The following is a 57,551-nucleotide window of genomic DNA, read 5'->3' as shown; positions in this document are numbered from 1 at the left end:
GGCCCGTCGCCGCGGGTCGCGCTGGCCGCCCCCACCGGCAAGGCGGCGGCGCGCCTGCAGGGGGCCGTCACCGAGCACCTGCCGGAGCGGTACCGGTCCCGGGTGGCCGAGGCGTCCACACTGCACCGGCTGCTGGGCTGGCGTCCCGGCGGCGGATCCGGGGCGTTCCGCCACGACCGCACGCACCGGCTGCCGTTCGACGTCGTCGTGGTCGACGAGACCTCGATGGTGTCGCTCACGATGATGGCGCGGTTGCTCGACGCCGTGCGCCCGGACGCGCGCCTGGTGCTCGTCGGCGACCCCGACCAGCTCGCGTCGGTGGAGGCCGGTGCGGTGCTGGGCGACCTCGCCCGCGCCGCCGGGAGACCCGAACCCGCTCTCGACGCCGACCTCGCCGCGCTGGGTCTGCCCACCGGAGTCGTGCACGGGGTCGTCACCCTCGACCACACCTGGCGCTTCGACGGCGCCATCGCCGACCTGGCCCGCGCGGTGCAGCGGGGCGACGCCGACGCCGCGCTCGCCGTCCTGCGCCGCGACGACCCGCAGCTCGCGTTCACCGAGGGCACCGACGAGGCGCGGGCCGACGTCGTCACCGCGGGGCGGGCGCTCGCCGCGGCCGCACGCGCGGGCGACGTCGAGGCGGCGGTGGGCGGGCTCGACGCGCACCGGGTGCTGTGCGCGCACCGCCGCGGCCCGTACGGGGTGGCGCGCTGGACCACCGACATCGACCGCTGGCTGGGCCAGGGCCGGCCCGGGGCACGCGATCTCTGGTACCCCGGCCGCGCGGTGCTCGTCACCATCAACGACTACGACGCGGGCCTGTTCAACGGCGACACCGGTGTCGCGGTCGACACCCCCGACGGGCTGCGCGTCGCGTTCGCCCGCGGCGGGCCGCCCACGCTGTTCGCCCCGTCGCGCCTCTCCGAGGTCACCGGCGTGCACGCGATGACGGTGCACCGCGGGCAGGGCAGCCAGTTCAAGCGGGTCACGGTCGTCCTGCCGCCCGCGGAGTCCCCGCTGCTCACCCGGGAGCTCCTCTACACCGCGGTCACCCGTGCGCGGCAGTTCGTGCGCGTGGTCGGGTCGGAGGACGCCGTCCGGGCCGCGGTGCAGCGCCCGGTCGCCCGGGCCAGCGGCCTGCGCCACCGCCTGGACGACTGACTCAGCCCGGCATGTTCGCCAGCGCGAGTTCGGTGATCTCCCGCTGAGCGTCGCAGTCGGCCCCGCCGGCCACCGCGAGCACCCCCGAGCCGACGTCGACGACGGTCGAACAGCCCTCACCCGAGGTCCGCAGGGCCGCGAAGCCGCCGATCTCGTCGTCGACGAACTCGACACCGGGGCCCCCGGACGCGGACCGGAACTCGTCGAGCCCGGCGCCGGGCGCCACCGTGAGCAGCACCGGCACGGTGAACCCCGCACCCTCCTGCCTCCACGAGCAGGACCGCACCGGTCCCGCGTCGGCGGCTCGTCCCGGCCCGAGCCCGGCGGCGGCGACCTGGGCGGGGGTGAGCAGGTCGCACGGGGCGACCGCACCGAGGTCGGGCCCGGATGCACCCCTCGCGCACCCGGCTCCGGCCAGCAGCAGGGCGGCCACCGTCATCGTCGTGATCATCCTCATCTGCGGATCGTGACACCTGGACCCCTGCGCCCGTGGCGCTTTGAGAACATCCGCCTCACCCGGGCCGCTCACTCGGGCGCGGTGACGATCCCGTTCGCCGCGGCCCGCACGTCGGGATCGGGGTGGGTGCGCAGGCCGTCGAGCCGGTCGAGCCGGTCGATGGTCCAGCCCGTGCGCGGGCCGACGCCGGCCATCAGCGCGACGGCGAGGTGCCCGGCCCCCGGCCCGTCGGCGGCGGCGAGCAGGTCCACTCCGGCGAGGGCGTCCGCGGCGTCCCAGCCCGCCGTCTCCACCGCCCCTCCCGCGGCGATTGCGGCCACCGGCCGGTCGGCGACGAGCGCGGCCAGCGCGCCGAGGTCGTCGGCGAACCCCGGTCCGGGTGCCACGAGCACCGCGAGCAGCCGGGCCGCGGCGGGCAGCGTCGCCGGGTCGGCGGCGAGCAGGGCGGCCACCTCGCGCACCGGTCCGGGATGACGCCGGGCGACGGCCCCCTGGGCGACCAGCTCGTCGACGACCAGGGCCACCCGCTGCCCGGCCGGGCGGTCGCGTCGCGGAGCGGCACCGGTACCCGGCGGGGCGGCCGGGGCGGTGGCCGAGCCGACACCGGAGGCCGCGGACCCGCCCGTTCCGGCACTCCGGGGTTCGGCCGACGTGGGCTGGGCCGACGCGGGCAGGGCCGACGCGGGCAGGACCGACGCGGGCAGGACCGACGCGGGCTGGACGGTCGGGGCGGGTCCGGCCGGTCGCGGGCCGGCGACGACGGCCAGCAGCGCGGCCACGGCGCCGGGCAGGAGGTCGGGCAGCGCCGTCCACACCTCCGGGTCCAGGGCGGTACCCGCCGCGACGCGCCAGGTGGCGGTGGTGTCGAGGTCGGTGAGGGCGGCGAGCAGGGTGTCGCGGGCACCCCGGTCCCACGGCACCCACCGGCCGAGGGCGTGGAGCGCAGCGCGGGCGACCTCGGGGTCGGGATGGGTGGTGATCCGCCGGACCAGCGCGGCGTACGACGGGCGCAGGGCGGGGGCGGTCCGGCCCGGCACGGCGGCGAGGACGGCGAGTGCGAGGTCCCGATCGCCGTCGCCCGCCTGCGCGTGTACGGCGTGCACGCGCTCGTCGCCGAACCAGGGGCGCAGCGCGACCAGCACCGCGCGCCGGACGTCGCGGTGCTCGCCGGGCCGCGCCCAGGCAGTGAGCAGCGTGTCCAGGGCTCCGTCGGGCCGGAACGCCTCCTGCCAGCGGACCAGTTCCTTGCGTGCGGTGACCTTGCCGATCGGTCCCCGGCGGTCGTGCGAGGAGACCGTCGCCGGGACCGCGGTTTCCGCGCACGGGCTGCGGAGCAGCAGCGCCGCCAGCCGCGCGGGCGGGAGGTCACGGGCGCAGCGGGCCGCGGCGTACAGCGCGACCCGTGCGCGGTCGCTGCCGATCTCGGTGAGCAGCCGCGCGATGCCCGCCTCGGGCGCGCCGGCGCGGCCGAGGGCACTGAGTGCCGCCTCCGCGACGAGGACGTCGGGATCGGCGAGGAGGTCCTCGACGGCTGTGGGCGCGAGCTCGGTCAGCATCGCCGCGACCGCCGCGCGGCGGTGCCGCACCACCTCGGGATCGGCCAGAGACCGTCGGAGCAGCCCGCGGTACGTCTCGACCTGCCGCGGGCTCCAGCGCCGCAGATCGCGGACGGTGAGACCGGGCAGCCACCACGCCCCACCGGTGCCGGACCGGCCGCGCAGCCGCTTCCCGGCGCGGTCGAGCACGCGGCCGGGGCGGTGCCGCGCCAGCACCGCGAGCACGGGCGGCAGCGTGATCAGCGACCGGTCGCGGGCGATCAGCTCCTCGGCCCGCGCGAGCCGCGTGCCCGGTGCATCGAGCCAGGCGGCGACGGCGCGACGCTGGACGCGGTCGTCGGCGACGGCGGTCGCCTCGGCGAGCAGCTCCTGGAGGTCGGGCAGGTCACGCGCCCGCCGGCCCAGCCCCTCGGCGACCCCGAGCACCGCCGTCGGCTCGCCGCGGCGCACCGCCGCCCGCAGCCGCGGCAGCACCCGGGCGACGACGGCCCGCTCCCGGCCGCGGGGCAGCGCGAGCAGCGCGGGGCCCAGCAGCGCGTCGTGGCGCCAGGCGCCGAGGCGGTCCGCGGCGTCGAGCGCCCACCCGGCGACGGCCGACCCGTCCGGCCAGGGATGCGCCAGCAGCCCGAGCACGACCTGGTGCAGCGCCGCGCGCGACGCTCCGGAGGTGTCGCGAGCGTCGAGGGCGGCGGTGAGCAGCGCGTTGAGAGCGGGCAGCGCGGCGGCCTCGACCAGGTCGGGGCGCACGCGGGCCACCGCCGTGAGCAGCCGCGCACGGACCGGGTCCTGCTCGTTGCGGATCCGGCGCAGCCCGGCGAGCACCGCGGTGACCGTGCCGCGGTCGCCGGTGGCCGCCGCCGCCCGGACCAGCAGGGCGTAGGCGGTACCGCGCAGCGACGCGTCGGCACTGCGGGTGGCGGCCTCCAGCACCGGCCGGGCGTCGGCGAACGGCAGCCAGGCGCTGACCCGGAGCGTCTCCGGCGGGTCGTCGCGCACGAGGTCGAGCATCCGGTGGGCCTCGGCGTGGCGGCGGGCGTGCGGGAGCAGCGCGAGCTCGTCGTCGCCGAGCAGGTCGAGGCCGCGGTCCCGGCCGGCGTGGGCGAGGTCGTGGACCGCCGCGCGGCGACCGGGCGGGAGGCCGCGCAGGACGGCGAGCAGCAGCCGCGGCCCGGACGCACGCAGCAGAGCACCCAGCTCGGCGTCGGGCAGTGCGACGAGCCGGGTCCGCGCCGACCGCCCGAGGGGGTACCACCCCAGCTGCGCGACGCGGGCCGGATCGGCCAGGAGGAGGGCGACGACCCGCGAGGCGTCGACGGCGAGCAGCCGGTGCAGTGCACCGAGCAGGACCGGCGGCAGCGGCCCGGTCAGCAGGCGCTCGGCGAGGTCGAGCACCGCGTCGGGCCGCCGCTGCACCAGCGCGCCGAGCGGGCCGGGGCCGTCCCACCAGGATGCGCGGCGCTCGACGTCGCGCCCCTCCAGTTCGGCCTGCGCGTGCGCGAGGACGGCCTCGGGATGCCGCGCGACCAGCGCACCCCAGCCACCCAGCGCGTAACCGAGCCCCGGGAGGGCGTCGGCGACCGCGGCGGGCGAGCACCCGGCGAGCAGTGCGGCCGCGGCCGCGTCCCCGTAGCGGGCCCGGACGGTCGGCAACAGGGCGTCGGCGAGGTTCTCGTGCCCACCGCGGCGCACCCGGGCGGCGACCCGCGTGCGGTCGGCGGGCGAGCCGTGCTCCGCGATCGCACCGAGTGCCTCCGCGGGCAACGCGTCGGCGCGCAGCGCGCGGGCCCGGACCGCCGGGTGCTCCGACGCCGTGGCCGCGGCGAGGTGCGCGGCGTCGCCGGCCGCGATCGCCATCGTGACCGCCAGTCCGGCCGCGTACGCGCCACCGGCCGCGAGGTCGGTGAGCAGGCGCGACCGGGTGGCGGGGGCGAGGGACCGGGCCAGCGCGCCGACGCGGCGCACCCGCTCGTCGGGGTCGAGCCGGTCGACGTCGGCGAGCAACCGGGCGGTGGTCGGGCTCATACCGCGACCGGTACGCCCGCCGCCCGGCGCAGGGCGCGGTAGAGCAGTGCGGGTTCCCCGAGACGGCGCCGCAGAGCGCGCTCCAGGCCCGCGATCGGGTAGAGGTTCTGCGGCGCGCGGGAGTCCTTGTAGGCGACCGAGGCGAACCGGGGGATCGTGACCTGGCTGAGGTCGGCCAGCGCGATCACGAGCTCGGTGGGCAGCTCACCGCCGCACTCGATCCGCACGATCCCCGCCCACGGTGCGCCGGGCGGACCGGGCAGCCGCAGGTACCAGGTGTGGCGGTGCAGCGCGCGGTCGCTCTCGGGCTGCTCGAGCCGGAACACCGGCGTGCGCCGACCCGGACCCAGCGCGGCGACGATGCCGTTGAGGCCCGCCGGCAGGTAGGTGCGCGCGTGCGTCTTGACCAGCCCGAGCGCACGGGGCAGGTGCAGGCGGCCCAGCGCGCCGTCGACGACGACCAGGTCGTCGTCGCTGCCGTGCTCGTCGCGCACGCCCGACGCGACGAGGAACTCCGTCTCCTGCATCCGCGTCTGCACCGCGATGCTGAGCGCCGTGCCCGGGTCCTCCCCGGGACGCCCGGACTCGACCCGGGTGCAGGCGTAGGTGCCCGCGGAGGTGACGACGTCGACGCCGTCGGCCGAGCTCGTGACGAGGCTGCGCCGCACGTCGGCCCGCACCAGGTGCGCGCCCTCGTCGGGGCAGCAGCACACGACCCCCGCGGCGTAGGACGCGCAGAGTGCGGGCGACGCGATGCCGTTGCCCTCGTCGACCCAGACCTGCGCGTCGGTGCGGCGGACGCCGTCGACGAACAGCAGCCGCGACGGCGCGAGCAGACCCACCTGCGGGTCGATCGGACCCCACTGGTCGACGGAGCGCTCCAGCCCGACCACGGCCTCGACCCGCGACGGCTCCAGGTCGGTGCCGACGCTCGTCCCGTAGGACGGGTCCCAGGGATCGACGGTGAACCTCATGTCCGGGCCTTCACAGGTTCTCCCTCGTCACCGACGACGTGCGCTGGTCGCGCGCCACCCGGAACCGCACCGGTACCCGCTCCGCCAGCGCCGGGACGTGCGTGACGACCCCGACCATCCGGTCGCCGCGGGCCGCGAGGTTCTCCAGGGTGCTCGCGACGACCTCGAGGTTGGCCTCGTCGAGCGTGCCGAACCCCTCGTCCAGGAAGATCGACTCCAACCGCGCCGCCCCGCGGGCGGCGAGCCCGGACATCTGGGCCGACAGGGCGAGGGCCAGCGCGAGGCTCGCCTGGAAGGTCTCCCCGCCGGACAGCGTCTTGACCGGGCGCTTCGCGTCGGCGTCGGCGTGGTCGATCACCAGGAACTCGCCGTTGTCGTGGGTCAGTGCGAACTGGCCGCCGGACAGCTCGGCGAGACTGGTGGAGGCGTCGGCCACGAGCGCGTCGAGTGCGGAGGCCACCAGCCAGCGGGGGAAGCCGTCGGAGCGCAGCAGCCCGCCGAGCATCTTCGCGACCTGCTGGGCCTCCTCGGCGGCGTCGCGGTCGGCCGTGATCCGCGCGACGGTGTCCCGGCGCTCGGCCAGGCGGGCGTGTGCGGCCCGGGCCCGCTCGACCGCGGCGGCCACGGTGGATCGCGCGGCCCCCGGATCGGCGTGCGGGCCGTCCGGGCGTGAGGCGTCGGGGCGCGAGGCGTCGGGGCGCGAGGCATCGGGGCGCGAGGCATCGGGGCGCGAGGCGTCGGGGCGGGCCGGCGGCAGGGCCAGGTCGTGGGCCGCGAGGTCGTCGACGAGGGCACGCACCGCGGTGTCGCGGGACTCCCGGGCCGACCGGGCGGCGGCGTCGGCCGCGGTCCAGGCGGTGCGTCGGTCGGCCGCAGCGTCCGACGCCCACCCGGCGAGCCTGTCCCAGGCCGCGCGCAGGTCGTCGCCGGTGACGGCGGGGGCCCCGAGCGGCACCAGCGGGTCGCGCGCCGCGCGCAGTGCCGACCAGGCCGCTCCGACCTCGTCGGCCACCTGCGCCGCCTCCCGCTCCGCCGCGCGCAGGGCGGCGCGGGCGCTGCGCAGCGCGGCGTCGGACGTGCGGGCCGCATCCTCCAGGACGCTGCGCCGCTCCAGGGAACGGGCGGCGTCGGCGTCGGACGGCGCGCCGTCGAGGGCCGTGCGCAGCTCCCCCAGCCGCGCCTGCACCCCGTCGACGGCCCCGCGCGCCTCCTGCTCGGCGCGGGCGGCGGCGGTCTCCTCGGCGCGGCGGTCGGTGGCGGCGCGGTCGGCCGCGTGCAGCGCGCTCGAGGCGGCGTCGGACTCCCCGTCGGCGACGGCCACGGCGGCCCGCGCGCCGGTCAGCGCGGTGTCGCGGTCGGCCGCCTGCTCCGAGGCCCACCAGACGAGCGCGGTCCAGCCGGCGAGCACGTCGTCGTCGGACACGGCGGGGGCCCCGAACGGGACGAGGGGGTCGCGGGCGGTGCGCAGCGCGGCGGCGGCGCCCTGTGTCTCGGCCCGCACGGTGTCGACCTCGCGGGCCTCGGTCTCCCGCGCGCGACGGGCGGCGCGGACGGCCGTGTCCGCGTCGCGGGCGGTGCGCTCGGCCTCGGCGAGACCGTCGAGCCGCTGCTCGACGGTCGCGGCGTCGGGCTCGGGGCGCAGCCGCTGCAGCGCGGAGTCGAGCCGGTCGGCGTCGGCCGCGGCCCGGGCCAGGGCCGACGACGCGGCGGCCTCCTCGGTGCGCGCGGCGTCGTGGGCACCCACCGCGTCGACGACGGCCCGCTCCGCACCGGGGTCGGGCTCCGCACCGGCCGGGGGAAGCGTCGCGACGGCCTGCGCGCACACCGGGCACGGCTCCCCCACCGCGAGCGCGGGGCGCAGCGCGGCGGCGAGATCGGCGCGCTGGCCGTCGGCCCGGCGGGCCTCCGCGTGGTCGAGCGCGTGCCGGGCGGCACGCACCCGCTCGGCGGCCGCGGCGACAGCGCGTTCGGCGTCGGCCCGGCGGGCGACCGCGGCCTCCTGCTCCTGCAGCACGGACGCCCGCTCGGCGTGCTCGCGGCGCGCCTGCTCCAACGGGCCGCGGGCGGGGGCGGCGTCGAGGGCGTCGCGGGCCCGGGCGTCGGCCGACTCGGCGGCGGCGAGCGCCGAGTCGGCCTCGGCCAGTGCGGCGACGGCGGCGCTGCGACGGCGACCGAGGGCGTCGAGCCCGGCGGGGACGGCGAGCGCGCGCAGGCCGTCGCGCTCGGAGATCAGTCGGCGGACGGTGTCGGCGGCGGTCGTCGCGGCGACGGTGGCCGTGTCGCGGGCGGCCCGGGCGGTGTCGAGCGCGGTGCGGGCGTCGGCGGCGTCGCGGGCAGCGGTGTCGAAGGCCGCGAGCGACTTGGCGTGCCGGTCGCGCAGGCCGGGCAGGTCGCCGGTGAGGGCGGCGAGCTCGGCGTGCCGGGAGCGGACGAGCTCGAGCGGGCCGCGCTCCGGGGCGGCGGCGAGCGCGTCGCGGGCGTCGCCGTCCTCGGCCTCCGCCGAGGAGTGGGCGACGGCGGCTGTCGAGAGCGCGGTGGCCGTGGCGGCCCGTCGGGCGTCGAGGTCGGCCAGCCCGTCAGGGGCCGTCAGCGCCGCGAGGACCGTGCCCTCCGCGCGGATCCGGGCCGCGTCGGCCTCGGCCGCGGCCTGCTCCGCGGCGGCCTTCTCGATCCGGGGCACGAGCGCGTCGACCCGGCCGGTCAGCGCCACCAGCGCGTCGACCCGTCGCTGCGCGGCCGCCTCGGCCGCCGGCGTGGCGTCGGCGTAGCCGGTGAGCTGCTCGGACAGGACCTCCGCGCGCTGGCGCTGCGCGGCGGACTCGCTGTTCGCCTCGCGCGCGATCTGGTCGTAGAGGCCGAGCCCGAGGATCCGGACCAGTTTCTCCTGGCGTTTGCGCGGCTCGGTGTGCAGGAACTCCGCGAAGTCGCCCTGGGGCAGCACGACGCACGTCGTGAAATCGCCGAAGGGCAGCCCGAGGAGCTCCTCGACGGCCGAGGTGACGCCCCCGGCGCCGTCGGCGAGCGGCTCGGTCTCCTCGTCGACGCCGGCCGTGCCCGACGGGTCGCGCAGCCGTTCCAGCCGCGCCGAGCGCACCGACACCGACCCCGACGCCGCCCGGCGCAGCTCGCGCGCGGCGACGTAGCGCGCCCCGCCGACGTCGAACACGAGCTTGACGGTGCCCCGTCCGGCCGTCGGCGCGAGCGCGAGCGCCACCGTGCGCTGGTTGTCCCAGCGCGGCACCGACCCGTAGAGCGCGAACGTGATGGCGTCGATGATCGTGGACTTGCCCGAGCCGGTGGGCCCGACCAGCGCGAAGTACTCCGCACCGGTGAAGTCGACGACCGTGGGCTCGCGGAACGAGGCGAACCCGTCGAGCTCGAGCAGGACCGGCCTCACGAGGAGATCCGGTCGTGCAGCGCGCGGAACAGCGTCTCGACGCGCGGATCGGCGACGCCCTTCGTGCCCAGGTACTCGCCGAACAGCTCGGCCGGGCTGCGCTCGGCACCCCCGCCGGACGGCCGCGACGTCTCGGTGACCGCCGTGAACTCGGGGTCGATCCGCACCTCCAGCGCGTTCGGCAGCACCGCCGTCACCTCCTCCCGCAACCCGGCCCGCGCCGGCTCCGTCACCCACACCCGCAACCAGTCGTCGCCGACGGTGGCAGACAGCACCGACAGTTCCGCGACGGTGCCGCGCACGGTGCGCAGCCGGCGCCCCGACGTGACGGGGATGTCGGTGATCCGCGCGGGCGTCGACGCGGTGGCCTCGACCAGGCAGACGACGGGTTCGTTCTCCTGCTCCCCGAAGTCGACGGCGAGCGGCGCACCCGAGTAGTGGACGGGGCACGGGGCCTCCATCCGCTGGCGGCGGTGCAGGTGCCCCAGCGCGACGTAGTGCGCCTCGATCGGGAAGATGCTCGCCGGCACCGCGTACTCGAAGATCGACTGCGCGGTGCGCTCCCCGCCGCCGAACCGCCCGTTGAGCACGGTCAGGTGGGCCATGACCAGGTTGACGGCGCCGTCGTCGAACCCCGCGGTGAGGGTGCCGAGGACGTCGCGCAGGTTCTGGTCGTAGGCGTTCGTGTTCTCGCCCGCGGTCTGGGCGACGAGGTCGGCGGCGCGGACCGCGTAGCGCTGGGACAGGAACGGCAGGACGGCGACGTTCACCCGCTCCCCCGTGGACCGCGCGGTGAAGCCGACGACCCCGCCCTTGTCGGCCGTCCGTACCTCCCCGACCAGCGTGATCCCCGCTTCCTGCGCGAGCGGCCGGTAGGCGTCCAGGGCCCGGGCGTGGTCGTGGTTGCCCGCGATCGCGATGACCTGCGTGCCGTCCTTCGCGAGCCCCATCAGCGTCCGGATGACGAGCTTCTGCGCCTCCGCCGACGGGGCCGCGGTGTCGTAGAGGTCGCCCGCGACGAGCACCGCGTCGACCTGCTGCTCCCGTGCGATCGCGACGATCTCGCGCAGCACCTGCTCCTGCTCGTCGAGCCGCGAGTGGCCCTTCAGCGTCTTGCCGACGTGCCAGTCGGCGGTGTGCAGGAAGCGCATGGGTCGACGATTGCACCCGCCGGCGGACGCATTCTGTCGGGGGTCGGTGCCACTCTGCTCGACATGACCACACGTGACACCGCCTGGCCCGCCGGTACGCCGTGCTGGGTCGACCTGGCCGTCCCCGACCTGCCCGCCGCCACCGACTTCTACGGCGCGGTGCTGGGGTGGGACTTCGTCGACACCGGGGAGGAGTTCGGCCACTACACGCTCGCGCAGGTCGGCGGCCGCAGCGCCGCCGCGATCGCTCCCGTCCAACCCGGCCAACCGGCGGGGTCCACCGTCTACCTGGCCAGCGACGACGTCGACGCCACCGCCGAGCTGGTGACCGAGCACGGCGGCACGGTCGCCGTCGCGCCGTTCGACGTGCCCGGCATGGGGCGGATGGCCGTCGCGTTCGACGCCGCGGGCGGCGCGTTCGGCATCTGGCAGGCGGGCGGCATGATCGGGGCCGAGATCTACAACGAGCCCGGCTCGCTGGTCTGGGAGGACGCCCGGCTCACCGATCCCGCCGCCGGCCAGGCGTTCTACGCCGCCGTCTTCGGCCACACCTTCGGCGCGGTCCCGGGCGCCCCCGACGACTACGCGACGTTCGCGGTCGACGGGGAGATCGCCGGCGGCATGGGCGGCATGATGGGCGCCCCCGAGGGCACCCCGAGCCACTGGCTGCCCTACTTCATGGTGTCCGACGTCGACGCCGCGATGGCCGCGGTCGGCTCCGGCGGCGGCGCGGTGGTGTCGGAGGCCGTCGACACCCCGTTCGGCCGCATGGGCGTCGCGGCGGACCCCTTCGGCGCGACGTTCGCCCTGCACGGGGGCATGCCGGAGTAGGCCGACCTCGGAACGGTCCGGGGTGTGCGAGCGCCCGGCCCGTACGAGGAGCGTCAGAACGGGGCGTCGTCGTCGTCCGCGCCCACCGGGAGGCGGGCGAAGGGGTCGCGGGCCGCCGCGTGGCCGTTCGTCCCCGCCGGCGGCCCGGCGCTCTCCGAGAGTCTCGTCGCCCACGCCGGGAACGGGAACTCGACGGCGAGCGGCACCGGGATCTCGGGCTGCGAGACGAACATCGTGCCCGGCTTGGCGATCACCGCTCGGGCCCGCTGCGACGGCGGGAGGAACCCGTACTCGGGGCGCCCGGCCTCCGCGGGGTCGAGCCGCCCCACCACCTTGATCGAGGAGTTCGAGACGATCCGCCGCTCCACCTCCGAGGCCGTCTGCTGCGCGCCGATGAGGATGATGCCGAGCGACCGCCCGCGCTCGGCGATGTCGAGCAGCACCTCCTTGATCGGCGAGGACCCCTCGCGCGGTGCGTACTTGTTCAACTCGTCGATCATCGTGAACAGCAGCCCCGCCGCACCGGCCTGCTCCTTGCGCGCCGTCTCCGCGGCCAGCACCACTCCGACGACGAACCGCTGGGCGCGCTCGGGGAGGTTGTGCAGGTCGACGACCGTGACCTGCTGGTTCTCCGTGCTCACCCGCCGCCCCGGTGCGTCGGCGAGGTCGCCGCGGACGATCGTGCGCAGCGGCTTGAGCGAAGAGCGCAGCCGCCGCAGGAACGCGTTGACCGTCCCGATCCCGGTGACCGGGCCGGCCCAGTCGCGACGGGCGTCCTCGTCGCCCAGGCGGTCGGCGACGAACTCGACGAGCGCGTCGTAGCTGCGCAGCGTCTGCCCCTCCACGGTGACGGCGCCGTCGGCGGCGGGCGTGGCGATGCGCTTGAGGCGGGCCGCGACCTGGTGGATGACCATCGTGTACTGGTTGCGCTCGTCCTCCGCGTCGGCGAACACGAACGGCAGCAGCTCCCCGGAGCAGAACTCGGCCAGCGTCCACCAGAACGCGGCGACACCGCTCGTGCGGCCCGTGACGTACGGGCGACCGGACGGGTCGTCGGGCGTCGGCGGCGCGAAGAAGCCGGCCGAGGAGAACGGCGAGGCGGGCAGGTCGAGGCGGGCGTAGCGGGCGCGCTGCACGTCGTCGAGCTTCGCGTTGGCGTGGTCGAGGAACAGCAGGTCCTCGCCCTTGACGCTGAACACGAGCGCCTTCGCGTTCACCGCCCGCCGCCCGAGCACCCCGGAGCGGAAGATCGAGTAGAGCAGGAACAGGGCGAAGCTGGTCTTCGTCGCGACGCCGGAGATCCCGCTGATCGAGACGTGCCCGCCGCGCGTGCCGTCGAGGAACTCGAGGTTGACGTAGATCGGTTCGCCGTCGCGGCCGAGCCCGACGGGCACCTTGAGGTCCATCTTGTCGAAGTACAGCGCCTGCGCGCGTTCCAGCCCGGTCGCCCGGCGGACGAGCGACCCGGGCATCGGCGGCACGTAGACCTCGGGCTCCACCCGCGTCGTCGTGACCTCGGCGATCTCCTGCACCTGCGCGGGCAGCACGCCCTCGTCGATGAGGAAGACGTCGGAGCCGTACTGCGCACCCTCGTGGCGCGCGCGCACCTCGGTGACCACGCCGGACGTCGTCACCGCCCCGTGCCCGGAGACCGACCGCTGGGTGAGCACCACGTCGTCGAGCTGCAGGTACTCCCCCGGACGCAGCGCCACGGAGAACTGCAGGGGCGTGGAGTCCTCGGTGCCGACGACGAGGCCGACGGACGGCGCAGGGGGCGGGGACGACACCCGGCGAGCCTAGTGACCCTCGCCCCCCGCTCCCCCGCCCCCTACTGTCGGCCTTTCACGACGGGGAGGACAACGATGACCGAGCCCAGGTTCGATCTCGGGTGGATGGACGACGTCATCCGGGGACTGCACTCGCTGACCGCCGATCAGGTTCCGGCGCTGGAGATCACGCTGCTCGACGCGGTCGTCGACTGGCTGTTCTCCCCGCAGAACCCGCAGACCGCGGATCCCGAGGCGGAGTACGACGAGTCCCACGCGGGCACGCTGGTCTCCACGATGTTCACCGCGGTCGACACCTCGCGCACGTTCCTCCCGAAGCAGGAGCCGGCCGTCACCGACGCGATCACCGCGGCCCGCACCAGGATCGTCGACGGCGCGCGCGAGCTGTCCGCCCAGGGGCCGGAGGGGATCTCGATCCTGGTGTCGCGCGCGATGCCGTCTGTGCTCACCGAGCTGGGCAGCAACGCGGGCGAGAAGGCCAAGCAGGCGCACGGCGTGTACGTCTACCTGCTCTACACGCTCGCGCTGGGCACCCGCACCGAACACGATGCGGTCGCGCTCGACGGCGTGGTCGAGTCGTTCGTCGGCTGGGACGGCGTGCTCCGGGGCGGGTTCGTCCCGCCGTGGCGCCCCGCCCGCCCCGAGCCGGATCAGCCCGCGTAGCGCCGCTGCAGCGACGCCATGCCGGCCCCGAACACGCCGTCGGCGAACAGCGTGACCAGCTCGGGCACGTCGGCGGCCTCGGAGTCGAAGTCGGTCCACCACTCCACGAACGCCTGCCCGGTGTCGGTCACCGGGGCCACGCGGACCGTCGCGACGTAGCGGCGCACCGGGAACGGGCTCTCCAGGATCTCGTAGGTCTGGCTGCGCGCCAGGTCGTCGAGGACGAGCAGGCGCTCGACGACCGTGCCGCCGTCGCCGAGGGTGAGCCGGCGCACCGCACCGACCTCCGCGGCGGTGCCATCCGTGTCGAGCGAACTGGCGGCGATCGCCGGCATCCAGGCGGGGAGCCCGTCGAAGTCACGGATGACCGACCACACCTCCTCGGCGGAGGCGGCGATCACAGCGCTGGCGTAGGCACGGGTCACGGGGAGAGTCCTTTCGGTGTGCGGGTGGAGAGGCGGGTCTTGAACGCGCGGGTCTGCGCGGTCAGAGCGGTCTCGGTGGGCAGCCGTTCCATCGACGACGCCCCGTAGAAGCCGTGGCACCAGCGGGTGCGCTCCAGGACGTGCGCGGCGTCGTCAGGTGAGGAGATCGGGCCGCCGTGACACAGGACGAGCACGTCGTCGCGCACTTCCCGTGCGGCCGCCGACCACTCGTCGATCAGCTCCACGCAGTCGTCGAGCGTCTTCGAGGTGCCCGCCCCGATCGCGCCGCCCGTCGTCAGGCCCATGTGGCAGACGACCAGGTCGGCGCCGGCGCGGGCCATCACGCGGGCGTCGTCGGCGGAGAAGACGTACGGGGTGGTGAGCAGGTCGGCGGCGTGCGCGGCGGCGATCATGTCGACCTCCAGCCCGAACCCCATCCCGGTCTCCTCCAGGTTGGCCCGGAAGACGCCGTCGATCAGGCCGACGGTCGGGAAGTTCTGGACGCCCGCGAACCCGAGGTCGGCGAGCTCGCGCAGGAAGCGGCCGGTGAGCAGGAACGGGTCGGTGCCGTTGACGCCCGCGAGCACCGGCGTGTGCCGTACGACCGGAAGCACCTCCGCGGCCATCTCGACGACGATGTCGTTGGCGTTGCCGTAGGCGAGCAGCCCGGCGAGCGACCCTCGGCCGGCCATCCGGTAGCGGCCGGAGTTGTAGATGACGATGAGGTCGATGCCGCCGGCCTCCTCGCACTTGGCCGACAGGCCCGTGCCCGCGCCGCCGCCGACGATCGGCTCACCGCGGGCGGCCATGTCGGCGAAGCGCTCGACCAGCTCCGCGCGCCGGAACCTCACGCGACCTCCCCCCACGCGGCCAGCACGGCGTCGGCGAACTCCGGGTCGTTGACGTGGTGCGGCACCCGCCGCACGATCCCCGGCCGCGTGTCCTTCTCGACCGCCGCGAACAGCGCCTCGTCGGCCTCGGGGTCGCGGAACGGCAGCCCGGGCGCGTCGAGGGCCGAGACCCCGCCGGTCGGCAGCAGGAAGATCGCCGGCCCGGTCATCGCGTTGAGCTTGCGGGCGAGGAACTCCCCGATGGCGACGTTCTCCGCCGCGGTGGTCCGCATGAGCGTGACCTGCGCGTTGTGCACGTAGAGCAGCCTCCCGTCGAACCGCGCGGGCACGTCGGCCCCGAAGTTGACCATGTCCAGTGCCCCGCACGATCCCACGTACGGCACGCCGGTGCGCGCGATCGCGTCGAGGCGGTCCTCTCCAGCGGACATGACGCCGCCGACGAGCAGGTCGGCGATCTCGGTGGTGGTCAGGTCGAGCACGCCGCCGACCAGGCCGTCGTCGACGAGCTTCTCCATCGCCTTCCCGCCGGTGCCGGTGGCGTGGAAGACCAGGGCGTCGACGGTGTCGCCGAGGCGTTCCCGCACCTGCGTGACGCACCCGGTGGTGACGCCGAACATCGTCAGCGCGACGGCCGGGCGGTCGTCGGCGGCGGGGATCTCGTGGGTGAGCATCCCGGCGAGGGCGTGCGCGGCGTTGCCCAGCACGCGCCGGGAGATGCGGTTGAGACCGGCGACGTCGGTGACGGAGTGCAGCATCGCGATGTCCGACGCCCCGACGTACGGCGCGACGTCGCCCGAGGCCACCGTCGACACCATGATCTTCGGGGCGCCGACCGGCAGCGCCCGCATCGCCGGGGTGACCAGTGCGGTGCCGCCGGAGCCGCCGAGCCCGATGACCCCGCCGACGTCGTCGCGGGCGACGATCCAGCGCTCCAGCGCCAGCGCCATCGCGGTGACGGCGGTACCGCGGTCACCGGTGAACACCGCGTCCGCCCCGTCGGGGTGGTGGGCGGCGACCTCGGCGGCGGTGACGTCACCCCCGTCGGAGGGGCCGGTGGAGACGTCGACGACCCGCGCCGACACCCCCGCGGCCCGCAGCAGTTCCGCGACGTGGGCCAGTTCGGGCCCCTTGGTGTCGAGCGTGCCGACGACGTAGGCGATCACCGGACCGTTCTAGCGCAGATGCCGCCCGGCCGACACCCGGGCCGATCCGTGGGCCGGTGACTCCGCGACCGGGCCCGGGTGATCACCGCGCAGACCCGGTGGTCATCGCGCAGACCGCCGGCGGCCTGCGCGCGGCCCACCGGTCTGCGCGGTCGGGCGTCGCGCTCAGCCCACCAGCTTGCGCAGCGTCCGCCCGACCAGGTCGACCGTCCCCGGCTGGTGCCCGTTCGGGACGAGGTTGACCGTCAGCCCGTCGATGCCGGCGTCGAGCACCCGCGTCTGCAGGTCGGCGGCGACCTCGTCGGGGTCACCGACGAAGTGCCGCGCGGTGGCGGCGGCGCGCTCCTCGTCCGACAGCGCGTCGAGGTCGACCCCGATGCCGCGCAGGTGGTCGCGCTGCAGCGCACGGGCCGTGTCGCCGTCCTCGTCCATCATCACGAAGGCCAGGAAGCTGGTCTCCAGCGTCGACCGGTCACGCCCCGCCTCCGCGCACCGCTCGTCGAGGGCGGCGAGCTTGCGGGGCAGGTCGGCCGGGTCGCAGATGACGTTGAGGTGCTGGGCGTAGCGGGCGGCGAGGCCGAACGTCTTCTTCTCCCCGCCGCCGCCGAGCATGACCGGCAGGTCGTCGCGCAGCCGCGGCTCGTTCATCGCGGACTCGGTGCGGTACCACTTCCCGTCGACGGTCGGGCGCTCGCCGCGCAGCATCGGCACGATGATCGACAGCGACTCCTCGAGCTTCTCGAAGCGCTCGGTGAAGGTGCCGAAGTCGATGCCGAACTGGCGGTGCTCCAGCTCGAACCAGCCGGCCCCGATACCGAGGACGGCGCGGCCGCCGCTGACGACGTCGAGGGTGCTGACGGTCTTCGCCAGGACCGCGGGGTTGCGGTAGGTGTTGCCGGTGACCAGCGCGGACAGCTGGATCCGCGACGTCGCCATCGCCAGTGCCGACAGCGTGGAGTACGCCTCGAGCATCGGCTGGTCGGGCGAGCCGAGTCCGGGCAGCTGGTAGAAGTGGTCCATCACGAAGGCGGTGTCGAAGCCCGCCTCCTCGGCCTCGCGGACCTGCGCGACGACGGTCGGGAACAGTTCCGCGACCGGAGTTCCGTAGCTGAAGTTGGGGATCTGGTATCCCAGTCGAATGCCCATGCCGGCGACGCTATGCCTTCGAGCGCGCTCTAAGGCAAGTCAGGTCGTCGCCGGTCAACCCCGGCCATCCGTGCAGCATCCGCCGCCACTCCCCCGGCACCGCCGACGCCCCGTACCGCGCCCCCAGCAGCGCCCCGGCGATCGCCGCGACGGTGTCGGTGTCACCACCTCCGCGCACCGCGGCCTGCAGGCCGTCGACCAGGCCGTCGGTGTGCTCGATCGCCGACCACGCCCCCTGCAGCGCCGCCACCACCCACCCGTTCGACGCCGCGAACGCCGACGGTTCCCGGCGCTCCGCCTCGTCGAGCCATCCCGCCCAGGCCGGGTCGACGTGCGGCAGCCCCACGCGGACGTCGAGCGCCCCGGTGCGCACGGCGTGCTCGATCGCCAGGCACCACAGCACGCAGGCGTCCCCGGCCTGGGGATCATGGTGGGTCAGCGCCGAGACGGCGCGTGCGGCGTCCGCGACCCCCTCCCCGGCCAGCGCGACCGGCGCCGTGCGCATCAGCGATCCGTTGCCCGCACTGCGACCGGTCTCCGCGTGCACCTGCGCGGCCCGCTCCCGCAGCCGGGCGGCCGCCCCGCGCCGCGGGATGCCGTGCAGCGGGCCGAGCACGGCCGCGGTCTGCAGCCCGACGTCCGCCGGCCCGGCGGCGTGCCAGGCCAGGAACCCGTGGGCGATTGCGTCGAGCGCGTCGTCGGTGCGCAGGTCGCCGCTCACCTGCGCGATGACGCACGCCATCTCGGTGTCGTCGCTCCACTGCCCCGGCGCGTAGCCACCGAGCCCGCCGCCGAGCATCTCGGCGCGCTCGCCCAGCGCGCAGACCCCCGCCTCGTAGGGGACGCCGAGCGCGTCGCCGCAGGCCGCGCCGAGGAGCACCCCGGCCCTGCGGTCCGCCGTCATGCCGCCCGCTCGTTGATCGCCACCGTGTGCACGTCCCGACCGTGCCACCGCAACACCGACACCCGCGGACCGAGGTCCCGGACGAACCTGCGTGCGTGCCGGCCCAGCGTGGGGACCGGCCGCCGCCCCAGCGCGTCGAGCGCGGCCGCGTGCAGCAGCCCGTCCCAGACGGCAGCGAGCGTCGACGGGGCGTCGAACACCTCCAGCAGCACCGGACGCCCGGCGATCCCGACGAGCACCCCGCACTGGAACGGCAGCGGCGAGAGCCCCCCGACCAGGGCGGACGCGGCGTCGTCGAGGTGACGGACGGTGTCGAACAGCGAGTCGCCGTCGCCGTAGCCGGCCACCCGCTCCCACACCTCCCGCTGGCCCCTCGCCGTCCGCACCGCCAACGGGGCACGCCGGCCGTCGCGCGAGTGGGCACCCGCACCGGACCAGCGCGCCTGCTCGACGCACCGCACCGGCAGCGCGACCGACGCCCCCGCCTCGACCACCACCGAGCGCACCGCCACCCGGTCCTGCCGACCCCCCGCCAGCAGCTCCCCCTCCAGCACCAGAGCGGCCTGCGTCCCCGCGTTGTGCACGAGCAGCTCCCCCACCGCCGCGTCCGCCCGCTCCGCGACGAGCAGCCCGCCGAGCGCGTACCCCGCGTCGGCCACCGCGGCGCCGTTGAACACGGGGAACAGCGTCAGCGCACCCCGCACGACCGGGTTGCCCACGTGGACGTCCATGCCGACCTCCTCTGTTAGCGCGAAGTTGCGCTAACACATAAGAGCACATGTGCGCTAACTTGTCGAGCATGACCTGGCGTGACCCCTCCGGCCGGACGCTCGCCGACTACCCGCACCCCTCGGTGGCCGTCGACGTCGCGCTGCTGACCGTGGCCGACGACCAGCTGTGCGTCCTGCTGCACCAGGGCCGCTCGCTGCCCGGCACGTTCCTGCGCGTCGAGGAGACCCTGCGCGACGCCGCCCTTCGCGTGCTTCGCGAGAAGGCCGGCGTCACCGGCGAGGAGCCCCGTCAGCTGGCCGTGTTCGACGACCCCGCGCGCGACGACCGCGGCCGCGTGCTCTCCGTCGCGCACGTCGACCTGGTGCCCGCCGCCCGCCTGACCGGCGCACTCACCCCCGTCGACGCCCTGCCGCCGCTCGCCTTCGACCACGCCGCGATCGTGGACGCCGCCGCCGCCTGGGCACGCGACGCGCACCGCGACCGGCCCGACCCCCGCGGCCTGCTCGACGAGGAGTTCACGCTGCTGGAGCTGCAGCGGCTGCACGAGGCGGTGCGCGGCGGGCCGCTGCCCAAGGACACGTTCCGGCGCCGGATGCAGGAGCACCTGATCGACACGGGCACACTGAGCCGCGGCACGGTCGGCAAACCCGCTCGCGTCTTCCGCCGCGCGCCCCAGGAGACCCCATGATCAACGACGACGAGCGCATCGCGCTGTTCCTCGACTACGAGAACCTCGCCATCGGTGCCCGCGACGGTCTCGGCGTCATGCCGTTCGACTTCGGGCCGATCGCCGACGCGCTCGCCGAACGCGGGCGGGTCGTCGCGCGCCGGGCGTACGCGGACTGGTCCTACTTCGACGAGGACCGCCGCCTGCTCGCCCGCGCGCAGGTCGAGCTGATCGAGATCCCGCAGCGGCTCGGGGCGTCGCGCAAGAACGCGGCCGACATCAAGATGGTCGTCGACGCGATCGAGATGGCGTTCGAGCGCAGCTTCGTCACGACGTTCGCGATCTGCACCGGCGACTCCGACTTCACCCCGCTCGTCCACAAGCTCCGCGAGCTCGACAAGCGTGTGATCGGGATCGGCGTCGAGTCGTCGACGTCCGCCCTGCTGCCCCCGGCCTGCGACGAGTTCCTGTTCTACGACCGGCTGCCCGGCGTCGAGCCGTCGCAGGCGCCCCGGCGTCCGGCGCGGCGAGGGGGTCGCCCGGCTGCGGCTGCCGCCCCCACCCCGGCCGCGGCCTCCGAGCCGGTGGTCGAGCCCGTCGTCGACGAGGCCGAGGTCGCCGACGAGCCGGCCGCCCCCGCGGAGGAGCGCGAGGTCGGCCCGATCGTCACCACCACCCTCGCCGGGCTCCAGCGCCACGCCGACGGGGTGGTCCTCGCCTCGCGGCTCAAGCGGGCGATCCTGCGCAAGGACCCCACCTTCGACGAGGCCGACCACGGCTTCCGCAGCTTCGGCGAGCTCATGCGGCACCTGGAGGCCGCGGGGGTCGTCGAGCTACGGAAGGGCTCGGCCCAGGGCGACCCCGAGGTCACGTTCCCGCAGGACGCCTCCGCCGACGACGACGCGTTCCGGCTGCTCGTCGAGGTCGTCCGCGGGCTGCAGGGCCCGCGCTTCCGCCCGCAGCTCAGCGGGCTCAAGGACCAGTTGCGCAAGCGCGAGCCGGGGTTCAGCGAGAAGCGCTACGGCTTCAACACGTTCCTGTCCTTCGCCAAGGCCGCCCGCGCGCGCGACCTGCTCACGATGGACTGGGACGAGGACACGGGCGACTACCTGCTCCGCGTCCCCGACGAGTTCTAGATCGCCCCCCGCCGCACGCCGTGGCCCCCGGCAGGGCTCCGGCGTGCGGTGTACCGCGATCTCCGTCACCCCGCCGACGACAGCCGCGAGCGCCGGCGCAGGTCCGCCCGCCGACGCTGGAACTCGGCGACGAGGTCCTCGCGCGGCGGCAGCACCCAGTGGGTCGTGCGGTCGGCGCCGCGACGCTCCAGAGCCCCCTCCCCGGTGAGCACCGTGAGCAGGTGCAGCGCGGCGTCCGGCCCGACGCCGAGCAGGTTGCGCACGGCGACGACGGTCAGGGGCCGGTGGCGGGCGACGTCGAGCATCGTGGCCTGCTGAGCCGATGTCGGCGACGCGTGCCGAACCTGCGGCGGCTCGGCCCGCAGCGACGGGCCGCTGTCGACGGGGTCCGGGGTGCGGGGCCGGGCCGGTGCTTCGGCGAACAGGTCCACGGTCTCCTGCACGGGGGCGTACCGGCGCGACGGCTCGGCGAAGAGGTCGGCGGGCTCGGTGACGGGGAGCGGTCCGGGACGGTGCGGCGGCTCCGCGAACAGCTCGATCGCCTCCCCCGCGTCGGGGATCGTGACCGACCCGAACGCGCCCGACCCGAACGCGCCCGGCCCGACCGGGTCCGCCCCGCCTGCGCCCGGCGGAACGTCGCCCGACCCGACGAGGTCCGGCCCGATGTGGTTCGGCCCCACGGTCCCGGGTTCGACGGCACCCGGCTCGACGACACCCGGCTCGACGGGGCCCGGCCCGAGGTGGCCCGGCCCGAGGTGGATCGACCCGACGCGATCGGGCTCGAGACCAACCGGACCGGGATCGGGCGGGCCGTCCCCACCGAGCCGCACATCGGCCCGGCCGACGGCATCCGTCTCGAACTCGTACGGCTCGAACTCGACCGACCCGCATGCGGCACCCACGTCCTCGGCAGGTACGGGGTCGGCGGGTACGGACCCGACCTGCGCTGCGGCGGTCGACGCCGGTTCGACCGCCGCGTACCCGGCCGGCATCGACTCCGCCGGCACGTGCCACGCCGACCAGGGTCCGGCCGGTGCCGGCCAGGCAGGCGGCACGTCGGCGGGCAGGGAGTCGACGGGCTGCTGATCCGCGGGCCGCGAGCCGACGGGCTGCTGATCCGCGGGCCGCTGATCCGCGGGCCGCGAGCCGACGGGCTGCTGGTCCGCGGGCCGCGGGCCGCGGGGCGGCAGGTCGACGGGCAGCGGGTCGCAGGGCAGCGGGTCGCAGGGCAGCGGGTCGCAGGGCAGCGGGTCGCAGGGCGGCAGGTCGGCGGGCGGAGGCCCGGGTTCCGCGCCCGGAACCGTGGCCTCGGCCGACCCCTCCGGCTCGACGACGTGCGTCGGGAGCCCACGGTCGTCGGGAGCCCGCAGCTCGGGAGCAGGTGCCGCCGCCTCGACGACGGGCTCCACATCCGGCTCCCGGACCTCGAACAGCGACCCCGCGGCGGGCACCGCGTCATCCGCCACCTCGCGCAGCGCGTGCCGCCCGGTCGGGCGCGGCCCACGGTTCGCCGCGTCCGCCGACACCCGCGGCCCGGGCATCCGCACCGTGACCTCCGGCCCGCTCCAGGTGGCGTCGACCACGGCCGGCGCGACCGCATGGTGCACGGGGACGAGGCCGGTGGCCGCATCCCGCACGCCCGGACCGCCGTCCGGCACCCGGGACTGCGGCGCGGGCATCGTCGGCTCCGATGCGACCTCCGGCACCACTTCCGTCGCGGGCGACGGGTCGACACCCACCGGATCGACACCCACCGGGCCGACACCCACCGGGCCGACACCCACCGGGCCGACACCCACCGGGGCGGCAGGTGCCGGGCCGACGGACGCCGGTGCGCCGGGCGGAGAACAGGCGACTCGGGGGCGGGAAACTCGCGACTCGCGGATCAGGGGGACCTGCATCGCGGCCGTCGCCGGTTCCGGTTCCGGGGCCGGTTCCGGTTCCGGGGCCGGGGCCGGGGCCGGGGCCGGGGCCGGGGCCGGGAGGTCCGTGGTCGCGTCGCCCGACGGCCCCTCGACGGACGGCTCCTCCACCACCGCCAGCGCGACCGTCGCCACCTGCCGGGCCGTCCACACCCCGTCGACGAGCTCACCGAGCGGCGCGATCCCCCGCTCCCGGAGCGCGGACCACACCGGGGCGAGGGCGGCGTCGGGGTCGAGGACGTGTACCGACTCGCGGACGCGCACGAACGTCCAGCCGCACCCCGTCAGCTCCTGCTCGCGGGCGAGGTCGGCGGCGCGCTGGTCCGGGGTGGTGCGGAACGCCTCGCCGTCGCACTCCACAGCGACCGTGCCGCCCGCGCCGGTGACGACGAGGTCGATCCGGCGCCCGTTGACCGTCACCTGCGGCAGGACGTGGAACCCCCGCCCGACGAGATCGAGGAACACGGCCTGCTCGAACAGGGAGTCGAAGCGGTCGTCGCGGCGGTCGGCACGCACTCCGGACGGCACCGGCGGCAGCTCCGGCTCGTCGGTGTGCGCGAGGACGTGCTCCAGCAGCGAACGGCGGACGTCGCCGGGCGGGAGGTCGACCGGGAGCACGGTGTGCACGACCCAGAGCTGGTCGCGGGCGCGGGAGACGGCGAGGACGTAGTCCTGGGCCGACGCGGGGTGCAGCGGCAGCACGACGACGTCGCGCTCGTCGCCGCGGAAGTCCCCCGGCGAGCCGACGCGCACGCGCGACCGCACCGCCCGGGCGAGGCGACCCGCGACCGCTGGGCCGAACGCCTGATCCCCACCCGGCACCACCACCCCGACGCTGCGCCCCGGGTACGCCTCGACGCAGGCCGCGACGGTCTCCGCGACCGCCTGCACCTCGTCACCCGTCACGTGGGAGCTGCGCAGCGCGGGCACCCCGTCGGCGACGGCACGGCGCAGCGGCGCGGGCGGGTCGTCGCGGCCGGGGTCGGGCGACCAGGCCGTGATCGCGGGCAGCCCGCGGAACTGGTCGCGCAGCCGCACGACCGGCCCGAACCGGGTGCGCAGCATCGAGAACAGGCTGCTGCCGGGGCCGAGCGCGGCGCGCAGGTAGCCGGGGACGTCGGGCAGTGCGGCGTCGACGGGTGCGGCGGCCGGGGCGGGCGGCGGGCACTGCCCGTCGTCCCCCACCACGACGACGCGCGGCGCGAGCCACAGCAGGAACGCGCACGTCGGGTCGAGGCGCGTGGCCTCGTCGACGATGACGACGTCGAACGAACCGGGCCGGTGCGCGAGCGTCTCGAGCAGCGCCGGGACCGGCAGCACCCACGCGGGCACGGCCGAGAGCGCCACGGCCATCGCGTCGCGGGCGCTGCGGCGCAACCCCTCCGCGGCCTCGCCGGAGCCGGCGCGGGCCTGCGTGACGGCGTGCCGGTAGGCCTGCAGGGCCTGGGCCTGCGTGGTGTCGATCCGCGTCAGGCAGGCGCGCCAGGCCCGGGCGACGGCGAGCTCGGTCGTCAGCGACCGCACCACCCCGGCCGCGACGGCCAGCTCCGCGTCCATCGTCGTGCCGGCCGAGGCGTCCGGCTGCTGGGCCATCCACGCGACGGCTCTGGCCCGCGCCCACGCCGCACCCCACCGCTGCGGGTCGGGGGCGGCACCCGCGGCCAGCTGCCCGGCCAGCTCCGGCGCCGCGACCCGGACGCGCTCCAGCAGCTCGTCGGCCCGGGTCTGCGCGCGGTGCTCCTGGCGGGCGACCTCGAGTGCGTGCCCGGCCGCGGTGTACCCGGCGGGGTCGAGATCGCGCAGCGCGTCGAGGAGCGGGGCGTGCTCGGGCATCCGCTGCACCGGCGGCACGGCCTCCACCTGCGCGACGGCCGCGTCGACCTCGGCGCGGGCCAGCCGCGCCGCCCGGTGCGCCCGGGCCAGCGTGGCGAGGTGGCCCACCCGCTCCAGGTCGGCGACGGACCCCAGCGGCGGCCGCGCGGGCGGCGGCAGCTCGACGAGCACCCGGCCCACCGCCCCGACGACGGTGTGCAGCCGCTCGATCGCATCGCAGGCGCGACGTAGGTCGAGCAGGTCCTCGACGGCGTGCGGCCCGTCGGTGATGCCGGTCCGCAGCGGGGCGAACGCCGCGTCGACGCGGTGCGCGATCCGGCGGACAGCGAGGTGGTGCACGGCGGTGACGGCGGCGGCCCGGGTGCGCGGCGGGACCCCGTCGACGAGGACCGCGGTGCCGAGCCGCTCCACGGCACGCTGCTCGGTGCTGCGGAACACCCGCTTGAGCGCCGCTCCCTGGCCGAGGTGCTCGGCGAGGCGCTCCAGCGCGTGCGCGGCGGCGGGTTCGTCGACGTCGGGCGCCACCACCACCGGGGCCACCACCCGCCGCGTGTGCTCGACGGCGGCGTCCACCGCGTCGAGCTCGGCCACGGCGTCGAGCCAGGTCCGGGACGGCCCCGATGCCAGCAGCGCGTCGGCGCTCGAGCGGGTCCAGCCGGTGGGGTCCGGCAGCGCCCGCAGCGCCGCGGCGGACTCGGCGACCTCCCCGGCCAGCGCCTCCAGCGCCGTCAGCGTCTCCGGCGGGAGCTCCCCGAGCGCCACGACGAGCTCGTCGTCGGGACCGGGGTGGACGTACGGGCCGCGGTGCACCGAGCCGGCGAGCCGGGCGAATCCCTCCGGCGACAGCGGGGCGGGCACCGGCAGGCGGTTGCGGCGCTCGCGGTGGCGCGGGGTCTGCCCGGCCAGGAGGGCGAGCAGTTCGGTGAACTCGGCGTCGTCGACGGGCGGCTGGCCGTGGACCGTGTCGGGCACCCAGCCGTCGCGCTCCGCGGTGCCGAGCAACGTGCGGGCGACCTGCGCGGGCGTGCCGCCGAAGCCGGGGGCGATCTCCGGGTAGACCCGGGCCTCGGCCTCGCGCAGCAGCCCGATGCGGGTCGCCACCTCGTCGCGGGTGCGGGCGGCGTCGGCACGGCGGGCGGTGAGGTCGGCGATGCGGCGGTCGGCGCGGGCGGAGTCGAACTCGGTGCGCTCCCTGGCCACGCGGGCGACGCCGCCACCCTCGTCGGCGTCGTCGAGCCCGACGCACAGGTCGCGCAGACCCTCGGGCAGGCGGTCGCGCAGCACCCGCAGCGACCCGGCGTCGCCACTGGTGACGAGCACCCGCTTCCCGTCGGCGAGCAGCGCACCGAGCAGGGTGGCGACGGTGTGGGTCTTGCCGGTGCCGGGCGGGCCCTCGACGACGACACCGGTGTCGGTGCCGAGCGCGGCGACGACCCGGGACTGGTCCTCGGTGGCGGCCAGCGGGAGCAGCGGGTCGTCGGTGACGGCCGCGGCACCGCTGCGCTCCAGCCAGGCCGTGCGCTCGGCCGGGGCGACGGCCCGCACGAGCTGGGCGAGCCCGAGCGGCACGGGCCGGTGCACGTCGCGGACGCTGCGGTCGATCTCGTCCCAGCAGCGGTGCAGCGCGACCGCGCCGGTGCGCCGCACGACCAGCGCCGGGGCCGCGGCCAGCACCGGGGCCGGGCCGGACGGGCGGGTCCAGCCCGGGTCGAGGGTGCACCGCGGCCCGGTCCAGCCGGCGAGGAGATCGGCGACGTCCGGGGCGAGCGCGAACGGCCCGGGCTCGCGCGGCGCGGGGGTGCGGTCGTCCTCCCAGCGCAGCGGACCGGTCACGGCGCAGACGAGGTCACCGGTGGCCGGGTCGGTCCGGACCGCCACCGGCTGGCCGAGCACGTGGACGTGCGTGCCCGCGGAGGGCAGGTGCAGCAGGCCTGCGGCGAGCACCAGCTCGCGGCCGGGGAGGGCGACGAGCCGGGCCAGCTCACCGACGCGGGTGACCAGGTCGTCCTGGGCGCGGCGGGCGTGCTCGCGGTGCGCCCACGGGCGCCAGAGCGCCATCCAGGCGTCGAACGCGTCGCGGACGCCGGGGGCGTCGACGAGGTAGGCGTTCTGCCCGTGCAGCGGCCCGCGGTCGTGCAGCACGGGCGGTTCGAGGTCGTCACCCGCCCGGCCGATCCACCCCACGACGGCGGGCGGGGCCGCGGGTTCCGGCTCCGCCGCGGACCGTCGTAGCCGCAACACCTCGTGCCCGTTGCCGATCGGGCACCGCAGGCCCTCGAGCCACAGGACGGCGTCGTGCGCGTCGACGTGACGGACGGGGAGGCGTGCAGGCGGCGCCAGCGCGCGCAGCACACCGACCAGGCGGACCACCTGGTCGCGCACCTGCGCATCTCGCTCCGGCTGCATCGCCACTCCCCCGTTCGCCGCGGTGCGATCACGCGACGCGATCGACTATCACCCCAACGGGTGATGGGCGCTGCGGGTTACGGTCGTTCTCAGGCGATCGTGGCCGCGTCGATCACGAAGCGGTACCGCACGTCGCTGTCGACGACGCGGTCGTAGGCCTCGTCGATGCGCGAGGCGTCGATGACCTCGATCTCGGCGCCCAGGCCGTGCTCGGCGCAGAAGTCGAGCATCTCCTGGGTCTCGCGGATGCCGCCGATCATCGAACCGGCCCAGCTGCGCCGCATCGGGATCAGCGCGAACGCGGGGACCTCGAGCGGCTCGGCGGGCGCACCCACGTTGACCAGGGTGCCGTTCAGACCCAGCAGCGACAGGTACTTCTCCATCGGCAACTGCGCGGACACGGTGTTGACGATCAGGTCGAACGAGCCGGCGAGCTGCTCGAAGGTGGCGTCGTCGGAGGTGGCGTAGTAGTGCTGCGCGCCGAACTTCTTGCCGTCCACCTCCTTCGACAGCGTCTGCGACAGCACCGTGACCTCGGCGCCGAGCGCGGCGGCGATCTTGACGCCCATGTGGCCGAGCCCGCCGAGACCGACGATCGCGACCTTCTTGCCCGGGCCCGCACCCCAGTGCTTGAGCGGCGAGTACAGGGTGATGCCGGCGCAGAGCAGCGGCGCGGCCTCGTCGAGCTCGACGCCCTCGGGGATGCCCAGCACGTAGTTCTCGTCGACGACGATCTTCTCGGCGTAGCCGCCGTCGGTGGGCCTGCCGTCGAGGACGCCGCCGTAGGTGCCGACGTTGCCCTTCAGGCAGTACTGCTCCTCGCCCGCCGTGCAGTTCACGCACTCGCGGCAGGAGTCGACCATGCAGCCGACACCGACCCGGTCACCGACGCGGTACCTCGACACCGCGGAACCGACCTCGGACACGATCCCCGCGATCTCGTGACCGGGAACGAGTGGGTAGTTCGTGCCGCCCCACTCGTCGCGGGCGGTGTGGATGTCGGAGTGACAGATGCCGGCGAACTTGATGTCGATCAGCACGTCGCTCGGCTGGAGGTCCCGGCGCTCGATCGTCGTCTTCTCGAACGGGGCCTTCGCGGCGGGGGTGGCGTAGGCGTTCACGGTGATGCTCACGGGTCCGGGATCCCCGGATCGTGTCGTACACAACCCAACTGTCACGACGGTCACGATCCGCTACGGCCGCAGCACCAGGTTCCCCACCTTGCGGCCGGAGTCCACCCGCCGGTGCGCCGCGACGATGCCGTCGAACCCGACCACCTCGTCGACCACCACCCGCAGCTCCCCCTTCGCCACCCGCTCCAGCAGCAGCGCGAAGTCCGCGGGCCGCTCCGGCGTCACGCCTGCCCGCACCCGCCGCCGCGGCAGCACGGTCTCCCCGAGGCTGGCGACGGCGAGCACCAGCACCCCGTCGTCGGTGAGCAGCCGACGGCCGGTGGCGGGGTCCAGCGTGCCGACGGTGTCGAGCACGACGTCGAACCGGTCGGTGATCTCCGCGAGTGGCGTGCGCCGGTGGTCGACGAGGTGCGCCGCACCCAGGCCCCGAACCAGCTCCGCGTTCGCCGCACCGCAGACGGCCGTGACGGTCGCGCCGGCGTGCGCCGCGAGCTGCACCGCGTTCGTGCCGACCGCGCCCGACGCCCCGACGACCAGCACCGACTGCCCGCGCCGCACGTCGCGCAGGAGGTGCAGTGCGGTGGTGCCGCCGAACAGCACCCCGGCGGCGTCGTCGTGCGACACCTCCGCCGGTTTCCGGACGACCTTCGCCGCCCTGACCAGCTCGGCGTGCGCCCCCAGTTTCGCGCCCGTCATCCCGCAGACCTCGTCGCCGACCGTGAAGGCAGCGCCCACGCCCACCGCCTCGACCACACCGGAGAACACCACGCCCAGCACCGGCCGCCGCGGCCCGCGCAGGCCGATCGCGAGTCGGGCGAGCGGGCCGAACCCCCGCGGGAAGCGCGCGCCGCGGATCCGCGCGTCGCCGGAGTTCACGGTGGTGGCGACGACCCGCACGAGCACCTCCCCCGCCCGCGGGACCGGGTCGGGCACGTCGGCGACACGCACGACGTCCGGTGGGCCGTACTCGCTGACGACTGCTGCCCGCATGGCGTCCCCTTACGCGTGTAAGTCTGTTGCCGACACGGTAGCCTTACAGTCGTAAGCCCGCAAGGAGGTGCCGTGCCCAGCCGTCCCGCCCTGAGTCCCGAGCGCGTCGTCGACGCCGCGGTCCGCGTCGCCGACCGGGGCGGCCTCGCCCTCGTGAGCATGCGCAACGTCGGCAGGGAGCTCGGCGTCGAGGCGATGTCGCTCTACCACCACGTCGCCGGCAAGGAGGCCCTGCTCGACGCACTCGCCGACCGCGTCTACGGCGAGATCGAGCTCCCCGCACCCGACCGGCCGTGGCGCCCCGCGATGGCCGACCGCGCCGCGTCCGCCCGGGCCGTGCTGTCACGACACCCGTGGGCACTGGGCCTCGTCGAGTCGCGCAGCAACCCGCTCCCCGCGCTGCTGCACCACCACGACTCCGTGCTGGGGTGCCTGCGCCGCAACGGGTTCGGCGTCGCGCTGGCCGCCCACGCATTCTCCGTGCTCGACGCGTACGTCTACGGATTCGTGCTCACCGAGGTCAACCTGCCGTTCGAGCCGGGCGAGGGCACCGAGGAGTTCGTCGCGGCGCTGGAGCTGCCCGCCGACACCTACCCGCACCTCACCGAGCTGGTGGCCGAGAAGATGAGGGGCCGGGACTACGCCTACGCCGACGAGTTCGGCTACGGCCTGGAGCTGATCCTCGACGGACTCGCCGCGCGCGCAGGGACGTAGGGTCGGACCCCGTGGACGAACTGGCATCGGTCGACGGCGTGATCGGCCCGGCCGCGACGGCGACGATCCCGGTCACCGACGACGGGCTGCTGCGCGGCGACGGCGTGTTCGAGGTCGCCCGGCTCTACGCGGGCCGGCCCTTCGCGTGGGACGAGCACGTCGCCCGGCTGCGGCGCTCGGCGGCGAACGTCCGCCTGGAGTTCGACCTCGACGCCGCACTCGCCGAGGTCGACGCGCTCCTCGACCGCGCCGGCGCCGTCGACGGCACGGTGCGCCTGCTCCTCACCCGCGGCGGGCGGCGGGTGATCGTGCTCGCGCCGCCCCCGGACGTCGCCCCGACCATCGCACTCGCCACGGTCGAGTACGCGCCCACCCGGGTGCTCGACGCGGTGAAGTCGCTGTCGTACTCCGCCAACATGCACGCGTCGCGGCTGGCGAAGGAGGCGGGAGCGGGCGAGGCGCTGCTCGTCACCCCCGACGGCACGGTCCTGGAGGGCCCGACCTCGGCGTTCTTCTACGCCCTCGACGGCGCGCTGCACACCCCGCCGCTCGCCGACCACGTCCTCGACTCGATCACCCGCCGGCACGTCCTCGCCGTCTCCGGGGCGACGGAGCGCAGCCTGCGGCGCGACGAGCTGGGCGATCTCGACGAGGCGTTCCTGGCCTCCACCACGCGCGAGGTCCAGCCGGTCGCCGCGATCGACGGCCGCGACCTCCCGGCCGCGCCGGGCCCGCTCTCCGCCGCCGCGGCCGACGCCTTCCGCGAGTACGTGCTCGCCGCTACGTCGCCAGCAGCCCGTCGATCTGGTTGATGGAGCCCGTCGCACCCTCGACGATGCCCATGTCCAGCACCTTCTGCAGGGCGTCGGCGCTCGCGTAGGTGCCGACGTAGGTCGCGCGCGTGCCGCCGTCGAACGCGACGAAGCGGTACTCGTTGTGCGACACGGGCAGGTCGGAGTTCGGCGTGAAGTCCTCGTGGGCGAAGCCGTCGTCGAAGGTGAAGCCCGTCGGCTCGTCGACGGTGACGATCTCCCAGTAGCCGGCGAACTTCTCGCCCTCCGGGCTGGTCATGTAGTAGGTCACGCGACCGCCGGGGCGCAGGTCGTGGTCGACGAAGGTGGCCGGGTACGTCGGCGGGCCCCACACGCGCTCGAGCTGGCGCGGGTCGGCGTAGACCTGCCAGACGCGCTGGAGCGGCGCCGCGAACTCCGCGACGATCGTGAGGGTCCGGGTGTCCATGTCGTGCGAGACGTCGGTGACGGGCATGTCAGTGCTCCTCTTCGGTGGCGATCAGTTCGTCGATCCGGGCGATGCGGCCGCGCCAGACCTGCTCCAGCTCGGTGAGCATCGAGCCCACCGACCGCACGGCCGCCACGTCGCCGCTGGCCAGCTGCTCGCGCCCGTTGCGACGCTTGGTGAGCAGGCCGGCCCTCTCCAGCACGGCGACGTGCTTCTGCACCGCGGCGAAGCTCATCTCGTAGCCCGCCGCGAGCGCGGAGACCGAGTGCTCCCCGGCCAGCACGCGGCGCAGGATGTCGCGCCGGGTGCGGTCGGCGAGCGCGTGGAACAGGGCGTCCGCCCGGTCCTCGTCGTCCTCGGCCATGTGACAAACATACAACTGATTGGTTGTATGTCAAGGTGGGCTCATGAGTTTCCTCGGCGGAATCATGGGCAACGCCTCCCGCATGGACCCGGCCGCTGCGGCGCAGGAGTACGGGCGACTGCTGGGCCAGGGCGAGCAGGTGCACGCCGCCTACCTCCTCGTGCGCGACGCGTTCCTGTTCACCGACCGACGCCTGATCCTCGTCGACAAGCAGGGTCTGACCGGGAAGAAGATCGAGTACCACACCGTCCCGTACCGCTCGATCACGCACTTCAGCGTCGAGACCGCAGGCACGTTCGACCTCGACGCCGAGCTCAAGATCTGGCTCTCCGGCAGCCCCGTGCCGATCGCGAAGCAGTTCGGCAAGGGCGTCGACGTGTACGAGGTGCAGGCGCTGCTCAGCCACTACGTCGCCCGCTGACGCGACCTCGTAGCCTGTCCGCCGTGCAGCTGACGAAGGGCGCCAACACCGCGCTCCCGCCCACCCGCTCGGTCACCGTGACCTGCACCTGGGCCGCCGTCGCCGGCCTGGAGGCCGACCTCTCCGCCCTCCTGCTCGCGGGCGGACGGGTGCGCGGCGACGCCGACTTCGTCTTCTACAACCAGCCCGCCTCCGCCGACCGCCGCGTCGTCCACGCCGGGAAGCGGGCCGGTGGCGAGGTGACCGACCGGATCGACGTCGACCTCGACGGGTTCGACGACGCCGTGGACGCGGTCGCGTTCGCCGTCAGCGCGGACGGGGGGTCGCTGGCCGGTCTCGGACCGGTGCGCGCGAGCGTCAGCGGCGGCTCGGGCGAGCCGCTGGCGTCGTTCGTCATGGACGGGCTGGACGCCGAGACCGCGGCCGTCGCCGTGGAGCTGTACCGCCGCGGCGCGCAGTGGAAGGTGCGGGCGGTCGGGCAGGGCTACCGCGACGGACTGGCCGGGCTCGCCCGCGACTTCGGCGTCGACATCGACGACGAACCCCCTCCCCCACCTCCCGGCATCGACTGGCGCCACCCGCCCGTCCCCGCCGGCTACGAGCTGTAGGAGCACCCGTGGGCTTCTGGCTGCACAAGAGCGTCAAGATCCTCCCGGGCGTGCACGTGACGGTGAGCAACAGCGGCGTCAGCTACTCCGTCGGGCCGCGCAACGCGCGCCTCACCCGGCACCCGGGCGGCCGGATCAGCAGCACCGTCGGTCTGGCGCGGATGGGCCTGGTCCACTCGACGACGCTGCGCGAGCCGCGCGCGAACCGGCCGGCCCCGCCGCCCGCACCCACACCCACACCCACACCCACACCGCCACCCACACCGCCGCCCGCACCGCCGCCCGCACCCACACCGCCGCCTGCTCCCGCGTCCGCACCGCCCACGTCCTGGCCACCCGCCCCTGCCCCGCCGACCCCCGCCGTGCCCCCGCCGCCGACCTGGGCCGCGCCGGCCGCCCCCGTCGATCCGCCCTGGGAGCGCGACCTCCTCGACGCCCTGCACACCGGCCGCTACGCCGACGTCGCCCGCACCCACGGCCGGGCCGACCCCACCGCCTGCCTCCTCGCCGCAGCCCTCGACGGCCTCGCCGAGCCGGACCCCGTCCGCTCCCGGGAGCTGCTCGGCTGGGTCGCGGCACAGGGCACGGCGGCACTGCGCGACCACCCCTTCACGACCCGCCATCTCGCGGACCGCACCTGGCCCGTCCAGATCGCCCACGGCGCCACCGCCTACCTCGGGATCGCCCACGACGTCGTGCTGCTCGCCGTCGCCGAGCTGCACCAGGCCGCGGGTGACCTGGACGCGGCGATCTGGACCGTCGAGCAGGCCGACCCCACCGCCCCCGCCGCGCTCTCCCTCACCGAGCTCTACAGCGACGCGGGCCGGCACGCCGACGTGGTCGACCTGACGGGGACGACCGTCAACGCCGACGACGCCACCGCCCTGCTGCTGGTGTTCCGCGGCCGCGCCTGGGCCGAGCTCGGCTACCCCGACGCCGCCCGCGAGGCGCTGCAGGAGGCGCTGCGCGTCCCCCGCGCCTCCTCCGTCCGGCACCGGGCGCTGTTGGAACGGGCCCGCGTCGATCTCTCGCAGAACCGGCGAGAGGACGCCCGCCGCGACCTGGAGACGATCCTGCGCGACGACCCGACCTTCCCCGGGCTCACCGAGACGCTGTGGTCGCTGCGATGACGACCTGGACCGCGCAGGAGTGCGCCGACGCCTGGGGCGTCAAGATCGGGACGTGGCACGGCTACGTCTCCCGCGGGCAGGCCCCCGCCCCGCTCCCCGACGGCCGGACCTGGGACGCCGACGCCGTCCGCACCTTCCCCCGCCCCGGCGTGGGCCGGTCCCGGAGCGGGGCGACCGCCGATGCCCAGGCACTCCTGGCCGAGATGACCCAGGTCGCCGCCGGCATCGAGCACCTCCGCGTCCGCCAGCGCGAGCTGCTGGCGGCAGGTAAGGAGGAGGGTCTCGAAGTGCTGGCGATGTCCAAGGCGCTTGGCATCTCCCGCCAGACCGCGGCCAACTGGCTCCGCGACGTCTGACGCGGTCGGGCACAACGCGAAGCCCCACCGGCTCGAACCCGACCCTGGGCGGGCGCGCGGGACCGCGATCGTCCGCACACTGCGGCCTCCTGCAGGGCGATGGTGTGCGATCGGTGCCGATCACGGTGGACGAGATCGCGACCCTCGCACGTGGACGCCCTGCCGATCTTCGGGCCGGGACCCGACCGGCACCCGATCGGAACAGCGGCGTCACGGGCACGGACGCGCCGGGGCCGCTTCGACCGCTGCCCCCCTCCCCTAGAGTCCCCCTCGCGGCCCGACGGGCACCGAACGCGAGTTCGTTGCTGCCCCCACCCGCACGCCGATGACGCGTGCCTCGTGGGGGAAACCGAGTGGCTCTGTTCCGTGACAACGCCAGTGCGCTGCTGGAGAAGGCCCAGGCCAAGGAGCTGCACGAACTGCTGGCCCAGCAGGCACGCATCCAGTTCGACGCCGGGACCGGCACCAGCGAGATGCGGTCGTGGGAGCTCAGTCTCCCCGAGTTCCTCGCCGACCTGCAGTACGCCGGGCTCGGTCACGTCGAGGTGCTCCTGGAACACAAGCTCCCGTACACGCCGAAGCGCGTGGACGCGCTGCTCTGCGGCGTACATCCGAGGACGGGCAGGCCGTCGTACGTGCTGGTGGAGCTCAAGCAGTGGACCAACGCCGAGTCGGTCGGCGACGACCTCGTCCGCGTACCGCAGTACGGCCAGCCGGTACTGCACCCGGCCGAGCAGGTCCGTCGCTACTGCCAGCAGCTCGTCGACTTCACCCCGATGCTCGCCAACGGCCACGGTGGCGTCTGGGGCCTCGCCTACCTGCACAACGCGGGAGCGTCGGGGTGGAAGCTGTCGCAGTACTCGATCGACGAGTACGGGCAGCTGTACACCCGCGACAAGCGGCAGGAGTTCCTGGACCGGCTCATGTCCCTGCTGGACACCGACCCGGCCACGGCGAAGGGGGCACGGACCGCCGCCGACGATCTACTGGACGCGTACATCGAGCCGTCCAAGCAGTTGCTGCGGCACGCCGCCGCCGAGATCAAGGATCGCGAGCAGTTCATCCTGCTCGACGAGCAGCAGGTGGCCTACAAGACGGTGGAGCAGGCCGTCGAGCGCGCCGACCGGGACAACTCGAAGACGGTCGTGATCGTCATCGGCGGCCCGGGGTCGGGCAAGAGTGTGATCGCGCTGAGCCTGCTCGGCAACCTCAGTCGCACGGGCCGATCGGTGCTGCACGCCACCGGCTCCAGCTCGTTCACCAACACGATGCGCAAGATCGTCGTCGGATCACGCAGCACCCGGGCTCAGCAGATGTTCGTCTACTTCAACACCTTCATCGGCGAGCCGCCCAACAGTCTCGACATGCTCATCTGCGACGAGGCGCACCGGCTCCGCGAGACCAGCGTCAACCGGTTCACGAAGGCCGACAAGCGCGAGAAGGCGAAGCGGCAGGTCCAGGAGCTCATCGACGTCGCCCGGACGCCGGTCTTCCTCCTCGACGAGCAGCAGGTCGTGCGGCCCGGGGAGATGGGCAACGAGACGGAGATCCGCGCGGCTGCGGAGGCAGCCGGCTGCCGGGTGGAGGTGGTGCACCTCGCCGGGCAGTTCCGCTGCGGTGGCTCGCAGGTCTACGACCAGTGGGTCCAGCGGCTGCTCGGCCTCACCCACCTGGATCCCGCACCCTGGTCGGAGCTGACGCGCGACACCGACGAGACCTACGAGGTCGCGGCCCTGCCGACGCCACAGGCCCTGGAGTCCTGGCTGCTCACCCGCCGTCCCGACGCCGGTGACACCGCCCGCATCGCGGCGGGCTACTGCTGGCGCTGGAGCGACCCCGAGGTCGTCGACGGCACCAAGACGCTGGTCGACGACGTCGCCATCGGCGGGTGGCGCCGGCCGTGGAACGCCAAGCCGGAGAAACCGGTACCGGGCGCCCCCGCCTCGCACTTCTGGGCCAGCGACACGCGCGGCTTCGGCCAGGTCGGCTGCATCTACACCGCCCAGGGCTTCGAGTACGACTGGTCCGGGGTGATCTTCGGTGACGACTTCGTCCGCCGGGACGGCCACTGGGTCGCCCGCCGGGACCGGTCCTTCGACGGTCAGGTGAAGAAGGCGTCGGAGCTCGAGTTCCCGGCCCTGGTGCGGAACACCTACAAGGTCCTGCTCACGCGTGGCATGCGGGCGACGGCCGTCTACTCGACCGATCCGGAGACCCGGGAGTTCCTGGAGCGGATGACCGCGTAGGCCGGTCAGTCCTGCAGTGCGCGCTGGCCCTCCGCCGCTCCCGCGTCGCGCAGCCGCTGCCGCGCCGTCGCCAGCTCGCTCGGCGCGAACAGTGCGGGGAACCGCAGGGCGATCGTCTCCACGGAGAACTCCAGACGCTGCTCCTCCCACAGGCGACGGAACCCGTCACTGGGCGTCGGCGCGTTGAGGATCCGGCGGACGGCGTCGAGTGCACCGAGCGCGTGCACCATCTCCCGCAGCTGGACCGGGTCGTACTGCAGCTCGGCCTTGCTCCGCGCCATCATCACGAACAGGGCGGTCTCCAGCGTGTCGTCGCCACCCGTCTGCTCGGAGAACCCCGCAGCGGAGGTGCGGTCGCCCGACGCCACCTCGCCGAGCCGCTGGACGTACCCGAGCAGGGCGTCGGCGGAGGTGAAGACCTCGCAACCGAGCTCGGTGAGCCGCGGGAGGTCGGCCTCCTCGGGGTCGAGCTCCAGCACCACCGGCTTGCCCTGGCCGACCTGCAGGCCGTCGGGCCAGAACGCCTCGGCGACGGCGAGCACCTTGCCGGTCTCGGCGTCGGTGATCTCCTCGTCGAGCAGCGGGCGGGCGTAGCCGAGGCCGGCCAGCTCCTCGACGAGGGCCGCGACCTGCGCGGTGCGCGCGTCGGGCGGCGCGGCGTCCTCGGTGACCTCCACCGGGACGAGGACCCGCGACTCCGGCAGCGCCCCGGCCATGAGCTCGCCCAGGAAGTCGTTCGCCGCCGCGGCCAGCAGCTTGCGCCGGGCCGCGAGGAACTTCGGGTAGTCCTGGAGCCGCCACAGGCCGTCGGGGATCCACTGCGTGTCCCGCGCGGCGACACCCGGCAGGTACTCACGCGGCTCGCGGCCGTGCAGCGCCGTGGCCGTCGACGGGGTGACGAACGCGTAGTTGGCGACCGAGTTGATCTCGGCGCGCGAGTAGCCGGCCTGGGCGAGGAGGGCACGCGGGAAGATCTCGTGCACCTCGATGGCGCCGGTGTCGGCGCCCAGCGGGCGGCCGCTGAGGAGGTCCTGCGCACCTCCGGTGCGGGTCACCAGGTAGAGCAGCGGGTACGAGCGTGAGCCGCGGCCGTCACCCTCGAAGTCCTGCGGGTCGATGGTCAGCCGTCCCTTGCGGATGCGCCGCAGGCTGGTGATCACGCCGTCGATGCCGTCGCGGTCGACGGTCTCGAGGTCGCGGTTCAGGGTCGTCTCACCGGAGGCCGCGTAGCGGCCGCGGACGGCGGCGTGCACGAACCAGCACAGGGCGCGGTCGGCCTCGGCCTGGTCGGCGAACCGGCCGCCGCGGGTGTGCAGCAGGCGGGTCAGCACCGGGATCCCGGCCCGGCCGAACAGCACGCGGTCGTGGTCGAGGCCGAGCCGGGACGAGAACAGGTCGAGCAGGTGGTCGACGTTGTGCAGCGTCTTGAACAGCGCGTCCTGGAAGTCACCCGCAGACACGTCCTCCAGTGCCGAGAACGAGGCCCGGCCGGTGACGACGGCGTTGACGTTGCGCAGCAGCCAGTCCGGGGTGAACCGGACGTTGCGGTCGGCGGCCCAGCGCTCGACGTTGTTGCGCATCATCGGGCGGGCGTCGGCCCACTCCGAGCAGATCCGCGCCAGGGCCAGATCGCCCTTCGACAGCTTGGTCCCGCCCGAGTTGACGCGGTTGAAGATGTCGACGACGACGTCGACGGTCTTGTCCGGACCGGTGATCGCGTCGACGTAGAACTCGCGGTCGAGCACGTTGCGCAGCGTCTGCAGGCGGTCGAGGTACTCGAAGAACCGGGCCGCGGTGTCGGGGTGGCCGTGCAGGTCCTTGGCCACCGCGGTGGGACCGTCGACGAACAGCGCGGTGACGTCGATCCAGCGCGGGTCGTCCTTCATCTTGACCGGGCCGTAGAACTCGAACGACTCCGTCTCGACGTTGAACCGCAGCCCGGAGAACGCCTCCGCATCGCCGTCGAAGAACGCCGGCGGGCGGCCGCGGATCAGCCCGTAGAGGGTGGTGACCCGCTGCTGGCCGTCCAGGAGCAGCGACTTCGTCCCCCGAGCGCCCACCGCACCCCGTACGGCCTGCTCGGAGGTGTCGGTCTCCCACACCAGCAGCGCACCGACCGGGTAGCCCCGGTACAGCGACCGCATGAGGCCGCGCACCTGGTCCCGGTTCCAGACGTACCCGCGCTGGAACTCCGGCAGGAGCATCGTCCCGCCGTCGATCTGGTCCAGGATCGCGCTCAACTTCGCCATGCCGTACTTCCCCCCGACGTGCCCGTGCCCATCCTCTCTTCGGGCCGTCGGGATCGGATGTTACGGACAGTGCTCGCACCGTTCCGTCAGGATCCGGACGGGCTGCCGGAGTGTCGAGTCACTCGCCCGTGTCCAGCGCGGTCGCCGCGCGGCGGAGCATCTGGACGGACGCGCCGAGTTGATCTGTCGCGGTCGTGTGCAGGACTCCGATATCGACGGACCAGTAGCCGTGCACGATGCGGTTGCGCAGGCGGGCCGGACTGCGCCGGGGAATCTCCGGGAACCGCGCTCCGGTCTCGTCGGACACGAGGGTGGCGGCCTCGCCCAGCACGGTGAAGTTCCACAGCAACGCGTCGCGACGCCGCCGGTCGGCGTCGATGTCGCTCGCGGAACGGCCCGCGACGAGGATCTGCGCCTGCTCGGCGGCGTCGATCATCTCGCGCAGCAGAGGAAGCTCACGCTGCATAGAAGGGCCTGGCCTCCTCCAGGACGGTGGCCCGGAGAATCGGATGCAGGGCGGTGCGGGCAACCAGCTCGACCGGCCGACCGAACACCTCGGCCAGTTCGTCGGCGAGGTCGTCGATCTCCCAGCCGAGACGGGCACCGGGACGCAGGTCGTAGAGAAGATCGACGTCGCCGGCCGGCGTGGAGTCGCCGCGGGCGACGGAACCGAACACGAGCAGCGTCGAGATCCCGTACCGGCGGCACACCTCGTCGAGCCTCTCGACGTCGACGTTCACGGCGCCTCCCCTCGACGATCTCCGACGCCGTCCTCGCACGCCCGATCGCCCGCACCGGGGTCCTCTCGCCTCACGACGCCACCACCGACGCCGTCCGGAACACCTCCGCCGGCATGGCCCGGTCCAGCGACCACGTGATCGCGATCGGACGCTCCCCCACGTGCTCGACGTACCGGCACAGCCCCAGGCACAGGAACGGGGCCGGACCCAGGTCGTCGGTCGGGGTCTCCCGCACGAACAGCGCCACGTGCGAGCCGCCGGTCAGGTACCGCTGCCCCGGCCCCGACGCCACCGTCGTCGCGTTCGGCGACTCCCAGTGGAACCGGTTCGGGCTCAGGGCGAAGTCGCGGTACATCGTCGTCGGGGAGAAGTCGCGCTCGGTCTTGCGCAGGTTGACCAGCAGGGCGTCGGTCCCGGTCTCCGGCGCCCACGCCACGCCCTGGGCGTGGCCGTGCGCCTTGCGGGTCAGCGACGCCCAGCCGAGCGCCGCGAGGATCTCCTCGCGCCGGTAGTGGGCGTGGCTGAGCAGCGGGACGTGCAGCAGTCCCTCCCCCAGCGGCCGCGGGACGTGCCGGACGCGGTCGAACTGCAGCGCCACCAGCTCGCGGATCTCCGCGCACACCGCCGGATGACGACGCAGGTGGGTGAGGCCGTCGTCGTACGTGGCGTGGCCGCCGCGGTCGGGCCACAGCAGGAAGAACAGCATCCGGGCCAGGCTCCGCTCACGGTCGGTCAGGTCGTCGTAGGCGGGGCCGGACGGATCGGCCAGCGCGGCGTAGACCTCGGCCCGTTCCCGGTCGTCGACGTGTACGAACGCGACGGTCTTCCTGAGCAGCGCGTCCTCGTCGGGGCCGGCGGGCGGCGTCGGCAGGCCGGCGTCACGTCGGAGGCCGGTCCAGGAACCCGACCGGTAGACGTCGACGAGCTCCCGCCCCGACTCCTCCAGGTAGCGGGCCAGTGCGAGGTCGCCGTGCGAGCGGACGTCGGCGACGAGCGCGCGGCGCGTGACCCGCAACTGCTGGCGCACGTTGTCGAGCACGATCTTCTCGACGACCCGGTCCAGCACCAGCTGCGACCCGGACGGGAGGAACGGGAAGCCGCGCTCGATGTCGTCGACGAGGGCCTTGCGTGTGCTGCCGGTCAGAGCCCGGTAGCGGACGTCGAACCGGAACTCGCGACGGTGCTGCCCGATGAAGTCCAGCGCGGTGAGCACCGCCTTGCCCCGCGCCCGGCGCAGCCCGCGGCCGAGCTGCTGCAGGAACACCGTGGCGCTCTGGGTGGGCCGCAGGAACAGGACGGTGTCGATCTCGGGGAGGTCGAGGCCCTCGTTGAACAGGTCGGCCGCGAACAGGCAGTTGACCTCCTGCGCCCGCAGCTTGCGCAGAGCGTCCGCCCGTTCGGCGGCCAGGGTCGAGCCGTCGACGGCCAGGCTGGGGATCCCGGCGCGGGTGAACACCTCGGCCATGTAGCGGGCGTGCGCGACCGAGACGCAGAACCCCAGCGCGCGCATGAGCGACACGTCGGTGACCTTGTCCTTCGTCTCGCGCACGACCTTCGCCGCCCGCGCGTCGTTGCCGGTGTACACCGCGTCGAGCGAGGCGACGTCGTAGGAGCCGCGCTTCCACTCGATCCCCTGCAGGTCGACGTCGTCGGCCACCCCGAAGTAGTGGAACGGCACCAGCAGGTCGGCGCTGAGCGCGTCCCACAGGCGCAGCTCGTAGGCGGTGCGGCCGCCGAACCGGTCGCGGACGTCGGTGCCGTCGGCGCGCTCGGGCGTCGCGGTGAGCCCGAGCAGCTCGCGGGGTGCGAGGTGGTCGAGCAGCCGTCGGTAGGTCGGGGCCTCGGCGTGGTGGAACTCGTCGACGACCACGACGTCGAAGTGGTCGGCCGGCAGCCGCCCCACCCCGTACGCCGCGAGGGACTGCACGCTCGCGAACACGTGCTCCCACCGCTCCGGCCGCTCCCCGCCGACGTACACCTCGCCGAACGCGCCGTCGGCCAGCACCTCGCGGTACATCCGCCGCGACTGCTCCAGGATCTCCCGGCGGTGGGCGACGAACAGCAGCCGCGCGCGGGGCAGCGTCGTGCGCAGGCGGGCGTAGTCGAGCGCGGCCACCACCGTCTTGCCCGTGCCGGTCGCGGCCACGACGAGGTTGCGGTGGCGGTCGTGCAGGATCCGCTCCGCGTCCAGCGCGTCGAGGATCATCGACTGGTGCGGGTGCGGACGGACCTCCAGCCCGGACACCGCCGAGACCTCGACGCGGTCGCGACCCAGGGCGTCGCGCATGCGGTCGTGATCTTCCGAGCGGTCGGGGTCGTAGTCGACGAACCTCGGATCGGCCCAGTAGCTGTCGAACGTGCCGGCGAACTTGCGGACGAGGTCCGGCGTGGCGATCGACGACAGCCGGACGTTCCACTCCAGCCCGTCCACCAGCGCCGACCGCGACAGGTTGCTGCTGCCGACGAACGCGGTGTCGAACCCGGAGTTGCGCCGGAACAGCCACGCCTTGGCGTGCAGCCGCGTCGTCGTGGTCTCGTAGCTGACCTTGACCTCCCCGCCGAAGCGGCGGACCAGCGCGTCGACGGCCCGCTGCTCCGTCGCCCCGACGTAGGTGGTGGTGATGACGCGGAACGGGACGCCGCGGCGGTGCAGGTCCGCGAGCTGCTCCTCCAGCACGCGGATGCCGGCCCAGCGGACGAACGCGCAGAGCAGGTCGACGCGGTCGGCCGACGCCAGCTCGGCGCGCAGCTCCGTCATCAGCGACGGCTCGCCGCGCGCGTTGGTGAGCAGCGCGGCCGACGACAGCGGCGTCAGCGGGCGCTCCAGCCGGTGGACGCCCGGCGCGGTCTCCCGGCTGAGCGTCACCAGGTGCTCGGCACTCGTTCCGACCCGATCCTGCACGGCGGCCACCCGCCCGAGCAGGTCGTTGACCAGCGCGAGCCGTCGGGCAGGGTCCCGCTCACCGGCGAGCGCCCGCTCGACGGCGGCTCCGACGTGCCGGGCGAGCACGTGCGGCTCGTCGGCGGGATCGACGACCGCGAACCGCGGCGTGAGCGCCGCGGAACGGGCCAGGTCCGCGTCGAGGGCCGCGGTGCGCAGGGACTCGTAGACACCTTCGGGGAGCGGCTGCATCACCGGGCACCGTAGCGTCCGGGCGGCCCCTCAGCCCCGGGCCAGCGCCACGCGCAGCAGGAAGGCGAAGATGGCCACGAAACCTGCCGCGAGGACCACCACCAGCACCGCCAGCCCGACCAGGCCGGCGATCCCTCCCGGCTGGATGCTCAGGGCCCAGAGCCCGACGACGAGGGCAACGACGGCCAGCGGCCACGCCAGCGTGCCGAGCACCTTCTCGCGCGTGCTCCAGCGCGGGCCGCTCCACAGCATCGCGATCCCGGCCACCCAGCCCAGCAGCGGGACGACGAACCCGCCGACCAGCAGAGCAAGCACGGTGATCACGTCGTAGGCCGTTGACCCGGACCGGTCCGGCCGGGCGTCCGGGGTGGTCTCCGCCCGGGCCGCGGCCGCGATCTCCTCGGGGCGGCCCAGCTCGTCGAGGGCCTGGCGCGCGGCCGTCTCGTCGGTGCCCGGCGGGACCGTCTCGGCGAGGTGCGCGCCGATCTGGTCGAGCAGCTCGGCACGCGGGGCCTGCGGGAGGTCGGACGTGGCGGTGCGCAGCCGGGTCAGGTAGTCCTCGACCAGCGCGGTGGCCGGGGTGGGGGCGGTCATCAGGCGGGCTCCGTGCGTCGGGTCGTGGTCGGTCATGTCCGTCCTCTCATCAGCAGTGCGTCCACGGCGGTCTGGAACCGGACCCACTCGCCGCGGAAGGTCTCCAGTGCCGCGCGGCCGTCGTCGGTCAGCCGGTAGTAGCGGCGCGGCGGCCCCGACGGGGACTCCTGCCACGTCGTCTCGACCAGCCCGTCGGTGCGCAGGCGCGACAACAGGGGGTAGATCGTCCCCTGACCGGCCGCGAGGGCCTCGTGCCCGGCGAGCTCGGCGACCAGTTCCACGGCGTAGTACTCGCGGAGATCCAGCAGGGCCAGCACGCAGAAGGCGACGGTGCCGCGGCGCAGCTCGCTCATCGACTTCCTGGTGCGGCCTGGTTCCATGTCTCACAAGGTACCTGCGCCCGCCGGGTAGCGCCACCGGTGACGACGGGAAGGCAGACTGCACGCGTGACGCACCCGCTCGATCCCCTCACCGCCGACGAGTTCCGCCACGTCGCCGCCCTGCTCCGCCGGGAGGAGGACGTGGCCCGCCCGACGTGGCGGATCGCCGGGATCGAGCTGCGGGAACCGACGAAGGCCGCGGTGGCCGCCCACCGCGACGGCGACGACGTGCCGCGCCACGCCCGCGCACTGGTCTGGGACACCACCACCGGTGTCCCGCACGTCGCGCTGCTCGACCTCACCGCCGACGCGCTGGTCTCCTGGGACGCCCACCCCGGCCAGCAGCCCAACGCGACCGTCGACGAGTGGCACGAGTGCGACGAGACCCTGCGCGCGCACCCCGACGTCGTCGCCGCGCTGGCCGCGCGCGGTGTCCCCGACCCGTCGCTGGCCCTGATCGACGTCTGGACCTACGGCGCCGCCCGGCTCCCGGAGGCCTACCGGGGGCGCCGGGTCGGCTGGTGCGACGTGTGGCTGCGCGACGCACCGGGCTCCAACCCCTACGCCCACCCCGTGGCGGGGCTGCGGCTGATCGTCGACATGAACACGATGGAGCTCCTCGAGATCGCCGACCACGGCGACCCCGGCCGCCCCGACGTCCAGGGCGAGTACGTCCCCGCCCACATCCCCGGGTACCGGGCACGCACCGGACGCAGGCCGCTGGAGATCACCCAGCCCGACGGCGTCTCCTTCTCCCTCGACGGCAACGCGCTGAGCTGGCAGAACTGGCGGGTCCGGATCGGGTTCACGCACCGCGAGGGGCTGGTGCTGCACCAGCTGGGCTGGGCCGACGGCGACACGGTCCGGCCGATCGCGCACCGGCTCTCGTTCGCCGAGATGGTCGTCCCCTACCGCGACCCCACCCCCCAGCACGCCGACCGCACCGCCTTCGACATCGGCGAGTGGGGCCTGGGCTTCATGACGACGTCGCTGGAGCTGGGTTGCGACTGCCTCGGCGAGATCCGCTACCTCGACGCCGTCCTGCACGACACCGCGGGCGAGCCGCAGGAGATCCGCAACGCGATCTGCCTGCACGAGGAGGACAACGGCATCCTCTGGAAGCACGTCGACGGCCGGGCGGGGGCGGAGGTCCGGCGGATGCGCCGCATGGTGATCTCCACGCACGTCACCGTGGCCAACTACGAGTACCTCGTCTACTGGCGCCTCTACGAGGACGGCTCCATCGAGTGCGAGGTGCGCGCCACCGGGATCATGGTGACGACCCCGTTCGTCGGCGAGGCCCCGCCCTACGGCGTGGTCGTCGATCGCGACACCTACGCCCCGATCCACCAGCACTTCATCGTCGCCCGCCTCGACATGGACGTCGACGGGGAGGGCAACACCGTCGTCATGACGGAGACGGCGCAGCCCCCGATCGGCCCCGACAACCCCGACGGCCTCGCGCTCGTCCAGCGCAGCGAGCCGATCACCGTCGAGGGGCCGCAGGACTACCGGTGGGAGACCCAGCGCGCGTGGAAGGTCACCAACCCCTCGCGCCGCAACGCCCACGGCACCCCCGTCGCCTACAAGCTCGTGCCCGGCGCGGCGGTGCCGCCGATGCTCGACCCGGCGTCGTCGGTGTTCGCGCGGGCGCAGGTCATCGGGCACACGCTGTGGGTCACCCCGTTCGACGCCGACGAGCGCTGGCCCTGCGGCGAGTTCGTCAACCAGTCCGCGGTCGACGAGGGCCTGCCGGTGTGGACCGCGCAGCAGCGCAGCGTGGAGGACGCCGACGTCGTGCTCTGGTACGTCTTCGGCATCCACCACGTGCCGCGCGTCGAGGACTGGCCGGTGATGCCCGCCGACACCGTGAGCTTCTGGCTCAAGCCGACGGGCTTCTTCGACGCCAACCCGGCCCTCGACGTGGCGCCGTCACACCACTGACGCTCAGGCCGGGCGACGCGAGGCCAGCCCGGCCACGCCGACGACCACCGCGAACAGCGGCCACACCAGCCCGGCGCTGTAGGGCAGGCCGAGCACCACGGTCGCGGCGGTCGAGGCCGCGGCGAGCACCAGCGCCACCACGCCGACGCCCAGCGGCAGCACGCGGTCGCGCACGGAGAGCAGCCCGACGACGGTCATCACGGCCAGCCCCGGCAGGAACGCCCCGAAGGCGGCCTGGTCGGCGAGCACGGCGAGGGTGACCGCGGCCTCCGGGGAGTAGAACGCGGAGTCGGTGCCGCCCGGGACCCCGCTCGCCGCGACGTAGCGCAGCAGGACCCCGACGGCTCCGGCCCCCAGGAAGGCGATCGACGTCCAGCGCAGCGCCTCCACCAGCCCCCCGCGGCGCGGGGCGTGCCGGGCGTGGAAGCGGGTGAGACCGAGCAGGAACACCAGCGACGCGGCCAGGCCGACGAGGGCGAGCGTGCCGCCGGCCTGCACCGTGCCGGGGTCCGCGAGCCGCTCGACGAGGAAGCCGGTGGTGGCCTGCGGCGGGCCGTCGAAGCTCTCCGGCGTCTGGGCCAGGAAGAACGTGGACCCGCCCGCCGCGAGACCGGACACGAGTGCGGCGTAGGGCCACGGCGTGCGGCGGACGGGCGTCGTGTCGACGGGGGTGGCGGCGGGGGCGTGGACGGTCACCGGGGTCTCCTCGGGTGTGCATGATCGGGAGACCAGGATCGCCGCGCGCAGGCCCCCGCCCCAGGACGGCACCCGGCCGATCGGAGTGGTGCCAGCACCACCCGGGCGGGTCGGGTCAGCCGCCTTCGCGCATCCCCCAGGGCGAGCCGTACGCCGTCAGCAGGTCGAGGAAGGGGACCGCGTCGAACGCCTCGGGACCCAGCACCCCCCGACCCGACCAGACACCCGTCGCCAGCAGTTCCAGTGCCACCACCGGGTTGACGGCCGTCTGCCACACCACCGCCTGGCAGCCGTACTCGCGCATCGACCAGGCGTTGTCGACGACGTGGTGGAGGTAGACCTCCCTCGGCTCCCCGTCGACGCCGACGCCGCTCACCCACAGCCCGGCGCAGGTGCGGCCGGTCATCGTCGGACCGAGCGTCGCGGGATCGGGCAGGCACGCGGCCACCACCTCGCGCGGCGACACCGACACCCCGCCCACCTGCACCGGGACCGTCGACGACAGCCCCAACTCGTGCAGGGTCCGCAGGACCGCGATCACGTGCGACCCCAGCCCGTACTTGAAGGTGACGCGCTTGGCCTCGACCCACCGCGGCATGAGGAGCACCTCCTCGTGCTCCACGTTGACGCACTCCAGCGGCCCGATCCCCTCGGGGAAGTCGAACACCTCGGGGTCGCTGAACGGCTCGGTGGTGAACCAGCCGCGGTCGCGCTCCCAGACCACGGGCGGGTTGAGGCACTCCTCGATCAGCGTCCAGATCGAGAACGGCGGCGCGAACCCGTGACCCTCGACGGCGAGGTCGGAGCCGTCCCGCACGCCGAGTTCGTCGATGACGGAGAACAGGTGGTCGGCGGCGTAGCGGGCGAACACGTCGGACAGGCCGGGCTCGACCCCCATGCCGACGAGCGCGAGCACTCCGGCGTCGGCGAACTCGTCGGCGAGGGCGAACTGCTCGTCGCCCAGCATCACGCCCGGGTGCGTGTGCGGGGAGACCGGGTGCGGCAGTGACATCGACATCGCCATGTCCAGGTAGGTCACCCGCGCCGCCAGGCACGCCCGGAACAGCGGCATCACGAAGCGCGGGTCGGTGGCGTTGAGCAGCGCGGTGCAGCCGTGCTCGGCCAGCATCGCCGCGACCCCCGCGGAGGCGGTGGCGTCCAACCGGACCGCGACGAACCGCGGATCCCCCACCCGGTCCACGACGGCCTGCGCGCGACCCAGGTCGAAGTCGGCCACCACCAGGCGCTCGACGAACCCGCGGCGGGCCGCGATCGCCGCGACCGAACCGCCCACCCCGCCGGCCCCGACGAGAAGGATTCGCATGACGCACCTCGGTCCGGGAAGAACGCATCGGGCACTGCGGAACAGCAACGTAACCGGGCAGCCCTTGTGGGTGAACGGCGCGGAGTGCAATAACTTCCCGATGAGTGCCGAACCTGTCGCCGCACCCGAGGCGCAGCTCAAGCCGGGCGCCATCTCGTTCGTCGACGCGCTGGTGATCGGCCTCGCGTCGACGTCGCCGGCGTACTCGCTGGCCGCGATCATCGGGCCGGTGGTCGCGCTCGTCGGCGTCTACGCGCCCGGGGTCCTGCTGGCGTCGTTCGTGCCGATGCTGCTCATCGCCTCGGCGTTCTACTACCTCAACAGGGTCGACCAGGACTGCGGCACCACGTTCTCCTGGGTCACGCGCTCGATGGGGCCGTGGCTGGGGTGGATCGGCGGCTGGTCTATCGCGATGACGGGCGTGCTGGTCACGGGCTCGCTCGCCGACACCGCCGTCCGCTTCTCGCTGCTCGCCCTGAACCTCGACGACCTGGCGAGCAACAACGCCGTCGTCATCCCGATCGTCGTGGTCGTCGTGCTCGCGATGACGGTGCTGTGCGTGCTCGGCACCGAGATCTCGGCGAAGTTCCAGAACGTCCTGATCCTGGTGCAGGTGGTGTCCCTGCTGGTGTTCGCCGCGGTCGCGCTGGTGCGGGCGGCCACCGGGGACACCCCCTTCGACGCCGAGACCCCGTCGTTCTCCTGGCTCAACCCGTTCGCCGAGGGCGGCGCGGCACTGACCGCCGGCCTGCTGCTGGGGGTGTTCGCCTACTGGGGCTGGGAGTCTGCGGTGAACCTCACCGAGGAGACCACCGACTCCGCGTCGACGCCGGGCAAGGCCGCGATCGTGTCGACGGTCGTCCTGCTCGTCACCTACATCTCCGTCGCCTACGCGGTGGTGGCGTTCGCCGGCACGGGCTTCCTCGCCGACAACCAGGACCAGGCCGAGCTGATCTTCGCGCTGCTCGGTGAGCAGGTACTCGGTGGCTGGGACTGGGTGCTGCTGGTCTCCGTCGCCACCGCGGCGCTCGCGTCCACCCAGACCACGATCATCCCGGCGTCGCGCACGGGGCTGTCGATGGCCCGCCGCGCGGCGATGCCGAGACGGCTCGCGCACATCCACCCGCGGTTCCGCACCCCGGACGTGTCGACCTGGACGGTGGCCGCCATCGCCATCGGCTGGTACGTCCTGATCTACCTGATCAGCGAGAACGCCCTGTTCGACTCGCTCACCGCGCTGTCGCTGCTCATCGCGTTCTACTACTCGCTCACCGGCATCGCCTGCGCCGTCTACTACCGCAGGCAGTTGCTGCGCAGCGCGTCCAACCTGATCCTGATCGGCATCGGGCCGCTCGTCGGCTCCGCGCTGCTGCTCTACCTGCTGGTCCTGTCCGTCACCGACCTCAACGACCCCGAGGCGAGCTCGTCGGGCGTCTCGTGGTTCGGATTCGGGCCGCCGCTGGTGATCGGGGTCGGGATCTTCCTGGTCGGTATCGTGTTCATGATCGGCTGGCGGCTGCACGACGCGCGGTTCTGGCAGGAACGGCCCGGGATCGCGCCGGAGACCGTCGACACCGAGAAGGGCTGAGGCACGTGGCGAGTGGCAAGTGCATCGTGCTGGGCTACGACCGGTCGCCCGGGGCGCACCGGGCACTGGACATCGCCATCGAGCTGGCCGGGAGCTTCGACGTGCCGCTGGTGCTGGTGCACGGCGTCGCGCCGCCCAGCTCGGTCGGCGAGGAGGCCAACGAGGCCCGCGAGGCGATCGACGACATGGACGAGGAGATCGCCGCACCGGCCGTCGCGGCCGCGGAGGCCGCCGGGGTCTCGGTGATCGTCGAGGTCGTCGACTCCCGGCCCGCCCCGGCCCTGATCGCCGCGGCCGAGGAGCACGACGCACTCGTCATCGTCGTCGGCACCTGGAACGAGAGCCCGCTGCGCGGCGCCCTGCTCGGCTCGGTGCCGCACAAGCTGCTGCAGATCTCGCGCCGGCCGGTCCTCTGCGTGCCCTCCGCGGATCGCCACGCCTGATGACGCCGGTCGCCGTGCTCGTCCTCGCCGTCGGGGTGCTGGTGGTGCTGGCGATCGCCGGCACCGCCGTGGCGCTCGACCGGCACCGCCGTCGCACCGCCCCCCGGCCGGTGACCCCGCAGCACCCGGCCCCGGCGCGGCAGGTCGAACCGATCGACTCCGCTCGCGCCCAGGAGGACCCGCCCACCGTCATGACCCGCGGCGACGACGGCCCGACGGTGGCCATCCCCCGCCCGGCCGACCCCGACGACCCGGGCCGGCCCTGAGCGGGCTCACTCCCCCAGCGACCGCTCCAGCTGCGCCGACAGCGCGGCGGCGAACGCCGCCGGGTCCGGCAGGTCGCCGCCCTCGGCGAGCAGGGCCGTGCCGTGCAGCAACCGGGCGATGCCGCGCAGCTCCTCGTCGTCGGGACGCTCGGCGTACGCCCGGTTCAGGCCCACGACCAGCGGGCTCTGCGGGTTGAGCTCCAGGATCCGCTTCACCTTCGGCGGCTCCTGCCCCATCGCGCGGTACATCTTCTCCAGCGTCGGGGTGAGGTCGCCGGGGTCGCCGACCAGGCACGCCGCCGACGTCGTCAGCCGGTGGGACAGGCGCACCTCCTTGACGTCGTCCTCCAGCGTGGTGCCCAGCCAGGTGAGCAGACCGTCGAAGCCCTGCTTGGTCTCGTCGTCGAGGTCGTCGCCGCCGAGGTCGACGTCGCCCTTCGCGATCGAGGCCAGCGGCCTGCCGTCGAACTCCGGGACCATGTCGACCCACACCTCGTCGACGGGGTCGGTCAGCAGCAGCACCTCGTAGCCCTTGGCGCGGAACGCCTCCATGTGCGGGGAGCCCTCGAGCGCGGCCCGGGAGTCACCCGTCATGTAGTAGACGGCGTCCTGCCCCTCGGGCATCCGGGCGACGTAGTCGGCCAGCGTGGTCTGCGCCTCGGCGTCGTGCGTGGTCGGGAACGAGCAGACCTCCAGGATCGCCTGGCGGTTGTCGCCGTCGGAGAGCAGCCCCTCCTTGAGCGCGCGGCCGAGCTCGGACCAGAACGCGGCGTACTTCTCGGCGTCGGAGTCGAGCATGGTCCGGATCGTCGAGAGCACCTTCTTGACCAGCCGCTTGCGGATCAGCTGGATCTGGCGGTCCTGCTGCAGGATCTCGCGGGAGACGTTGAGCGAGAGGTCCGCCGCGTCGACGACGCCCTTGACGAACCGCAGGTACTCGGGGACGAGCGCCTCGCAGTCCTCCATGATGAACACGCGCTTGACGTAGAGCTGCACGCCCCGCCGGGCGTCGCGCATGAACAGGTCCATCGGCGCGTGCGCGGGCAGGAACAGCAGCGCCTGGTACTCGAACGTGCCCTCGGCGGACAGGCGGATGGTCTCCAGCGGCTCCTGCCAGTCGTGGCTGACGTGCCGGTAGAACTCGGTGTACTCCTCCTCGGTCACGTCGCTCTGCGGGCGCGACCACAGGGCCTTGCGGGAGTTGACGACCTCGTCGCCGATGCGGATCGGCCAGGTGATGAAGTCCGAGTACCGCTTGACGAGCCCGCGCACGACCGCCTCGTCGGCGTAGTCGTGCAGACCGTCCTCGGTGTCGACGGGCTTGAGGTGCAGCGTGATCGTGGTGCCCTGCGGCGCGTCCGCGGCGTCCTCGACGGTGTAGGTGCCCTCCCCCGCCGACTCCCAGTGCACGCCCGCCGTCTCCCCGGCCCGCCGGGTGACCATCTCGACGCGGTCGGCGACCATGAAGCTGGAGTAGAACCCGACGCCGAACTGCCCGATCAGCTCCGCCGACGCCTCCTCCGACGAGCCGCCGTTCTCCTTCGCCGCCCGCAGCTGCGCGAGCATCTCGGCGCTGCCGGAGCGGGCGATGGTGCCGATCAGGCCGACGACGTCGTCGCGGCTCATGCCGATGCCGTTGTCGCGGATCGTCAGGGTGCGGGCGTCGGGGTCGACCGCGAGTTCGACGTGCAGGTCGTCGACGTCGGCGCCGAGGTCCTTGTCCTGGTACGACGCCAGGCGCAGCTTGTCCAGCGCGTCGGAGGCGTTGGAGACGAGCTCGCGCAGGAAGACGTCCTTGTTCGAGTAGATCGAGTGGATCATCAGCTGGAGCAGCTGGCGGGCTTCCGCCTGGAACTCGATGGTCTCGGTCGACATGGCTCCACGATATCGACGGGCCGGGGTGTAACCCGAGGGCCCCGGAGGTCGTCCATCAGACAACGACGCCGGACGGCCGGCGCGGACCACCCACACCCCCCGAGGAGCACCCGATGTCCGCCTCCACCCGCATCCGCAGGATCGCCACCGTCACCGCAGGCACGTTCCTCGCCGCCGGCCTCATGGCCGGGCTGGCCACCCCCGCGTCGGCCGCCCCGCGCGACTGCGCCTACATGGGCTACGGCAGCTACGTCGACGGCCTCGCGCTCGACCACCGCGACGGGGAGGTCGTGCTCGCCAACGCGATCAACGCCTACCGCGCCCAGAACGGCCTGCGACCGCTGACCTACTCCCGCACGCTGGCCCGCCCGGCCATGTGGGCCAGCCTGGACAGCTTCAACCGCGGGTTCTCGCCCAGCAACCATGTCGACACCCGCGGCATGGACGTCGCCCAGCGCGTGCAGTTCTGCTCGGGCTACACCGGATACCTGGGTGAGATCAACTTCTGGGGCTACGGCTCCTCCCCCTCCTACAGCTCTCCTGAGGCCGCTCTGAACTGGTGGAAGAACTCCCCCGGGCACAACGCCCGGCTGCTCGACCCCCACGCGACCACGTTCGCGGTCGGCCAGGCCTACAACGGCTACCCGACGATCGACCGGGCCCACTACACGGTCGTCTTCGGCGACCACTGAGGCCGGGACGGACAGGGCCGACCGGAGATCCGCCCGGGCCCTTGCCCGGGCCCCGGGGCGTCACCAGACTGACGCGATGCCCGACAAGAGCCAGCTACTCAACTACGTCGACGGGGAGTTCGTGCCGCCCGCCGACGGTGGCTACTCCGACGTCGTCAACCCGGCCACCGGCGAGGTCTACGCCTCCGCCCCGCTGTCCACCGCCGCCGACGTCGACGCGGCCTACGCCGCCGCGGCCCGCGCGTTCGGGGGGTGGAAGCGCACCACCCCCGGGGAGCGGATGGAGAAGCTGCTCGAGATGGCCGACGCCGTCTCCCTGGGGGCGTCGCGGCTGATCGAGGCGGAGGCCCGCAACACCGGCAAACCGCTGGGCCTCACGGCGTCGGAGGAGATCCCCCCGATGGTCGACCAGATCCGGTTCTTCGCCGGGGCGGCGCGGATGCTGGAGGGCAAGGCGAGCGCGGAGTACATGCGCGGCTTCCAGTCGACGATCCGGCGCGAGCCGGTCGGTGTCGTCGGGTCGGTGGCGCCGTGGAACTACCCGATGATGATGGCGGTCTGGAAGTTCGCGCCGGCCCTGGCTGCGGGCAACACGATCGTCCTCAAGCCGTCGGACACGACGCCCGCGAGCGCGGTGCTGATGGCCGGGCTGTTCGCCGACATCCTCCCGCCCGGCGTGTTCAACGTCGTCTGCGGCGACCGCGGCACCGGCGCGCTGATGTCGGCGCACCCGACGCCCGCGATGGTGTCGATCACCGGCAGCACCCGGGCCGGCAAGGCGGTCGCCGAGGCGGCCGCGGCCACCGTCAAGCGCACCCACCTGGAGCTGGGCGGGAAGGCCCCGTGCGTCGTGTTCGCCGACGCCGACATCGCCGCGGCGGCCGAGGGCATCGCCGTCGCCGGGTACTTCAACGCGGGCCAGGACTGCACGGCCGCGACGCGCGTCATCGTGGCGGAGAGCATCCGCGGCGAGCTGGTGGAGGCCCTCGCCGAGCAGGCCGCGGCCGTGCGCCTGTCCCGCGACGAGGTGGCGGGCAGCGAGGACCTCTACATCCCGCCGGTCAACAACCCCACCCAGCTCGCGCACGTGTCCGGGCTGGTGGAGCGGGCCCCGTCGCACGCGCGGGTGGTCTCCGGCGGCGAGAAGGCCGGCGGCGGGGGCTACTTCTACGCGCCCACCCTCGTCGACGGCCTGCGCGCCGACGACGAGCTGATCCGCACCGAGATCTTCGGCCCGGTCATCACCGTGCAGGGCTTCTCGGACGAGTCCGAGGCGGTCGCCATGGCCAACGACACCGACTACGGCCTGGCCGCGAGCGTCTGGACGCGGGACCACGGCACCGCGCTGCGGGTCTCCGCGGCGATCGACTCGGGCTGTGTCTGGATCAACTGCCACATCCCGCTGGTGGCCGAGATGCCGCACGGGGGCGTCAAGCAGTCCGGCTACGGCAAGGACCTGTCGGCGTACTCGCTGGAGGACTACACCCGCGTCAAGCACGTCATGTCCTACGTGGGTGAGTAACCGGTAACGTGGAGTGACTTCTCGGAGGTGCGGATGGCCGGTAGCGCGCTGGACCGCGTCGTCGTCCGCTCCGTCGAGATCGCCGTGCGCGCGCTGTGGGGGTTCACGCCGCGGGTGATGGAGGACGTCGTCGCCGATCTCGGGCCGTGGCGCGCGATCGGCTGGATGGCGGCGCACATGCCCCGCTACCAGCGCACGCTGCAGGTGCTCGGGCCGCTCCGCGCCCACCTGGCCTGTCTGGCGATCTCCCTGGTCAACGGCTGCCGCTACTGCGCGTTCGGGCAGGCCTACGCCCTGGACCTGCTGCACCTGCGCGACCGCGACGCGCTGTTCCCCGTCGACGCGCAGACCCTGTCGACCTGGATCGACCTCCCGCCCGACGAGCTGCGCGCCCGCCTGCACGTCGTGCTGGAGGAGGCCGGCCTGCACGCGGAGGTGGTGTGGCTCGACACCGTCCTGGACCTCGCGACCGGCGCCCAGGCCCCGATCGACGGGGACGAGGCCCGGGTGGCGCACCTCGTCGTCATGATCGGGCGGCTCAACCGGGTGGGGATCGCGCACGAGATCGCCCCCGACGAGGCGCACGACCCGGTCAACAAGGACGCCGCCCTGCGCGCCCGGCACGCGGAGCTCCGCGCGTGACAGGATGACCGGGTCCAGGTGACGGCGGTACGAGGAAGCCGGTGCGAGTCCGGTGCGGTCCCGCCACTGTGATCCCCCGCCGGGGAGAGCCAGAGACTCACGCCGTCACTCCTCCGTGATCCGGGGCGGATATCCCCGTGAGGAGTCACCCGTGCGTCTCGTGCCCGCCCTGCTCGCCGGGCTCGTCGTCCTGTCGGCCTGCGCCGCCGCCCCCGCCGCCGCGCCCGCCGACTGCGTCCCCGGCTCCGGTGGACGCTCCACCGTCGAGCACGCGGAGAACTTCTCGCTGCGCTACGAGGACGGCTACCAGGTCCTGACGGTGGACCAGCCGTCACCGGGCGCGCCGCCGGAGTCCTACGTGCTCGTCGGCTGCGGGGCCGAGCCGGACCTCCCGCCGGAGCTGGAGTCGGCGCAGCGCATCCCGGTGCCGGTCGACAGCCTCTACTCCGGCTCGACGACCCACCTGCCGCTGCTCGTCGACCTCGGCCGCGTCGACGTCCTGACCGGGGTGGCGACGGCCGGGTTCGTCAGCTCGCCGGAGGTGGTCGCGGCCATCGACGCCGGTGCGGTGGCCGAGTACGCCCCCACCGAGCAGGTCGACGTCGAGCGGGTCGTCGCCGGGCGCCCGGACGTCCTCATGACCGGCGGGTTCGACGACCCCGCCTACGCCACGCTGCGGCAGGCCGGGATCCCCGTCGTCGCCAACGCCGAGTACCTGGAGCCCACCCCGCTCGGCCGCGCCGAGTGGATCAAGGTGATGGCCGCGCTGACGGGCGACGAGCTGCGGGCCACCGCCGTGTTCGACCAGGTCGAGGCGGCCTACACCGGGACCGCGGCGCTCGCGGCTGGGGCGGCGCCGGTGCCCGTCGTCGCCGGGTCGCTGTTCGAGGGGGTCTGGAGCGTGCCGGCCGGGGGCAGCTACCTCGGCCGCCTGCTCGACGACGCGGGCGGGGCGAACCCCTGGGCGGACGACCCGTCGGCGAGCAGCCTGACGCTGGACTTCGAGACCGTCTACGCCACGGCCGGGCAGGCGCCGGTGTGGCTGGCCACGCAGGACTGGGCCACCCGGGCCGACGCGCTCGCCGCCGACCCCCGCTACGGGGAGCTGGCCGCGATGCGCGACGGGCGGACGTGGACGGCGAACCGGTCGGTCGGCCCGAACGGGGGCAACGACTTCTACGAGCGCGGGGTGACCCGCCCCGACCTGGTGCTCGCCGACCTGGTGGCGATCCTGCACCCGGAGCTGCTCCCCGACCACGAGCAGGCGTTCTACACCGAACTCCGATGACGACGACGTCCCGGCTCGCGCGGCACGGGGGCCCGGCCCGCGCACTCCCGCGCCCCGACCCGCGGGGGTGGGGCGCGGTGGTCCTGCTGGCCGTGGCCGCCGTCGGGGCGCTGGTGCTGGCCGTCGCGGTCGGGCCCGTGGTCGTCTCGCCGGCCGACACCGTGGCCGTGCTGCTCGGGCTCACCCCCGCCGACCCCACCGCGCCGGTGCTGATCGGGTCGGTACGGGTGCCGCGGGCGCTCACCGCGGCACTGGCCGGGGCCGCGCTCGGGGTGGCGGGCCTGCAGCTGCAGACGCTGTTCCGCAACCCGCTCGCCGAGCCGTACGTGCTGGGCGTCAGCGCCGGGGCGAGCCTGGGCGTCGCGCTCGCCGTGGCGGGCACCGCGGGCGGCTCGGCGGGCACGTTCACCGCGGGGGTGGTCGGGGCCGGGCGGGCGGGCACCGTGGTGGCCGCGGCCGTCGGCGCCGGGTTCGTGCTGGGGGTCGTGCTGCTGCTCTCACGCTGGGTGCGGTCCGGGATCGTGCTGCTGATCGTCGGGGTGATGCTCGGGTCGCTGGCCACGGCCGGGGTCAGCCTGCTGCTCACCGTGATCGACCCGCAGCGCGCGCAGCAGTTCATCGCGTGGGGGCTGGGCAGCTTCTCCGGGACGACCGGCGCCGACCTGGCCGTGCTCGCACCGGTCGTCGGGGTCGGGCTGCTGGTGGCGCTGGCCGGGACCAAGTCGCTCAACGCGCTGCTGCTCGGTGAGGACTACGCGCGCAGCGTCGGCGTCCGGATCGGGCGGGTGCGGCTGGTGATCCTGGTGTCCTCGGCCGTGCTGGCCGGGGCGGTCACCGCGTTCTGCGGTCCGGTGGCGTTCCTCGGGATGGCGGTGCCGCACCTGGCCCGGCTGGCCGCCGGCACCTCCGACCACCGGGTCCTGCTGCCCGTCGCACTGCTCACCGGGGCCCTGGTCGCGCTGGTCTGCGCGGTCGCGGCGCACCTGCCGTGGCTGGCCGGGCCGATCCCGGTCAACGTGATCACCTCGGTGGTCGGGGCGCCGGTCGTCATCGCGGTGCTGATCCGCAGCCGGGTCGTGAACGCGTGACGCTGCACCTGGACCACCTCACCGTCGGGCACCGGCGCGGGCCCGCCGTGCTCAGCGGGGTCTCCCTCGACGCCCGCCCCGGCGAGCTCACCGCCCTGCTCGGGCCGAACGGGGCCGGGAAGTCGACGCTGCTGCGGACGGTCGCGGGCCTGCTGCCCGCCGTCGCCGGGTCGGTGTCGCTGGGCGGCACGGACCTGCCGGCTCTGGCCCCCGCCGAGCGCGCCCGCCGCGTCGCCGTCGTCCTCACCGAGCGCGTCGACGGCGGGCTGCTGACGGCCCGTGAGCTCGTCGGACTCGGCCGGCACCCGCACACCGGCGCCCGCGGCACGCTGCGCGCGGCCGACCACGCCGCCGTCGACGACGCGCTGGCCGCGGTCCGAGCGGCGGAGTTCGCGGACCGGCGGGTGGGACGGCTCTCCGACGGCGAGCGGCAGCGCGTCCTCGTCGCCCGCGCCCTGGCCCAGGCCCCCGACCTGCTGCTCCTCGACGAGCCGACAGCGTTCCTCGACGCGCCGTCGCGCGTCTCGGTGACCGGCCTGCTCCGGCGCCTGGCCCGCGACCGCGGCATCGTCGTGGTCGTCTCGACCCACGACGTCGAGCTCGCGCTGCGCGTCGCCGACCGGGTCTGGCTGCTCGACCGCGCCGGCGGCGTGCGCACCGGGGCGCCCGCCGACCTGGTGGCCGACGGGGCGGTCGGGGCCG

48 protein-coding genes and 1 riboswitch (2 of these 49 only partly in view) are annotated in these 57,551 nt (G+C 74.6%); of the genes, 22 read left to right on the top strand and 26 right to left on the bottom strand.

What is annotated here, in order from left to right:
* Nucleotides 1-1,161, top strand: partial view of an exodeoxyribonuclease V subunit alpha gene (recD, locus tag I4I81_RS01650; protein WP_226363684.1) — the 3' portion only. 645 nt of this gene lie to the left of the window's left edge; 1,161 of the gene's 1,806 nt are visible here — the last part of the coding sequence; its start codon lies off the left edge, out of view; it ends in the stop codon at nucleotides 1,159-1,161.
* A gap of 1 nt (nucleotide 1,162) precedes the next feature.
* On the opposite strand, the gene I4I81_RS01645 is transcribed toward recD, so the two are convergent.
* From I4I81_RS01645 to I4I81_RS01625, 5 genes are all read right to left on the bottom strand, one after another.
* Complete coding sequence (locus I4I81_RS01645; RefSeq protein ID WP_218602243.1) at nucleotides 1,163-1,618, bottom strand: DUF3558 family protein; 456 nt, start codon at nucleotides 1,616-1,618, stop codon at nucleotides 1,163-1,165.
* A gap of 68 nt (nucleotides 1,619-1,686) precedes the next feature.
* Nucleotides 1,687-5,196, bottom strand: coding sequence for a hypothetical protein (locus I4I81_RS01640; protein WP_218602244.1), 3,510 nt, complete (start codon nucleotides 5,194-5,196; stop codon nucleotides 1,687-1,689).
* Nucleotides 5,193-6,170 (bottom strand): hypothetical protein, encoded by a 978-nt coding sequence (locus I4I81_RS01635; protein ID WP_218602245.1) that lies wholly within the window; start codon nucleotides 6,168-6,170, stop codon nucleotides 5,193-5,195. The genes I4I81_RS01640 and I4I81_RS01635 overlap by 4 nt, the downstream gene beginning before the upstream one ends.
* A gap of 10 nt (nucleotides 6,171-6,180) precedes the next feature.
* Nucleotides 6,181-9,567: an AAA family ATPase gene (locus I4I81_RS01630; protein ID WP_218602246.1), complete on the bottom strand. Its 3,387-nt coding sequence runs from the start codon at nucleotides 9,565-9,567 to the stop codon at nucleotides 6,181-6,183.
* Entirely contained in the window at nucleotides 9,564-10,718 is a 1,155-nt protein-coding gene (locus I4I81_RS01625; RefSeq protein ID WP_218602247.1) for an exonuclease SbcCD subunit D, read from the bottom strand. Before I4I81_RS01625 ends, I4I81_RS01630 begins: the two co-directional genes overlap by 4 nt.
* Before the next feature lie 63 nt (nucleotides 10,719-10,781).
* Between I4I81_RS01625 and I4I81_RS01620 the strand changes: the two genes are divergently transcribed.
* On the top strand, nucleotides 10,782-11,549 hold the full coding sequence (locus I4I81_RS01620; protein WP_218602248.1) for a VOC family protein: 768 nt from the start codon (nucleotides 10,782-10,784) through the stop codon (nucleotides 11,547-11,549).
* A gap of 53 nt (nucleotides 11,550-11,602) precedes the next feature.
* Here the strand turns inward: I4I81_RS01620 and I4I81_RS01615 are convergent, their stop codons facing one another.
* Nucleotides 11,603-13,336: an ATP-binding protein gene (locus I4I81_RS01615; protein ID WP_218602249.1), complete on the bottom strand. Its 1,734-nt coding sequence runs from the start codon at nucleotides 13,334-13,336 to the stop codon at nucleotides 11,603-11,605.
* Between the two features lie 75 nt (nucleotides 13,337-13,411).
* Here I4I81_RS01615 and I4I81_RS01610 point away from each other — a divergent pair, with 75 nt between their 5' ends.
* On the top strand, nucleotides 13,412-13,999 hold the full coding sequence (locus tag I4I81_RS01610; protein ID WP_218615749.1) for a hypothetical protein: 588 nt from the start codon (nucleotides 13,412-13,414) through the stop codon (nucleotides 13,997-13,999).
* Here the strand turns inward: I4I81_RS01610 and I4I81_RS01605 are convergent.
* The 6 genes from I4I81_RS01605 to I4I81_RS01580 form a co-directional block, all read right to left on the bottom strand.
* On the bottom strand, nucleotides 13,987-14,424 hold the full coding sequence (locus tag I4I81_RS01605) for an SRPBCC family protein (RefSeq protein ID WP_218615748.1): 438 nt from the start codon (nucleotides 14,422-14,424) through the stop codon (nucleotides 13,987-13,989). The genes I4I81_RS01610 and I4I81_RS01605 overlap by 13 nt on opposite strands.
* Nucleotides 14,421-15,275 (bottom strand): phosphoenolpyruvate hydrolase family protein, encoded by an 855-nt coding sequence (locus tag I4I81_RS01600; protein WP_226363683.1) that lies wholly within the window; start codon nucleotides 15,273-15,275, stop codon nucleotides 14,421-14,423. The genes I4I81_RS01605 and I4I81_RS01600 overlap by 4 nt, the downstream gene beginning before the upstream one ends.
* Nucleotides 15,272-16,438, bottom strand: coding sequence for a Tm-1-like ATP-binding domain-containing protein (locus I4I81_RS01595; RefSeq protein ID WP_218605984.1), 1,167 nt, complete (start codon nucleotides 16,436-16,438; stop codon nucleotides 15,272-15,274). The genes I4I81_RS01600 and I4I81_RS01595 overlap by 4 nt, the downstream gene beginning before the upstream one ends.
* Nucleotides 16,439-16,603: 165 nt before the next feature.
* Nucleotides 16,604-17,584 carry an LLM class F420-dependent oxidoreductase gene (locus tag I4I81_RS01590; RefSeq protein WP_218605983.1) on the bottom strand — a complete coding sequence of 327 codons (981 nt, stop codon included), beginning with the start codon at nucleotides 17,582-17,584 and terminating at the stop codon, nucleotides 16,604-16,606.
* A 10-nt stretch (nucleotides 17,585-17,594) separates the two neighbouring features.
* Nucleotides 17,595-18,488: an ADP-ribosylglycohydrolase family protein gene (locus I4I81_RS01585; protein WP_218615747.1), complete on the bottom strand. Its 894-nt coding sequence runs from the start codon at nucleotides 18,486-18,488 to the stop codon at nucleotides 17,595-17,597.
* Entirely contained in the window at nucleotides 18,485-19,219 is a 735-nt protein-coding gene (locus I4I81_RS01580; protein ID WP_218615746.1) for an ARPP-1 family domain-containing protein, read from the bottom strand. Before I4I81_RS01580 ends, I4I81_RS01585 begins: the two co-directional genes overlap by 4 nt.
* A 68-nt stretch (nucleotides 19,220-19,287) precedes the next feature.
* On the opposite strand from I4I81_RS01580, the gene I4I81_RS01575 reads away from it, so the two are divergent.
* Nucleotides 19,288-19,908, top strand: a complete 621-nt coding sequence (locus I4I81_RS01575) for an NUDIX hydrolase (RefSeq protein WP_218605940.1) — start codon at nucleotides 19,288-19,290, stop codon at nucleotides 19,906-19,908.
* Nucleotides 19,905-21,023, top strand: coding sequence for an NYN domain-containing protein (locus I4I81_RS01570; RefSeq protein WP_218605939.1), 1,119 nt, complete (start codon nucleotides 19,905-19,907; stop codon nucleotides 21,021-21,023). The genes I4I81_RS01575 and I4I81_RS01570 overlap by 4 nt, the downstream gene beginning before the upstream one ends.
* A gap of 65 nt (nucleotides 21,024-21,088) precedes the next feature.
* Here the strand turns inward: I4I81_RS01570 and I4I81_RS01565 are convergent, their stop codons facing one another.
* From I4I81_RS01565 to I4I81_RS01555, 3 genes are all read right to left on the bottom strand, one after another.
* Nucleotides 21,089-27,184, bottom strand: a complete 6,096-nt coding sequence (locus I4I81_RS01565; protein WP_218615745.1) for a PDDEXK-like endonuclease domain-containing protein — start codon at nucleotides 27,182-27,184, stop codon at nucleotides 21,089-21,091.
* Nucleotides 27,185-27,273: 89 nt separating this feature from the next.
* The gene (locus I4I81_RS01560; RefSeq protein WP_218604794.1) at nucleotides 27,274-28,317 is read right to left on the bottom strand and encodes an NAD(P)-dependent alcohol dehydrogenase; all 1,044 of its coding nucleotides are present in this window, start codon (nucleotides 28,315-28,317) and stop codon (nucleotides 27,274-27,276) included.
* 60 nt (nucleotides 28,318-28,377) lie between these two features.
* On the bottom strand, nucleotides 28,378-29,307 hold the full coding sequence (locus tag I4I81_RS01555; protein ID WP_218604795.1) for an NAD(P)-dependent alcohol dehydrogenase: 930 nt from the start codon (nucleotides 29,305-29,307) through the stop codon (nucleotides 28,378-28,380).
* A gap of 72 nt (nucleotides 29,308-29,379) precedes the next feature.
* Between I4I81_RS01555 and I4I81_RS01550 the strand changes: the two genes are divergently transcribed.
* A complete protein-coding gene (locus I4I81_RS01550) occupies nucleotides 29,380-30,021 on the top strand; it encodes a TetR/AcrR family transcriptional regulator (protein WP_226363682.1) in 642 nt (213 codons plus the stop codon).
* An 11-nt stretch (nucleotides 30,022-30,032) separates the two neighbouring features.
* Entirely contained in the window at nucleotides 30,033-30,833 is an 801-nt protein-coding gene (locus tag I4I81_RS01545) for an aminotransferase class IV (RefSeq protein ID WP_218604796.1), read from the top strand.
* Here I4I81_RS01545 and I4I81_RS01540 read toward each other — a convergent pair.
* On the bottom strand, nucleotides 30,802-31,287 hold the full coding sequence (locus I4I81_RS01540; RefSeq protein ID WP_218604797.1) for an SRPBCC family protein: 486 nt from the start codon (nucleotides 31,285-31,287) through the stop codon (nucleotides 30,802-30,804). The genes I4I81_RS01545 and I4I81_RS01540 overlap by 32 nt on opposite strands.
* Before the next feature lies 1 nt (nucleotide 31,288).
* Nucleotides 31,289-31,624, bottom strand: coding sequence for an ArsR/SmtB family transcription factor (locus I4I81_RS01535; RefSeq protein WP_218604798.1), 336 nt, complete (start codon nucleotides 31,622-31,624; stop codon nucleotides 31,289-31,291).
* Between the two features lie 43 nt (nucleotides 31,625-31,667).
* Here I4I81_RS01535 and I4I81_RS01530 point away from each other — a divergent pair, with 43 nt between their 5' ends.
* The 5 genes from I4I81_RS01530 (at nucleotide 31,668) to I4I81_RS01510 (ending at nucleotide 36,385) form a co-directional block, all read left to right on the top strand.
* A complete protein-coding gene (locus I4I81_RS01530) occupies nucleotides 31,668-32,045 on the top strand; it encodes a PH domain-containing protein (protein WP_218604799.1) in 378 nt (125 codons plus the stop codon).
* 23 nt (nucleotides 32,046-32,068) lie between these two features.
* Nucleotides 32,069-32,653, top strand: coding sequence for a TerD family protein (locus I4I81_RS01525; RefSeq protein WP_218615744.1), 585 nt, complete (start codon nucleotides 32,069-32,071; stop codon nucleotides 32,651-32,653).
* Nucleotides 32,654-32,661: 8 nt separating this feature from the next.
* A complete protein-coding gene (locus I4I81_RS01520) occupies nucleotides 32,662-33,783 on the top strand; it encodes a DUF4236 domain-containing protein (protein ID WP_218615743.1) in 1,122 nt (373 codons plus the stop codon).
* Entirely contained in the window at nucleotides 33,780-34,139 is a 360-nt protein-coding gene (locus I4I81_RS01515; protein WP_218615742.1) for a hypothetical protein, read from the top strand. Before I4I81_RS01520 ends, I4I81_RS01515 begins: the two co-directional genes overlap by 4 nt.
* 353 nt (nucleotides 34,140-34,492) lie before the next feature.
* Nucleotides 34,493-36,385, top strand: coding sequence for a DUF2075 domain-containing protein (locus I4I81_RS01510; protein ID WP_226363681.1), 1,893 nt, complete (start codon nucleotides 34,493-34,495; stop codon nucleotides 36,383-36,385).
* A 5-nt stretch (nucleotides 36,386-36,390) separates the two neighbouring features.
* On the opposite strand, the gene I4I81_RS01505 is transcribed toward I4I81_RS01510, so the two are convergent.
* From I4I81_RS01505 to I4I81_RS01480, 6 genes are all read right to left on the bottom strand, one after another.
* Nucleotides 36,391-38,634: a GmrSD restriction endonuclease domain-containing protein gene (locus I4I81_RS01505; protein ID WP_218603803.1), complete on the bottom strand. Its 2,244-nt coding sequence runs from the start codon at nucleotides 38,632-38,634 to the stop codon at nucleotides 36,391-36,393.
* A gap of 118 nt (nucleotides 38,635-38,752) precedes the next feature.
* Nucleotides 38,753-39,100, bottom strand: coding sequence for a HepT-like ribonuclease domain-containing protein (locus tag I4I81_RS01500; protein ID WP_218603804.1), 348 nt, complete (start codon nucleotides 39,098-39,100; stop codon nucleotides 38,753-38,755).
* Nucleotides 39,090-39,374 carry a nucleotidyltransferase family protein gene (locus I4I81_RS01495; RefSeq protein WP_226363680.1) on the bottom strand — a complete coding sequence of 95 codons (285 nt, stop codon included), beginning with the start codon at nucleotides 39,372-39,374 and terminating at the stop codon, nucleotides 39,090-39,092. The genes I4I81_RS01500 and I4I81_RS01495 overlap by 11 nt, the downstream gene beginning before the upstream one ends.
* Nucleotides 39,375-39,444: 70 nt before the next feature.
* The gene (locus tag I4I81_RS01490; protein ID WP_308187725.1) at nucleotides 39,445-42,510 is read right to left on the bottom strand and encodes a DEAD/DEAH box helicase; all 3,066 of its coding nucleotides are present in this window, start codon (nucleotides 42,508-42,510) and stop codon (nucleotides 39,445-39,447) included.
* 27 nt (nucleotides 42,511-42,537) lie between these two features.
* Nucleotides 42,538-43,137 (bottom strand): HAAS signaling domain-containing protein, encoded by a 600-nt coding sequence (locus I4I81_RS01485; RefSeq protein WP_218603807.1) that lies wholly within the window; start codon nucleotides 43,135-43,137, stop codon nucleotides 42,538-42,540.
* Complete coding sequence (locus I4I81_RS01480; protein ID WP_218603808.1) at nucleotides 43,134-43,481, bottom strand: PadR family transcriptional regulator; 348 nt, start codon at nucleotides 43,479-43,481, stop codon at nucleotides 43,134-43,136. The genes I4I81_RS01485 and I4I81_RS01480 overlap by 4 nt, the downstream gene beginning before the upstream one ends.
* Nucleotides 43,482-43,520: 39 nt before the next feature.
* Here I4I81_RS01480 and I4I81_RS01475 point away from each other — a divergent pair, with 39 nt between their 5' ends.
* A complete protein-coding gene (locus I4I81_RS01475; RefSeq protein ID WP_226363679.1) occupies nucleotides 43,521-45,425 on the top strand; it encodes a primary-amine oxidase in 1,905 nt (634 codons plus the stop codon).
* Between the two features lie 3 nt (nucleotides 45,426-45,428).
* Here the strand turns inward: I4I81_RS01475 and I4I81_RS01470 are convergent, their stop codons facing one another.
* The gene (locus tag I4I81_RS01470; protein ID WP_218615741.1) at nucleotides 45,429-46,121 is read right to left on the bottom strand and encodes a hypothetical protein; all 693 of its coding nucleotides are present in this window, start codon (nucleotides 46,119-46,121) and stop codon (nucleotides 45,429-45,431) included.
* A gap of 115 nt (nucleotides 46,122-46,236) precedes the next feature.
* Nucleotides 46,237-47,445 (bottom strand): saccharopine dehydrogenase family protein, encoded by a 1,209-nt coding sequence (locus I4I81_RS01465; RefSeq protein ID WP_218606041.1) that lies wholly within the window; start codon nucleotides 47,443-47,445, stop codon nucleotides 46,237-46,239.
* 100 nt (nucleotides 47,446-47,545) lie between these two features.
* On the opposite strand from I4I81_RS01465, the gene I4I81_RS01460 reads away from it, so the two are divergent.
* The 3 genes from I4I81_RS01460 to I4I81_RS01450 are packed head-to-tail and all read left to right on the top strand — an operon-like array spanning nucleotide 47,546 to nucleotide 49,742.
* Entirely contained in the window at nucleotides 47,546-49,033 is a 1,488-nt protein-coding gene (locus tag I4I81_RS01460; protein ID WP_218606042.1) for an APC family permease, read from the top strand.
* 5 nt (nucleotides 49,034-49,038) lie between these two features.
* On the top strand, nucleotides 49,039-49,476 hold the full coding sequence (locus tag I4I81_RS01455; RefSeq protein WP_218606043.1) for a universal stress protein: 438 nt from the start codon (nucleotides 49,039-49,041) through the stop codon (nucleotides 49,474-49,476).
* The gene (locus I4I81_RS01450) at nucleotides 49,476-49,742 is read left to right on the top strand and encodes a hypothetical protein (RefSeq protein ID WP_218615740.1); all 267 of its coding nucleotides are present in this window, start codon (nucleotides 49,476-49,478) and stop codon (nucleotides 49,740-49,742) included. Before I4I81_RS01455 ends, I4I81_RS01450 begins: the two co-directional genes overlap by 1 nt.
* Before the next feature lie 6 nt (nucleotides 49,743-49,748).
* On the opposite strand, the gene htpG is transcribed toward I4I81_RS01450, so the two are convergent.
* Entirely contained in the window at nucleotides 49,749-51,617 is a 1,869-nt protein-coding gene (gene htpG, locus I4I81_RS01445; RefSeq protein ID WP_218605304.1) for a molecular chaperone HtpG, read from the bottom strand.
* Nucleotides 51,618-51,730: 113 nt separating this feature from the next.
* Here htpG and I4I81_RS01440 point away from each other — a divergent pair, with 113 nt between their 5' ends.
* The 6 genes from I4I81_RS01440 to I4I81_RS01415 form a co-directional block, all read left to right on the top strand.
* Entirely contained in the window at nucleotides 51,731-52,309 is a 579-nt protein-coding gene (locus I4I81_RS01440; RefSeq protein ID WP_218605305.1) for a CAP domain-containing protein, read from the top strand.
* Between the two features lie 76 nt (nucleotides 52,310-52,385).
* On the top strand, nucleotides 52,386-53,831 hold the full coding sequence (locus I4I81_RS01435) for an aminobutyraldehyde dehydrogenase (RefSeq protein WP_218605306.1): 1,446 nt from the start codon (nucleotides 52,386-52,388) through the stop codon (nucleotides 53,829-53,831).
* A 33-nt stretch (nucleotides 53,832-53,864) separates the two neighbouring features.
* Nucleotides 53,865-54,473 (top strand): hypothetical protein, encoded by a 609-nt coding sequence (locus I4I81_RS01430; protein ID WP_218605307.1) that lies wholly within the window; start codon nucleotides 53,865-53,867, stop codon nucleotides 54,471-54,473.
* 5 nt (nucleotides 54,474-54,478) lie between these two features.
* Nucleotides 54,479-54,594: riboswitch (cobalamin riboswitch) on the top strand.
* Nucleotides 54,595-54,624: 30 nt separating this feature from the next.
* Complete coding sequence (locus I4I81_RS01425; protein ID WP_218605308.1) at nucleotides 54,625-55,761, top strand: ABC transporter substrate-binding protein; 1,137 nt, start codon at nucleotides 54,625-54,627, stop codon at nucleotides 55,759-55,761.
* A complete protein-coding gene (locus I4I81_RS01420) occupies nucleotides 55,758-56,849 on the top strand; it encodes a FecCD family ABC transporter permease (RefSeq protein WP_218615739.1) in 1,092 nt (363 codons plus the stop codon). Before I4I81_RS01425 ends, I4I81_RS01420 begins: the two co-directional genes overlap by 4 nt.
* Nucleotides 56,846-57,551: the 5' portion of an ABC transporter ATP-binding protein gene (locus I4I81_RS01415; RefSeq protein ID WP_218603937.1), read on the top strand. The gene runs 59 nt beyond the window's last position; only the first 706 of its 765 coding nucleotides appear in the window; the start codon lies at nucleotides 56,846-56,848; the stop codon falls past the right edge of the window. Before I4I81_RS01420 ends, I4I81_RS01415 begins: the two co-directional genes overlap by 4 nt.

The organism is Pseudonocardia abyssalis (assembly GCF_019263705.2).
GTDB classification, from domain to species: Bacteria; Actinomycetota; Actinomycetes; order Mycobacteriales; family Pseudonocardiaceae; genus Pseudonocardia; species Pseudonocardia abyssalis.
Note: the sequence above shows the minus strand (reverse complement) of the source record. Positions and strands in the feature narration are given on the sequence as shown.

What these genes read in the sequence shown, in the direction of transcription:
- I4I81_RS01625 (WP_218602247.1), bottom strand. Translation starts at nt 10,718, where the DNA reads ATGCGCTTCCTGCACACCGCCGACTGGCACGTCGGCAAGACGCTGAAG.
- I4I81_RS01565 (WP_218615745.1), bottom strand. Translation starts at nt 27,184, where the DNA reads ATGCAGCCGGAGCGAGATGCGCAGGTGCGCGACCAGGTGGTCCGCCTG.
- I4I81_RS01420 (WP_218615739.1), top strand. Translation starts at nt 55,758, where the DNA reads ATGACGACGACGTCCCGGCTCGCGCGGCACGGGGGCCCGGCCCGCGCA.
- I4I81_RS01580 (WP_218615746.1), bottom strand. Translation starts at nt 19,219, where the DNA reads ATGGACGTCCACGTGGGCAACCCGGTCGTGCGGGGTGCGCTGACGCTG.
- I4I81_RS01480 (WP_218603808.1), bottom strand. Translation starts at nt 43,481, where the DNA reads ATGGAACCAGGCCGCACCAGGAAGTCGATGAGCGAGCTGCGCCGCGGC.
- htpG (WP_218605304.1), bottom strand. Translation starts at nt 51,617, where the DNA reads ATGTCGACCGAGACCATCGAGTTCCAGGCGGAAGCCCGCCAGCTGCTC.
- I4I81_RS01645 (WP_218602243.1), bottom strand. Translation starts at nt 1,618, where the DNA reads ATGAGGATGATCACGACGATGACGGTGGCCGCCCTGCTGCTGGCCGGA.
- I4I81_RS01435 (WP_218605306.1), top strand. Translation starts at nt 52,386, where the DNA reads ATGCCCGACAAGAGCCAGCTACTCAACTACGTCGACGGGGAGTTCGTG.
- I4I81_RS01535 (WP_218604798.1), bottom strand. Translation starts at nt 31,624, where the DNA reads ATGGCCGAGGACGACGAGGACCGGGCGGACGCCCTGTTCCACGCGCTC.
- I4I81_RS01440 (WP_218605305.1), top strand. Translation starts at nt 51,731, where the DNA reads ATGTCCGCCTCCACCCGCATCCGCAGGATCGCCACCGTCACCGCAGGC.
- I4I81_RS01450 (WP_218615740.1), top strand. Translation starts at nt 49,476, where the DNA reads ATGACGCCGGTCGCCGTGCTCGTCCTCGCCGTCGGGGTGCTGGTGGTG.
- I4I81_RS01540 (WP_218604797.1), bottom strand. Translation starts at nt 31,287, where the DNA reads ATGCCCGTCACCGACGTCTCGCACGACATGGACACCCGGACCCTCACG.
- I4I81_RS01465 (WP_218606041.1), bottom strand. Translation starts at nt 47,445, where the DNA reads ATGCGAATCCTTCTCGTCGGGGCCGGCGGGGTGGGCGGTTCGGTCGCG.
- I4I81_RS01500 (WP_218603804.1), bottom strand. Translation starts at nt 39,100, where the DNA reads ATGCAGCGTGAGCTTCCTCTGCTGCGCGAGATGATCGACGCCGCCGAG.
- I4I81_RS01530 (WP_218604799.1), top strand. Translation starts at nt 31,668, where the DNA reads ATGAGTTTCCTCGGCGGAATCATGGGCAACGCCTCCCGCATGGACCCG.
- I4I81_RS01460 (WP_218606042.1), top strand. Translation starts at nt 47,546, where the DNA reads ATGAGTGCCGAACCTGTCGCCGCACCCGAGGCGCAGCTCAAGCCGGGC.
- I4I81_RS01610 (WP_218615749.1), top strand. Translation starts at nt 13,412, where the DNA reads ATGACCGAGCCCAGGTTCGATCTCGGGTGGATGGACGACGTCATCCGG.
- I4I81_RS01430 (WP_218605307.1), top strand. Translation starts at nt 53,865, where the DNA reads ATGGCCGGTAGCGCGCTGGACCGCGTCGTCGTCCGCTCCGTCGAGATC.
- I4I81_RS01590 (WP_218605983.1), bottom strand. Translation starts at nt 17,584, where the DNA reads ATGGGCATTCGACTGGGATACCAGATCCCCAACTTCAGCTACGGAACT.
- I4I81_RS01515 (WP_218615742.1), top strand. Translation starts at nt 33,780, where the DNA reads ATGACGACCTGGACCGCGCAGGAGTGCGCCGACGCCTGGGGCGTCAAG.
- I4I81_RS01505 (WP_218603803.1), bottom strand. Translation starts at nt 38,634, where the DNA reads ATGGCGAAGTTGAGCGCGATCCTGGACCAGATCGACGGCGGGACGATG.
- I4I81_RS01555 (WP_218604795.1), bottom strand. Translation starts at nt 29,307, where the DNA reads ATGCGGGCAGCAGTCGTCAGCGAGTACGGCCCACCGGACGTCGTGCGT.
- I4I81_RS01640 (WP_218602244.1), bottom strand. Translation starts at nt 5,196, where the DNA reads ATGAGCCCGACCACCGCCCGGTTGCTCGCCGACGTCGACCGGCTCGAC.
- I4I81_RS01485 (WP_218603807.1), bottom strand. Translation starts at nt 43,137, where the DNA reads ATGACCGACCACGACCCGACGCACGGAGCCCGCCTGATGACCGCCCCC.
- I4I81_RS01635 (WP_218602245.1), bottom strand. Translation starts at nt 6,170, where the DNA reads ATGAGGTTCACCGTCGATCCCTGGGACCCGTCCTACGGGACGAGCGTC.
- I4I81_RS01585 (WP_218615747.1), bottom strand. Translation starts at nt 18,488, where the DNA reads ATGACGGCGGACCGCAGGGCCGGGGTGCTCCTCGGCGCGGCCTGCGGC.
- I4I81_RS01575 (WP_218605940.1), top strand. Translation starts at nt 19,288, where the DNA reads ATGACCTGGCGTGACCCCTCCGGCCGGACGCTCGCCGACTACCCGCAC.
- I4I81_RS01570 (WP_218605939.1), top strand. Translation starts at nt 19,905, where the DNA reads ATGATCAACGACGACGAGCGCATCGCGCTGTTCCTCGACTACGAGAAC.
- I4I81_RS01620 (WP_218602248.1), top strand. Translation starts at nt 10,782, where the DNA reads ATGACCACACGTGACACCGCCTGGCCCGCCGGTACGCCGTGCTGGGTC.